The sequence below is a fragment of the Paenibacillus xylanilyticus genome (assembly GCF_047246825.1).
Lineage (GTDB): Bacteria > Bacillota > Bacilli > Paenibacillales > Paenibacillaceae > Paenibacillus > Paenibacillus xylanilyticus_B.
The window spans coordinates 472,602-530,272 of record NZ_JBFOLB010000003.1 but is presented as its reverse complement, the minus strand read 5'-3'; the positions used below and the strand labels follow the sequence as shown (position 1 = coordinate 530,272).

Annotated in this window: 51 protein-coding genes and 1 pseudogene (2 of these 52 cut by a window edge); 33 read left to right on the top strand and 19 right to left on the bottom strand. The window is 48.7% G+C overall.

The window, feature by feature from the left end:
* From AB3N00_RS21715 to AB3N00_RS21695, 5 genes are all read left to right on the top strand, one after another.
* Positions 1–636 carry the 3' portion of a glycosyl hydrolase family 8 gene (locus tag AB3N00_RS21715; RefSeq protein WP_413036448.1) on the top strand. The gene continues 483 nt to the left of window position 1, outside the view, so 636 of the gene's 1,119 nt are visible here — the last part of the coding sequence; its start codon lies beyond the left edge, outside the window; it ends in the stop codon at positions 634–636.
* Positions 637–750: 114 nt separating this feature from the next.
* Positions 751–1,626, top strand: a complete 876-nt coding sequence (locus AB3N00_RS21710) for a diguanylate cyclase domain-containing protein (protein ID WP_413036447.1) — start codon at positions 751–753, stop codon at positions 1,624–1,626.
* A gap of 22 nt (positions 1,627–1,648) precedes the next feature.
* Entirely contained in the window at positions 1,649–1,792 is a 144-nt protein-coding gene (locus tag AB3N00_RS21705) for a hypothetical protein (protein WP_167301716.1), read from the top strand.
* Entirely contained in the window at positions 1,785–3,080 is a 1,296-nt protein-coding gene (locus tag AB3N00_RS21700; protein WP_413036446.1) for a glycosyltransferase family 2 protein, read from the top strand. The genes AB3N00_RS21705 and AB3N00_RS21700 overlap by 8 nt, the downstream gene beginning before the upstream one ends.
* A 120-nt stretch (positions 3,081–3,200) precedes the next feature.
* Positions 3,201–3,929 carry a class I SAM-dependent methyltransferase gene (locus tag AB3N00_RS21695; protein WP_413036445.1) on the top strand — a complete coding sequence of 243 codons (729 nt, stop codon included), beginning with the start codon at positions 3,201–3,203 and terminating at the stop codon, positions 3,927–3,929.
* A gap of 114 nt (positions 3,930–4,043) precedes the next feature.
* On the opposite strand, the gene AB3N00_RS21690 is transcribed toward AB3N00_RS21695, so the two are convergent.
* On the bottom strand, positions 4,044–4,823 hold the full coding sequence (locus AB3N00_RS21690; protein WP_413036444.1) for an ABC transporter ATP-binding protein: 780 nt from the start codon (positions 4,821–4,823) through the stop codon (positions 4,044–4,046).
* 167 nt (positions 4,824–4,990) lie between these two features.
* Between AB3N00_RS21690 and AB3N00_RS21685 the strand changes: the two genes are divergently transcribed.
* The 3 genes from AB3N00_RS21685 to AB3N00_RS21675 all read left to right on the top strand — a co-directional run bounded on the left by AB3N00_RS21685 (position 4,991) and on the right by AB3N00_RS21675 (position 10,089).
* Complete coding sequence (locus AB3N00_RS21685) at positions 4,991–6,028, top strand: pectinesterase family protein (protein WP_413036443.1); 1,038 nt, start codon at positions 4,991–4,993, stop codon at positions 6,026–6,028.
* Positions 6,029–6,411: 383 nt separating this feature from the next.
* A complete protein-coding gene (locus AB3N00_RS21680; protein ID WP_413036442.1) occupies positions 6,412–7,989 on the top strand; it encodes a chitinase in 1,578 nt (525 codons plus the stop codon).
* On the top strand, positions 7,990–10,089 hold the full coding sequence (locus AB3N00_RS21675) for a glycosyl hydrolase family 18 protein (protein ID WP_413036441.1): 2,100 nt from the start codon (positions 7,990–7,992) through the stop codon (positions 10,087–10,089).
* A gap of 154 nt (positions 10,090–10,243) precedes the next feature.
* Here the strand turns inward: AB3N00_RS21675 and AB3N00_RS21670 are convergent, their stop codons facing one another.
* The gene (locus AB3N00_RS21670) at positions 10,244–11,089 is read right to left on the bottom strand and encodes an aldo/keto reductase (protein ID WP_413036440.1); all 846 of its coding nucleotides are present in this window, start codon (positions 11,087–11,089) and stop codon (positions 10,244–10,246) included.
* A gap of 222 nt (positions 11,090–11,311) precedes the next feature.
* Positions 11,312–12,499, bottom strand: a complete 1,188-nt coding sequence (locus tag AB3N00_RS21665; RefSeq protein WP_413036439.1) for an MFS transporter — start codon at positions 12,497–12,499, stop codon at positions 11,312–11,314.
* Positions 12,500–12,665: 166 nt separating this feature from the next.
* On the opposite strand from AB3N00_RS21665, the gene AB3N00_RS21660 reads away from it, so the two are divergent.
* The 3 genes from AB3N00_RS21660 (at position 12,666) to AB3N00_RS21650 (ending at position 14,276) form a co-directional block, all read left to right on the top strand.
* Positions 12,666–13,064 (top strand): winged helix-turn-helix transcriptional regulator, encoded by a 399-nt coding sequence (locus AB3N00_RS21660; protein WP_413036438.1) that lies wholly within the window; start codon positions 12,666–12,668, stop codon positions 13,062–13,064.
* Positions 13,061–13,738 (top strand): TIGR00266 family protein, encoded by a 678-nt coding sequence (locus tag AB3N00_RS21655; RefSeq protein ID WP_413036437.1) that lies wholly within the window; start codon positions 13,061–13,063, stop codon positions 13,736–13,738. The genes AB3N00_RS21660 and AB3N00_RS21655 overlap by 4 nt, the downstream gene beginning before the upstream one ends.
* A gap of 82 nt (positions 13,739–13,820) precedes the next feature.
* The gene (locus tag AB3N00_RS21650) at positions 13,821–14,276 is read left to right on the top strand and encodes a MarR family winged helix-turn-helix transcriptional regulator (protein WP_413036436.1); all 456 of its coding nucleotides are present in this window, start codon (positions 13,821–13,823) and stop codon (positions 14,274–14,276) included.
* Between the two features lie 137 nt (positions 14,277–14,413).
* Here the strand turns inward: AB3N00_RS21650 and AB3N00_RS21645 are convergent, their stop codons facing one another.
* Entirely contained in the window at positions 14,414–15,388 is a 975-nt protein-coding gene (locus tag AB3N00_RS21645; protein WP_413036435.1) for an aldo/keto reductase, read from the bottom strand.
* 115 nt (positions 15,389–15,503) lie between these two features.
* Here AB3N00_RS21645 and AB3N00_RS21640 point away from each other — a divergent pair, with 115 nt between their 5' ends.
* Both AB3N00_RS21640 and AB3N00_RS21635 read left to right on the top strand, forming a co-directional pair.
* Positions 15,504–16,541, top strand: coding sequence for an LCP family protein (locus AB3N00_RS21640; RefSeq protein ID WP_413036434.1), 1,038 nt, complete (start codon positions 15,504–15,506; stop codon positions 16,539–16,541).
* A 187-nt stretch (positions 16,542–16,728) separates the two neighbouring features.
* Entirely contained in the window at positions 16,729–19,323 is a 2,595-nt protein-coding gene (locus AB3N00_RS21635; RefSeq protein WP_413036433.1) for a DUF2339 domain-containing protein, read from the top strand.
* 197 nt (positions 19,324–19,520) lie between these two features.
* Here the strand turns inward: AB3N00_RS21635 and AB3N00_RS21630 are convergent, their stop codons facing one another.
* Positions 19,521–19,676, bottom strand: a complete 156-nt coding sequence (locus tag AB3N00_RS21630) for a hypothetical protein (protein WP_413036432.1) — start codon at positions 19,674–19,676, stop codon at positions 19,521–19,523.
* 213 nt (positions 19,677–19,889) lie between these two features.
* On the opposite strand from AB3N00_RS21630, the gene AB3N00_RS21625 reads away from it, so the two are divergent.
* Together AB3N00_RS21625 and AB3N00_RS21620 are read left to right on the top strand one after the other, a co-directional pair.
* Positions 19,890–20,579 carry an FHA domain-containing protein gene (locus tag AB3N00_RS21625; protein WP_413036431.1) on the top strand — a complete coding sequence of 230 codons (690 nt, stop codon included), beginning with the start codon at positions 19,890–19,892 and terminating at the stop codon, positions 20,577–20,579.
* A gap of 29 nt (positions 20,580–20,608) precedes the next feature.
* Positions 20,609–21,187, top strand: a complete 579-nt coding sequence (locus AB3N00_RS21620) for a class I SAM-dependent methyltransferase (protein WP_413036430.1) — start codon at positions 20,609–20,611, stop codon at positions 21,185–21,187.
* A 55-nt stretch (positions 21,188–21,242) separates the two neighbouring features.
* Here AB3N00_RS21620 and AB3N00_RS21615 read toward each other — a convergent pair whose 3' ends face one another.
* The 3 genes from AB3N00_RS21615 to AB3N00_RS21605 are packed head-to-tail and all read right to left on the bottom strand — an operon-like array spanning position 21,243 to position 25,126.
* Positions 21,243–23,597 carry a carbohydrate-binding domain-containing protein gene (locus AB3N00_RS21615; protein ID WP_413036429.1) on the bottom strand — a complete coding sequence of 785 codons (2,355 nt, stop codon included), beginning with the start codon at positions 23,595–23,597 and terminating at the stop codon, positions 21,243–21,245.
* Positions 23,598–23,634: 37 nt separating this feature from the next.
* A complete protein-coding gene (locus AB3N00_RS21610; RefSeq protein ID WP_413036428.1) occupies positions 23,635–24,315 on the bottom strand; it encodes a DUF4956 domain-containing protein in 681 nt (226 codons plus the stop codon).
* Positions 24,308–25,126 carry a polyphosphate polymerase domain-containing protein gene (locus tag AB3N00_RS21605; protein WP_413036427.1) on the bottom strand — a complete coding sequence of 273 codons (819 nt, stop codon included), beginning with the start codon at positions 25,124–25,126 and terminating at the stop codon, positions 24,308–24,310. The genes AB3N00_RS21610 and AB3N00_RS21605 overlap by 8 nt, the downstream gene beginning before the upstream one ends.
* A gap of 253 nt (positions 25,127–25,379) precedes the next feature.
* Here AB3N00_RS21605 and AB3N00_RS21600 point away from each other — a divergent pair, with 253 nt between their 5' ends.
* From AB3N00_RS21600 to AB3N00_RS21590, 3 genes are read left to right on the top strand one after another with little or no spacing between them, the layout of a single operon-like run.
* Entirely contained in the window at positions 25,380–26,057 is a 678-nt protein-coding gene (locus AB3N00_RS21600) for a response regulator transcription factor (RefSeq protein ID WP_413036426.1), read from the top strand.
* Positions 26,057–27,349: a sensor histidine kinase gene (locus AB3N00_RS21595; RefSeq protein WP_413036425.1), complete on the top strand. Its 1,293-nt coding sequence runs from the start codon at positions 26,057–26,059 to the stop codon at positions 27,347–27,349. Before AB3N00_RS21600 ends, AB3N00_RS21595 begins: the two co-directional genes overlap by 1 nt.
* A 42-nt stretch (positions 27,350–27,391) precedes the next feature.
* Positions 27,392–27,718 carry a hypothetical protein gene (locus AB3N00_RS21590; protein ID WP_413036424.1) on the top strand — a complete coding sequence of 109 codons (327 nt, stop codon included), beginning with the start codon at positions 27,392–27,394 and terminating at the stop codon, positions 27,716–27,718.
* A 148-nt stretch (positions 27,719–27,866) separates the two neighbouring features.
* Here the strand turns inward: AB3N00_RS21590 and AB3N00_RS21585 are convergent, their stop codons facing one another.
* On the bottom strand, positions 27,867–28,634 hold the full coding sequence (locus AB3N00_RS21585; RefSeq protein ID WP_413036423.1) for an SDR family NAD(P)-dependent oxidoreductase: 768 nt from the start codon (positions 28,632–28,634) through the stop codon (positions 27,867–27,869).
* Between the two features lie 199 nt (positions 28,635–28,833).
* Between AB3N00_RS21585 and AB3N00_RS21580 the strand changes: the two genes are divergently transcribed.
* Complete coding sequence (locus AB3N00_RS21580; RefSeq protein WP_413036422.1) at positions 28,834–29,469, top strand: TetR/AcrR family transcriptional regulator; 636 nt, start codon at positions 28,834–28,836, stop codon at positions 29,467–29,469.
* Positions 29,470–29,487: 18 nt separating this feature from the next.
* Here AB3N00_RS21580 and cobA read toward each other — a convergent pair whose 3' ends face one another.
* From cobA to nirB, 4 genes are read right to left on the bottom strand one after another with little or no spacing between them, the layout of a single operon-like run.
* Positions 29,488–30,258 carry a uroporphyrinogen-III C-methyltransferase gene (gene cobA / locus AB3N00_RS21575; protein WP_413036421.1) on the bottom strand — a complete coding sequence of 257 codons (771 nt, stop codon included), beginning with the start codon at positions 30,256–30,258 and terminating at the stop codon, positions 29,488–29,490.
* Entirely contained in the window at positions 30,255–31,136 is an 882-nt protein-coding gene (locus AB3N00_RS21570) for a formate/nitrite transporter family protein (RefSeq protein WP_413036420.1), read from the bottom strand. Before AB3N00_RS21570 ends, cobA begins: the two co-directional genes overlap by 4 nt.
* A 51-nt stretch (positions 31,137–31,187) precedes the next feature.
* Entirely contained in the window at positions 31,188–31,505 is a 318-nt protein-coding gene (nirD, locus tag AB3N00_RS21565) for a nitrite reductase small subunit NirD (protein WP_413036419.1), read from the bottom strand.
* 16 nt (positions 31,506–31,521) lie between these two features.
* Positions 31,522–33,963 carry a nitrite reductase large subunit NirB gene (gene nirB, locus AB3N00_RS21560; RefSeq protein ID WP_413036418.1) on the bottom strand — a complete coding sequence of 814 codons (2,442 nt, stop codon included), beginning with the start codon at positions 33,961–33,963 and terminating at the stop codon, positions 31,522–31,524.
* 594 nt (positions 33,964–34,557) lie between these two features.
* On the opposite strand from nirB, the gene AB3N00_RS21555 reads away from it, so the two are divergent.
* Positions 34,558–35,151, top strand: a complete 594-nt coding sequence (locus tag AB3N00_RS21555) for an ANTAR domain-containing response regulator (RefSeq protein ID WP_413036417.1) — start codon at positions 34,558–34,560, stop codon at positions 35,149–35,151.
* Between the two features lie 18 nt (positions 35,152–35,169).
* Entirely contained in the window at positions 35,170–36,246 is a 1,077-nt protein-coding gene (locus tag AB3N00_RS21550; RefSeq protein ID WP_413036416.1) for an anthranilate phosphoribosyltransferase, read from the top strand.
* A gap of 8 nt (positions 36,247–36,254) precedes the next feature.
* Here AB3N00_RS21550 and AB3N00_RS21545 read toward each other — a convergent pair whose 3' ends face one another.
* Both AB3N00_RS21545 and AB3N00_RS21540 read right to left on the bottom strand, forming a co-directional pair.
* Entirely contained in the window at positions 36,255–36,767 is a 513-nt protein-coding gene (locus AB3N00_RS21545; RefSeq protein WP_175397085.1) for an acyl-CoA thioesterase, read from the bottom strand.
* 207 nt (positions 36,768–36,974) lie between these two features.
* Entirely contained in the window at positions 36,975–37,598 is a 624-nt protein-coding gene (locus tag AB3N00_RS21540) for an acetate uptake transporter (RefSeq protein ID WP_413036415.1), read from the bottom strand.
* Between the two features lie 696 nt (positions 37,599–38,294).
* On the opposite strand from AB3N00_RS21540, the gene AB3N00_RS21535 reads away from it, so the two are divergent.
* A complete protein-coding gene (locus AB3N00_RS21535; protein WP_413036414.1) occupies positions 38,295–38,471 on the top strand; it encodes an aspartyl-phosphate phosphatase Spo0E family protein in 177 nt (58 codons plus the stop codon).
* 130 nt (positions 38,472–38,601) lie between these two features.
* Here AB3N00_RS21535 and AB3N00_RS21530 read toward each other — a convergent pair whose 3' ends face one another.
* The gene (locus AB3N00_RS21530) at positions 38,602–39,531 is read right to left on the bottom strand and encodes a response regulator (protein ID WP_413036413.1); all 930 of its coding nucleotides are present in this window, start codon (positions 39,529–39,531) and stop codon (positions 38,602–38,604) included.
* A gap of 434 nt (positions 39,532–39,965) precedes the next feature.
* On the opposite strand from AB3N00_RS21530, the gene AB3N00_RS21525 reads away from it, so the two are divergent.
* Positions 39,966–41,408, top strand: a complete 1,443-nt coding sequence (locus tag AB3N00_RS21525) for an alanine/glycine:cation symporter family protein (RefSeq protein WP_413036412.1) — start codon at positions 39,966–39,968, stop codon at positions 41,406–41,408.
* A gap of 139 nt (positions 41,409–41,547) precedes the next feature.
* On the opposite strand, the gene AB3N00_RS21520 is transcribed toward AB3N00_RS21525, so the two are convergent.
* Entirely contained in the window at positions 41,548–42,390 is an 843-nt protein-coding gene (locus tag AB3N00_RS21520) for a methyl-accepting chemotaxis protein (RefSeq protein WP_413036411.1), read from the bottom strand.
* Positions 42,391–42,677: 287 nt separating this feature from the next.
* Here AB3N00_RS21520 and AB3N00_RS21515 point away from each other — a divergent pair, with 287 nt between their 5' ends.
* Positions 42,678–43,370, top strand: coding sequence for a Crp/Fnr family transcriptional regulator (locus AB3N00_RS21515; protein WP_413036410.1), 693 nt, complete (start codon positions 42,678–42,680; stop codon positions 43,368–43,370).
* Between the two features lie 127 nt (positions 43,371–43,497).
* Here the strand turns inward: AB3N00_RS21515 and pepT are convergent, their stop codons facing one another.
* Positions 43,498–44,736, bottom strand: a complete 1,239-nt coding sequence (gene pepT / locus AB3N00_RS21510) for a peptidase T (protein ID WP_413036409.1) — start codon at positions 44,734–44,736, stop codon at positions 43,498–43,500.
* Positions 44,737–45,280: 544 nt separating this feature from the next.
* On the opposite strand from pepT, the gene AB3N00_RS21505 reads away from it, so the two are divergent.
* The 5 genes from AB3N00_RS21505 (at position 45,281) to AB3N00_RS21485 (ending at position 53,002) form a co-directional block, all read left to right on the top strand.
* Complete coding sequence (locus tag AB3N00_RS21505) at positions 45,281–46,315, top strand: NADH:flavin oxidoreductase/NADH oxidase (RefSeq protein ID WP_413036408.1); 1,035 nt, start codon at positions 45,281–45,283, stop codon at positions 46,313–46,315.
* Positions 46,316–46,660: 345 nt separating this feature from the next.
* Entirely contained in the window at positions 46,661–47,083 is a 423-nt protein-coding gene (locus AB3N00_RS21500; protein WP_413036407.1) for an SRPBCC family protein, read from the top strand.
* Positions 47,084–47,290: 207 nt separating this feature from the next.
* Complete coding sequence (locus tag AB3N00_RS21495; RefSeq protein WP_413036406.1) at positions 47,291–50,356, top strand: ATP-binding protein; 3,066 nt, start codon at positions 47,291–47,293, stop codon at positions 50,354–50,356.
* A 113-nt stretch (positions 50,357–50,469) separates the two neighbouring features.
* The gene (locus AB3N00_RS21490; RefSeq protein ID WP_413036405.1) at positions 50,470–51,633 is read left to right on the top strand and encodes a response regulator; all 1,164 of its coding nucleotides are present in this window, start codon (positions 50,470–50,472) and stop codon (positions 51,631–51,633) included.
* Positions 51,634–51,652: 19 nt separating this feature from the next.
* A complete protein-coding gene (locus tag AB3N00_RS21485; RefSeq protein ID WP_413036404.1) occupies positions 51,653–53,002 on the top strand; it encodes a cryptochrome/photolyase family protein in 1,350 nt (449 codons plus the stop codon).
* Here the strand turns inward: AB3N00_RS21485 and AB3N00_RS21480 are convergent.
* On the bottom strand, positions 52,956–53,699 hold the full coding sequence (locus AB3N00_RS21480) for an HTH domain-containing protein (RefSeq protein WP_413036403.1): 744 nt from the start codon (positions 53,697–53,699) through the stop codon (positions 52,956–52,958). The genes AB3N00_RS21485 and AB3N00_RS21480 overlap by 47 nt on opposite strands.
* A gap of 134 nt (positions 53,700–53,833) precedes the next feature.
* On the opposite strand from AB3N00_RS21480, the gene AB3N00_RS21475 reads away from it, so the two are divergent.
* From AB3N00_RS21475 to AB3N00_RS21460, 4 genes and pseudogenes are all read left to right on the top strand, one after another.
* Positions 53,834–54,319, top strand: coding sequence for a GyrI-like domain-containing protein (locus AB3N00_RS21475; protein WP_175396892.1), 486 nt, complete (start codon positions 53,834–53,836; stop codon positions 54,317–54,319).
* Positions 54,320–54,532: 213 nt separating this feature from the next.
* Complete coding sequence (locus AB3N00_RS21470; RefSeq protein WP_175396891.1) at positions 54,533–55,708, top strand: acyltransferase; 1,176 nt, start codon at positions 54,533–54,535, stop codon at positions 55,706–55,708.
* A gap of 422 nt (positions 55,709–56,130) precedes the next feature.
* Positions 56,131–56,256 carry a hypothetical protein gene (locus tag AB3N00_RS21465; RefSeq protein WP_413036402.1) on the top strand — a complete coding sequence of 42 codons (126 nt, stop codon included), beginning with the start codon at positions 56,131–56,133 and terminating at the stop codon, positions 56,254–56,256.
* Between the two features lie 1,094 nt (positions 56,257–57,350).
* Positions 57,351–57,671: pseudogene (locus tag AB3N00_RS21460) on the top strand (HNH endonuclease) (its annotated part continues 117 nt past the right edge of the window); the annotation flags it as partial.

Here is a 57,671-nt window from a genome sequence, read left to right as displayed (position 1 = left end):
GCCGAAATATCCCGTACCTTGAATCAATCGGTTCAGAATGAAGGGTATTTTGTTGATTTCCATGATTTCAAAGGCGGGTATTCTCCGGATACATTAAGTTTGGTATATGTAGATTTGCCGGCACTCCAACAGATGGAACAACATGAAATGCTGCAGTCCGGGACGTACGCGAAGTACGAGTATCTGCTTAGAAGCATGCCGGACGACGGAATATTTTATCCCAAAACGTTCAACGTAGTAACCAAAGCGTATACATATGACGACAAGGTAAACCTCATCGATCAGCTCATCGTTGCGAATCATTTAACCTCGACAAATCGGAAACCGGACAGGCTTATTGCTTTTTTGAAAAAGGAATTCGAAACCCGTCATCAGTTGCCTGGACAGTATGAACGTATCAATCGTACACCTGGTGTAGCCTATGAATCGCCCTCCGTTTATGGACTTGCCATATTGCTTGCTGTACGGACAGGTGATCCCAAATGGGCCAAACAGCTGTATAACCATATGATCACCATGCGCAGTCAGGATACGAATTATCCAGGTGGATATGTATTCGAAGGGAATACCCATATGTTCGATAATCTGTTCCCCTTGCTTGGAGAGACAGAATTACAGAAGTTCCTGAGAAAGTAATCATTCTGTCATTTTATTTGGGTATAGATGTGGTAGGATACAAATGTCTATCTATGTCATAATTTGGCGGAAAAACGTGGGAACATAACTTAAAACATCGGAGAGAAGGAAATTATGAGGAACAAAGCACCTATTCGTCGGATCGCATGGGGATATGCCAGTCTGATCGGATTAGCAGTAATTCAGCAGCTCGTCATTTATCTTAAAATTTACATGAACCAGAGCTTCACCACACTGGACGTCATATTCAGCATTGTGTCACTTGGCGCGCTGGTCCTTGGTTTTGTGATCCCTGTCGGAGTGTCTGTCGTCGCCGGGTTTGTATACTTGGTTTCTTACTTTGTATGGCTCGTGACCTATGCCGATGCGAATGTGCTGACGTTCTCATGGTGGCTTTTGATTCCGGCCAATGTGGCAGTTGCTGCTTTTATTAAAGCAAGCTTGGTCCGCAGTGCCCGTGTCATGGAGCGGCTTCAGGAGCTGCAGGACCGCAATCCGGAGCTCGATCTGGATACGACCCTTGGCAACAAGGATGCCTTGGCGGATACCGTTATTAAGCAAAGTAACCTGGCAAGAAGGTACTCCGAGCAGTATGGATTCAGCATGGCCATGTTCAAAATTGAATTTTTGCCACTGGTCCTGGAGTCACTCGGATCTATTCGGTATGCGCAGTTTCTGCTTGAGTTGTCGAATACGATCCAGAAGCAAATTCGGTTCGAGGATTATAAATTTTTTGTAGATCGGGGACGTTTCGTCATTCTCTGTCCGATGACCAATGTGGAGTATTTGCCTGTGCTTACAGAGCGGATCAAAAAAGCCATGATGGACCTTCAATTTATAGATAAAAAGGGAAATGAGCTGCAGACGGTCATTCGATCAGGTGCTCTTGTTTTTCAGAAGGAACAGTTCAGCAAATATGAGGATATTGATGCCGTTATTGCTGCGCTTGAACGGAACACAGAGACAGATCTCATTGGAGAATACATCTAGATGCAGGAGGAGGCGTAGTCCAGTGAATTATTTAACATGGTTTGTTCCGCTCTGCATTATCGTCAGCAGTTTCTTTACGATTACAATACTGATCTTAACCGTGGCAACGCTGCGTTTTCGAGGCAAAATCAACAGGAAATACGATCGGAGGAAGTTGAATGGCTGATTTCCTGCTGTTGATGTCCATTCTTAGTATATGGATATCCGTTACTGAATCTATCGTCATTATGGCCGGAGCTATTCGATTCATTAACAAACAAGAGAAAAAGGGGATTCAAATTCCTGAGAATATGGATCATTACCCGACAGTAACGGTTATGGTGCCTGCACATAATGAGGGACTGGTTATTGTTTCTACCGTTGAGCACATCTTACGCTTGAATTATCCGGAACATAAAGTTCAAGTCATTGTTATTGCAGATAATTGCACGGACGATACAGCAGAACGGCTTAAGGCTCTTAAAGCGAAGAGTAGTTATGCTGACCGGGATTTTACGATCCTGGAGCGTAAAGGTATAGGGGGGAAATCCGGAGCTCTGAATGATGGTCTCGAACTGGCCTGGGGGGAATGGATCTGCATTTATGATGCAGACGCCGCTCCTGAACGGAATGCATTAATGTTTCTGACACAGAAAGCTCTGGAGAATCCGGAGAAGCATGGCGCTGTATTTGGACGCAACAAGGCTCGCAACCGGGGGCAGAATTTCCTCTCGAGATGCATTAATCTGGAGCTTGTAACGGTTCAACGTGTCCATCACACGGGGTTATGGGAGTTATTTAAACTAGGAACCATTCCAGGCACCAACTATATCATCAAGGCAAATCTGATCCGTGAAATTGGTGGATGGGATCCGGATGCCATTACAGAAGATACCGCAGTATCGTTCGATATTCTTACCCGTGGTCAGCTTATTGCGCTAGCGCCCCAAGCAGAGGCCTATCAACAGGAGCCAGAGCAGCTGAAGGTTTATATGAAACAACGCGAACGCTGGTCCAAGGGGAATTATCAGGTTGTTATCGATAATATTAAGCATCTGTTCGACCGTACGAGTTGGAGAATTAAACTGCATGTCCTGTATTATGCTGCGAGTTATTTCTGGTTTATGATCGCCATTATTGTTTCGGATATCATCTTTGTCTCTAACCTTGTATATCAGGTCATCGCATTGTTTAATCCCAATGTCATTTCTCCATTCCAGTTTTCAGGGGACGTATATGTGTACCTTGTTATTGCTTGGGCACTTATGTACTACATTTATGTTCTGCAAATTAACCTTGCACTTTCAGCGGATATTGGACAGAGCAATACTCAAAACTTTATTGTGGCTTGTCTTTCCTATTTCACATATGCCCAGTTGTTTCTGGTCATCTCCGTTAAGGCGTTTGTTTCTCTCATTGGGGATAAACTGTTCCGTAGAGAAACCAAATGGTACAAAACGCAGCGATTCGGCTGAGTTCACTCCTATATGGCAAGGGCTGTTTCTGACCTGTTCAGAGGCAGTCCTTTTTTGTTATGGTAGAACACTTGGACGACAGGTATAATCTTTCGAAGAATAGAAACGGAGGGTTGTGCAATGAGTGAACGCGGATCGGATTTTTATGATCAAGAGGCTAACTTCGAGAAGTATATGGAACGCCGCCAGTGGCAGGAGAATGCCAACGATACACTGGAAAAGCCCGTCATGCTGGAGCTGATCGGGGACGTAGCAGGCAAAAGCATTCTTGATCTGGGCTGCGGAGATGCGAGATTTGGGGCTGAATTGCTTGATTCGGATCATCGAGGTGCGAAGTACACTGGTATTGAAGGTTCGAAAAATATGGTCCGTACAGCTCAGGAAACAGTCAGGGGTATGAATGCGCAGATTGAGCATGCATTTATGGAAGATTGGACGTATCCTGCGAATCAATATGATCTGGCTATATCCAGATTGGCTATCCATTACATAGAGGATACGGATACGTTGTTCCGCAGCATATACAGCGCATTGAAAGACAATGGAAGATTCGTGTTTTCAGTGGAACATCCGGTCATTACATCGACTTTGCAGCCCTCCGGGACGCGAACCAATTGGATTGTTGATCAGTATTTTGTGGAGGGATATCGTGAGCAGCAATGGCTCGGGGGTTCAGTGAAAAAGATGCACCGTTCCATTGAATCATATTATATGGCCTTGCAAAAGGCGGGGTTCCACGTGGAGCATTTGCGGGAGTCTACACCACAGCGCCAATATTTTGTAAATGAGGAAACCTATCTGCGCAGACAGCGAATTCCGCTGTTTTTATTCCTATCTGCACGTAAATAACACACAGCAAGCTGTGGATAGATCTAATAACACAAAGCAGCCCAAAAAACCTGTCCACATGTGGATAAGTTATTTTGGGCTGTTTCTATGCTTAACTGTGTGCAGAAGGGGCTGTTATTTTTCCGCAGCCCTCACATAGACGCGTTCTCCATGTCGCTCCACATCCACAGGTGCTTCAAAAAAGTCACTCAACACTTCAGCGTTCATCACATTGCAGGTTAACCCGCTATTCACGACCTCACCCCGCCGCAGCAGGAGGCTGTGACTGAACACAGGCAGGATCTCTTCGGTATGGTGGGTCACGTAGATCAGGGAAGGAGAGTCTGGTCGCTGCGATAATTCACTGATACTCTCCAGGAGCCGTTCTCTGGAGAACAGATCAAGCCCATTGCAGGGCTCGTCCAAAATGAGAACGCGCGGATTCGCCATCAGAGCTCTGGCAATAAGGAGTTTCTGCTTCTCACCCTGAGAACAGGTACGATATTCGCGATCCCACAGATGCTGACAGCCGAGCGTACGCATCAGTTCCTTTGCCTGATCCAGATCCTCATCCGAGAGTTTATCGTACAATCCGATTGTGGCGTGTTTACCGCTGATCACGACATATTGGGTACGGTCTGTGCCATGCAGCTTCTCTTGGAGGGAAGAGCTGACCCAGCCGATGGATTTACGCAGCTCACGCAGGTCCACATCCCCATACTGATGTCCAAGCACCGATATCGTACCGTCGGTAGGCCAGAGGTAACCGGTGATCATGTTGAGCAGTGTGGTCTTGCCGGATCCATTCAGGCCAAGCAGCGCCCAGTGTTCTCCATCGTTGACACGCCAGCTGACATCATTCAGCAGGGTGATCGGTCCTCTTTTCCAAGTCACATGTTGTACATCAATAATCATGGCGTATTCCTTCCTTCCGCGTTATCCGTGGTATATCCTGATTGTATTGTAGTCACAGGTATTTTAATGTTGTCAAGCCACTTGGACTTTGCTAAGATGGGAGAAATTTTATGTAAACGCATTCATATTGCAGTGTGCAGACCTTTAAAATAAGGAGGCCGATTGTCATGAGAGAGCCTATATCCAGAGTTAAGGGTACCCGATATTATACGGTTTCAGCGGATGGAAGCGGTGATTTCACTTCGATTCAGGCTGCGATTGAGGCCATACCGGAACCATGTGCCGAGAAGACCATTGTTCGTATCAAGCAAGGGATCTACTATGAAAAGCTGCATATTGAGAAGCCCATGGTCCATCTGATCGGTGAGGGAGCGGACCAAACGGTTATTACTTATGATGATTATGCACTCAAAAAGTTTCCTGACGGGGAGTTATATCATACTTTTCATTCCTATACGGCTTTTATCGGCGCGGATGATTTTACGGCAGAGGGGCTTTCCTTCGTAAACTCCGCCGGTCCCGGCAAGGATGTAGGGCAGGCCCTTGCCGTATACGTCGATGGGGACCGGGCAGCCTTTCGGCAGTGCCGATTCATCGGTCACCAGGATACCATCTTTACCGGGCCACTACCGGAGCAGCCGATCGATCGAAGCTTCTTTGGCGGTCCGCGCGAGGGAGCAGAGCGGCGGAAGCTGCGCCAATATTATGAGGATTGTTACATCGAGGGTGACATCGACTTTATTTTTGGCTCGGCTACAGCTGTGTTTCAGGGCTGTGAGATTTTTGCGAAAAATCGTTTGCCGGATAACGCTGCAGCGGCTGGGGAAGTGAGTGGCTGGATCACGGCTGCGTCCACACCGGAAGATGTGCGTTATGGTTATGTATTTATGAACTGTGATCTGACCAGTGATGCGCCTCCTCAGTCGGTGTACCTTGGCAGGCCATGGCGGAATCATGCCAAAGTGTGCTTCCTGAACTGCCGGGTCGGTGCCCATGTGAAGCAGGAGGGATGGCATAACTGGAATAAACCTGATGCCGAATCTACCGTTGTATACGCTGAATATAACAGTACCGGACCGGGGGCGGGGAACACGAGTGAACGGGTCCCTTGGGCAAGAATGCTGACTGAACAGGAAGCATCCGAATATACGTTGCCGTTTATTTTATCTGGTGGGGACGGATGGCTTCCCTTTACCGAACTTTGATTACCCGATTGTAAAAACACATTCACCATTCTTCTAATCGTTAGACGTTGCCGCAAGGCTGTCTTTCAAGTCCTCTATGGGCCTGGCAGACAGCCTTTTTGTGCGCCATATTAAATTTTTCACCCTCCAATAGAATAATTTATCCCTTATCTCATTTGCATTTTACTGATTAAATACAGGGTGAGGATCTGTAAATTCCCTGTAAAATCTGGATGTAATTTTATAAAAGACCTAAGGGAAGGTCCGATGTTAAAAAGAGAGGGGGAAGCGGCACTCGATATCACATTGATCAAAGTAGGCTCTTATCCATCGCAGATCACATGTAAGTGCGCCCGTGAAGCTATTGCAAGGTGAAAAGAACCTTAGTACAGGAGGGATTTTGCTTGAATCAAGCTGTTCGATTCCGCCCGGTCATCACAATCGCTTTGGCATTTCTTCTGATCATTTCGTGGTTTGCACCAAGAGCAGACGCCGCTGCCGAGTGGCAGGCAGGTACCGCATATAAGAAAGGAGATCTAGTAACATATCAAAACAAAGATTATGAATGTATTCAGCCTCATACGGCCTTGATCGGATGGGAGCCATCGAGCGTTCCTGCGCTGTGGAAATATGTTGGGGAAGGTTCCGGGGGAGGGGGAGAGACGCCCGTTCCGGATACGACACCACCTTCTGTTCCGGCTGGTCTAACCTCATCCTTTGTCACCGAGACCTCGGTCCAACTTGCCTGGAATGCATCCACGGACAATGTGGGTGTAACCGGATATGTTGTGTACCGGAACGGTGCTCTCGTAGCGAGTACCTCCGCTGCAACAACGACCATAACCGGGCTGACAGCGGGTACTACGTATGCATTTACGGTAAAAGCGAAAGATGCCGCCGGCAATTTGTCGTCTGCAAGCAGCTCCCTCAGCGTAACGACTTCCACCGGATCTTCGAATCCAGGGCCAACCGGCGGCAAATGGCTGATCGGCTACTGGCACAACTTCGACAATGGTTCTACCAATATCAAACTTCGCAACGTATCAACAGCCTATGACATCATTAATGTCTCCTTTGCCGAACCGGTTTCACACGGCAGCGGAACGCTCGCGTTTACCCCATATAACGCCACTGTAGCAGAATTCAAGTCCGATGTTGCTTACCTTCAAAGCCAAGGGAAAAAGGTACTGCTCTCTATGGGGGGAGCCAATGGCACGATTGAGCTCACGGATGCAGGCAAGAGACAGCAATTTGAAGAGTCATTAAAATCCATCATTTCGACTTACGGCTTCAACGGCCTGGATATCGACCTTGAAGGAAGCTCCCTGTCTCTGAATGCGGGGGATACCGATTTCCGTAATCCGACGACACCCAAGATCGTTCATCTCATCCAGGGTGTGAAGGCAGTCAAGTCGCATTTCGGTGACGATTTCATCCTGACGGCTGCACCGGAAACGGCCTATGTACAGGGCGGGTATCTGTCTTATGGCGGTCCTTGGGGTGCATACCTGCCCGTCATTCATGCGCTGCGTAACGATCTCACCCTTCTTCATGTGCAGCACTATAACACGGGTTCTATGGTGGGGTTGGATGGACGCTCCTACGCTCAGGGAACAGCTGATTTCCATGTTGCCATGGCCGAAATGCTGCTTCAAGGTTTTAATGTAGGCGGTAGTTCCGGTGCATTCTTTAGCCCTTTGCGTCCGGATCAGATTGCGATTGGTGTACCTGCATCCCAGCAGGCGGCCGGAGGCGGCTATACGACACCAGCCGAGCTGCAAAAGGCATTGAATTACCTGATCAAAGGTGTATCGTACGGCGGTTCCTATGCTTTGCGTCAGCCAGCAGGCTATGCAGACATTAGGGGCATTATGACCTGGTCCATCAACTGGGATGTGTATACGAACAATCAGTTCTCGAACGCCCATCGTTCATTCCTGAATGGTTTTAGCACGCAAATGACAAAGGAGGCTGTGTACTAAATGCCAAATATGACTGCACACGCTGTTGTTAAGAAAACCGCAAAGTTTTTCCTTGGTCTCTCCCTGCTCTTATCTGTCATTATTCCTTCCTTTGCACTCCAATCCCGAACGGCCGAAGCGGCAGATGCTTATAAAATAGTTGGTTACTACCCTGCCTGGGCTGCGTACGGAAGAAGCTACAATGTAACTGACATCGATCCGACCAAAGTGACACATATCAACTATGCCTTTGCCGACATTTGCTGGAACGGGATTCATGGGAATCCGGATCCTTCAGGACCCAATCCCGTGACCTGGAGCTGCCAGGATGAGAAGAGCCAGACGATCAATGTGCCGAACGGAACGATTGTACTTGGCGATCCATGGATTGATACAGGCAAACAATTTGCAGGGGATACGTGGGATCAGCCCTATGCAGGCAATATCAATCAGCTTAACAAGCTGAAACAGATCAATCCAAATTTGAAAACGATCATCTCCGTTGGAGGATGGACGTGGTCCAACCGCTTCTCCGATGTAGCCGCGACATCAGCAACCCGTGAGGTCTTTGCGAACTCCGCCGTCGATTTCCTGCGGAAATATAACTTTGACGGGGTGGATCTCGACTGGGAATACCCGGTATCAGGCGGGCTCGACGGCAACAGCAAACGTCCTGAAGACAAACAGAATTATACCCTGCTTCTAAGCAAAATCCGTGAAAAGCTGGACGCGGCAGAAGCCGTTGACGGCAAAGAGTACCTGCTTACGATTGCAAGCGGAGCATCTCCGACCTATGCTGCCAATACGGAGCTTGCGAACATTGCTTCCATTGTCGATTGGATTAACATCATGACATATGATTTTAACGGGGCTTGGCAGAAAATCAGCGCGCATAATGCACCTTTGAATGCCGACCCTGCAGCTGCAAATGCCGGAATACCGGACGTGGATACCTTTAACGTGACTGCCGGAGCACAAGGCCATCTGAATGCAGGCGTACCGGCCGCCAAGCTGGTGCTGGGGGTTCCATTTTACGGCCGCGGCTGGGATGGATGTGCACAGGCCAATAACGGCCAGTATCAGACGTGCTCGGGTGGTTCTTCCGTGGGAACATGGGAAGCAGGCTCCTTTGATTTCTATGACTTGGAGGCCAATTACATTAACAAAAACGGGTACACGCGTTACTGGAACGATACAGCCAAAGTGCCATATCTCTATAATTCCTCGAACAAACGCTTCATTAGCTATGACGATGTGGAGTCTATCGGGCATAAGACTGCTTATATCAAGAGCAAGGGACTTGGCGGGGCGATGTTCTGGGAGCTCAGCGGTGACCGCAACAAGACACTGCAAAACAAGCTGAAATCAGACCTATTCTCCGGAGGCACAGTCCCACCGACAGATACGACTGCACCGAGCGTACCGGGCAATGCGCGCTCAACGGGAGTGACGGCAAGCTCGGTAATCTTGGCCTGGAATGTTTCGGCGGATAACGTTGGCGTCACTGGCTATAACGTCTACAATGGCGCTAATCTTGTGACTTCCGTTACCGGAACGACCGCAACCATCAATGGACTTGCAGCGGGCACTTCCTATACCTTTACCGTAAAAGCAAAGGATGCGGCAGGGAATCTGTCTGCAGCCAGTAATGCTGTAACCGTAAGCACTACGGCTCTACCGGGAGGGGATACGCAATCGCCAACTGTACCGACAAACCTCGTGTCGACAGCGCAAACGACATCCAGCATATCCCTTAGCTGGACGGCATCAACTGACAATGTTGGTGTAACGGGTTATGAGGTGTACAACGGAACGGCACTGGCCACAACCGTCAACGGAACGACGGCAACCATCAGCGGTCTTGCGGCGGATACCTCGTATACTTTCACGGTGAAAGCAAAGGATGCGGCGGGAAATGTGTCTCCTGCGAGTAGTGCCCTGACCGTGAAAACTGCAACAGGAACGACGAATCCAGGCGTTTCCACCTGGCAGGCCAACACCGCCTACACTGCAGGGCAGCTTGTGACGTATAACGGTAAAACGTATAAATGTTTGCAGTCCCACACCTCCTTACCGGGGTGGGAACCTTCCAATGTTGCCGCGTTGTGGCAGCTTCAATAGTTAAATAGCGGGTTCAGAGGCCACTTCTGGTTAGATCAGGAGTGGCCTCTTTGTGGTTATGCTTCTCTAATAAGAGTATTATATGTCCATATCAGAAAAAGCCTCCGCACTCCCGCATATGGCGAGGAGTATGGAGGCTTAAACGTGTTTCACTTTAGAAATCGAAGTTATCCGGGTCTGGTCCCACACGAACATCTTCGTTGAGGGCGCTGATCCGATTCATCTCATCGTTGGACAATTCAAAGTCGAAGATGGAAGAGTTCTCAATAATCCGATGTTCCTTGGTGGATTTCGGGATGGTAATGACACCGTTCTGCAGATCCCAACGCAGGATCACTTGTGCTACGGATTTGCCTTTGGCCGAAGCAATCTCGGTGATTACCGGGTTGTCCAGCAGTTGACCCTGCATGAGCGGAGACCATGCTTCAAGCTGAATGCCATGCTTTTCACAGAAGGCTTTGAGCTCAACCTGAGTAAGACGAGGGTGATATTCCACCTGGTTAACCATCGGTTTCACTTTCGCGTCCTGCATCAGGTCTTCGAGGTGATGAATCTGGAAGTTGCTAACGCCAATGGCTTTGATTCGGCCTGCTTCGTACAGCTCCTCCATCGCTTTCCATGCACCTTTGTATTTGCCTGCTTTTGGCCAGTGAATCAGATACAGATCCAGATATTCCAATCCCAGTTTGTTCAGTGTAGTATCAAAAGCCGCGAGTGTCTCTTCATATCCAAGATCTGCGTTCCATACTTTGGACGTCACAAACAATTCTTCGCGTTTCAGGTTGTTCTCTTTCAATGCTTCAGCAATCGCTTGTCCGACACCGGATTCATTACCATATATAGCGGCAGTATCAATGCTGCGGTAGCCGTGCTGGATCGCTTTTTTGACCGCCTCTATTAATTCTGAACCTTCTTCTACCTTAAATACGCCAAGTCCAAACCAAGGCATTTGAACGCCGTTATGCAGAGCGACTGTGGATTGTAAATGTTGTGCTGTCATGAGATGTCCTCCTAGTGTGTATCATCGTTTGTTAAGTGATTCTAGAATAACTTTAATCCGATCCTGCGAAATTAAATGAGGGTAGATTAAATAGGGCTCAACGTACTATAGTAAAATACAATACCATGTGAACCGGTTCCCTTAAACCAGGGTTAATGAGCCAACGAACGTGAGCAGTCTAAAAACGCAGTCTTTTGAACTTGCCTGTTTTTATTCAAACCATTATGCAGCAGGCGATCTGCGCTCCAATGCTCTTGCCCATCCCGTCAGGATTACAGCAGCAAGAACCATAATTGCACCGACCCATGTTGTGTGCACCAGACCAATGGAATCGGTGATGACCCCACCCAAATATGCACCTATGGCGATACCTGCGTTGAAGGCAGCGATATTGAAGGCAGATGCCACATCTTTAGCCTGTGGAGCATATCGTTCGGCAAGTGTCACAACGTACATCTGAAGTCCAGGTACATTCATGAAGGCCAGCAGACCCATTCCGAGAATGGTGAGTAATGCTGCGAACTTGAATGGGACGGTAAAGTACAGTATGCCCAAAATGATGGTCTGAACGATAAACATATAGAATAGTGCCTTCAGCGGATTACGGTTGGCCGCTTTGCCGCCGATAATGTTACCAATGGCGATGGCGATCCCGTATAACAGCAGAATGGCTGCTACGGTTTTCTCTGAATATCCGCTAATGTCATGCAGAAGCGGGGACAGGTAGGTGAAGACAACAAAGGTACCTCCATATCCGACAGCTGTAATGGCGAAGGCAAGCAGCAGTCGTCCACCCGTTACAAGCTTCAGCTGGTCGCGGAATGCCGTGCGTGTACCACGTTGTAGGGTAGAAGGTACGAGTACCATATTCCCGATTAACGCAATGATGCCCACGACAACGATGAGAATAAAGGCAGCGCGCCAGCCTAAGTGTTGACCAATCAGTGTGCCGAGAGGTACCCCGGTTACGGTGGCAATGGTCAGACCCGAGAACATAATGGCAATCGCACTGGCGCGGCGGTTTGCAGGCACCAGATCAGCCGCAATGGTGGAACCAATCGACATAAATACCCCGTGTGACAGTGCCGAAATGATTCGGGCTATCAGCAGCAGTGTAATGCCGCTGGATAGTGCGGCCATCGTGTTACCTGCAATGAAAACCACCATGATGGCCATCAACAGTGTCTTGCGTGACACGGTTGAAGTTAATGAGGTCAGGATGGGCGCTCCGAACGTGAAACCCAAAGCATATAAAGTAACAGTCAATCCCGCTGTAGTGACGGAAATGCCCAGGTCACCCGCAATAAGGGGCAGCAGCCCAACACTGATGAATTCTGTGGTGCCGATGGCGAACGCACTGATGGCGAGCGCCAGCAGCGCCCACGTGCTGCGTTTGGAATCTTGTAACATGTCTTGCTCAACTCCCCAGAATGTAGATTTACGTACCGGCAAATGCTATTATGAATTATTCGGTATAAAATGAATAGTACGTACTTTTTAGTACCATACGTACTTTTTGGTGCCTATATAGCTTTGCTTGGTTACAATCCAAATCCATTAGGGGAGGAAGCATATTATGATCAGAAAAAAATACAATATCTCGGTCGAGGCTACGCTCGAGGTTATCGGTGGCAAGTGGAAGTGTGTCATTCTCTGTCATCTTACGCACGGCAAAAAACGCACCAGCGATCTTAAGCGTATTATGCCCGCCATTACACAAAAGATGTTGACTCAACAGCTGCGAGAGCTTGAAGATGACGGCATCGTGAATCGGATCGTCTATAACCAGGTCCCGCCTAAGGTTGAGTATGAACTAAGTGAGTATGGCTGGAGTCTGGAACCAATTCTTAATGCGTTGTGCAATTGGGGGGAGCAGCATATCGTGAAGGAGTACGGGGACAAAGCAGCCGTGCTGGAGGACAACGGATTAAACCATTTTGACTCGGATGAGAACAAGGAGCTGATCAAGCAATGAATTATGAGATATTGCATGAGGGTGCTTTTGCCATGCTCAAGGTTCGCTTACAGCGTGGAGAACGATTCAAGGCAGAGAGTGGTGCCATGGTATCCATGACACCAACGGTTCAGCTGAAAGGATCGGCAGAAGGCGGCATGTTTGCTGGATTCGGACGGATGATCAGTGGTGAGAAGTTCTTTTTTCAGGAGTTAACCGCTGCAGGAGGGCCTGCAGAGATTTTGCTGTCACCTTCCACCATGGGTGGTGTGGAGGCTGTTGAACTGGATGGCTCCTATTCGCTTTATGTACAAAAGGATGGATTTCTGGCCGGGACGGAAGGCATTCAGGTGAACAGCAAAATGCAGAATTTGAAGAAGGGCCTCTTTTCGGGAGAGGGATTCTTCATTATTGAAATCAGCGGAAAAGGCACGGTATTTCTGTCTTCCTATGGTGCCATTCATGCCATTCATCTGGCAGCGGGAGAAGAAGTAATTGTAGATAACGCACACTTGGTTGCTTGGCCTCAATATATGGAGTATCATATCGAAAAAGCATCGCAGGGATGGTTATCCAGTGTAACGAGTGGTGAAGGGCTGGTGTGCCGATTCAGAGGTGAGGGCACGGTCCTGATCCAGAGCCGCAACCCGCAGGGGTTCGGACAATGGGTGAAGCAATTCATCCCTTCACGTTAACGATTAGTCAGCATTCTGTTTTCTCTGGAGTGCAAAGCATAAAAAGAAGTCTCAAGGCATCAGTGATGGAGGAATTAACGAGATGAGTTCACAGTATAAAAACGCACACGAAAGTCCAGGACACCTGCTGTGGCAGGTCACAACGATGTGGCAGAAGGAAGTGCGCAGGGTGCTTGATCCATTGGGGCTAACCCCGCCGCAATTTGTACTTTTGCATGGCTGCTTATGGCTGAATGAGAGAGATACGGAAGGGAAAGGCGTAACGCAGGTTCAGCTTGCGCATTTTGCCAACGTGGATGTTAATGTGACTTCACAGGTGCTTCGTACGCTTGAAAAGAGGGGATTAATCAACCGCATTCGGCATCAGACCGATACCCGTGCGAACATGATCACAACCACGCCGGAAGGCACGGAACTGGCCAATCAGGGAATTCAGCTTGTTGAAGAGGCCGACAGACAATTCTTTGACCTGGTAAGTGATCGTAAGGAAGAATATATGGACATTATGCGGGAATTTATCAAAAATAAATCGGAATAATAACTTGATTGAGTCATGCTGTCATACTTATAAAAATGATATACCCATCGAAGCAAGGTGAGATGAATTGACGCCTGCTACATACCAACATTGAAAACCTCCCAGACCATGAGCCGGGAGGTTTTTTATTGATTTTTTTAATTCAGTCGATACGAGGCAAAAGGCTCACCATGACGGAACGAGTCGCTAAGTTGATCCAACTCTGCGATCATGTCATGCGTGAGCTCCAGGTTCAAACTAGCCAGATTGTGCTCCAGCTGTTCGGTACGCGTGGCACCAACAATAACCGTGGAAACGGCTGGACGAGCCAGCAACCAGGCGAGCGACAGCACACTTGGTGAGCAACCGAATTCGGCTGCTTTCTCGCTTACCTGCTCTCCTAATCTGATATTATGCTCCAACAGGAACCGGTTGAAGGATGGATCCGTATCCGCTCGGGAGCCGGAAGGAATTCCTGCTTGTCCATTATATTTGCCTGTCAGAATGCCGCCCGCGAGCGGGAAATATGGGATGATGCCAACCCCCTGATCCAGACACATCGGTACAAGTTCAAGCTCAGGGGTACGGTCTGCCAGGGAGTAGCTGGTTTGAGTGGAAATATAGCGCACATGCCCTTTCAATTCGCTGATGCCAAGAGCTTTCATGAGCTCCCAGGCTGCATAGTTGGAGGCCCCGATGTAGCGAACTTTACCGGAGGAGACCATGTCATCCAGTGTTCGCAAGGTTTCCTCCAGCGGAGTGTGCGGATCAAACGTGTGAATCTGATACAGATCCACGTAGTCCGTCTGCAGACGCCGGAGGCTCTGTTCCAATTCTTGCTGCAAATGATAGCGGGAGGAACCCCGCCCATGAGGACCATCATGCCGGGGAAGACCGGCCTTGGTGGCAAGCACAGCGTTTTCCCGTCTGCCTGCCAGAGCCTGTCCAATAATGCGCTCTGATTCGGTTCCGGCGTAGATGTTGGCGGTATCGATAAAGTTGATTCCCTGATCCAGTGCTGCATGAATAATACGTGTCGAAGCCTCGTCATCCGCGCGTTTGCCAAAGGCATTGGTACCGAGTCCAAGTGCAGATACACGCAAACCGCTGTTGCCCAAACGTCGATATTCCATTCATCATCGCTCCCTCTGTGTCAGTTCTTGTATAGCAGATTATAACGTAATCTATTGAAAACGTGTTATTAATATAGTTAAATGATTCTAAGAACCCGTTATTAAAGGAGACATGATGGAAAACAGTGCCGCACATTTAACCCGCCGGAAGCCGAAGAAACCGAAGAAGAGATGGAAGAAACCTCTAATCATTACCCTAAGCGTGCTGATCGTGCTGGGAGGACTCGGATATGTCTACCAAAAACAGCTTGTGCTGTTGGCATTCGAACTATTTGCCTCAGGTACGGTGAAGGAAGCGCTGGACGATTCCTACAAGCCGGTTGGAGACCAGGATGCGGAAGCCCCTGTAGTGCAGCATACCGATCCGTTCTCGCTGCTGCTGCTGGGGATTGATCAAAGGGATAATGAACCAAGCCGTTCGGATACAATCATCTATTCCGTCGTGCGTCCGGAAGACAATAAAGTGCTGCTGCTGTCCATTCCGCGAGACTCCTATACCGAGATTGTCGGGCGGGATGTGAAGTCGAAGATTAATTCAGCCTATGCCCATGGCGAAGCCAAGATGGCAATGGATACGGTGGAGAATTTGCTGGGTAACAAAGTGGACTTTTATGCCGCGATTAATTTTAACGGACTTAAGGATATTGTTGATGCGGTTGGCGGCGTGGAGCTGCCGATTAAGAAAAATATCGAGAACAAGCTCAAAAGTCATGAGAAGCTGTTTGTGGAAGCGAACAAACCCATCTATAGCGGCGAAGAAGCGCTGGGTTATGTAAGATACCGGGAGGACTCCGACTTTAACCGGACGATGCGTCACCGGATTTTCTTAAGTGCATTCATGAATCGTGCGTTAGAGGTCAAAAATCTGACCAAGATCCCGGACGTCATCAAGATTGCCGGATCGAACTTTACAACGAACATGAGCTCGGATTTCATCGTGAACTTTGCCGAGTCCTTATATATGAAAGACAGCGCGCCAACGATCAGCAACTACATGCTGAAGGGTGAAGGTGCGACACGCAGTGGTACATGGTACTATGATCTGTCGGAGGACGATCTGCAGCATGTGCGGACCATGCTGAGCAATTGGCTGGACCCGGATGCTACCGAGATTATGGAACCCGAGTCAGCGGATGAGAACGAAGCGGCTTAGAGCCGTCTGGATTGTAAAATAGTTCTGATGTAAACCCCGAGAAGCGAATGGCTTCCCGGGGTTTTTGCTGTGTAGTAATGAAATATATAGGCGGATAAATGGATATATCGAACTTTTGGCTCATTACATCGCATATCTATAGTAAAATATAGGCAAACAGATCAACATCAACCAACGGAGGAAGCTTATGAAGGACTTCAAAGATCGACTTCGCCAGGTTCAGGAACAGCAGAGGCAGCTGGTGAAAGAATACAACTCCCTGCTTCAGGACTATCAGTCCGATGACCTGATCGTGCAGAATGAACAGCTTCATGAGCAGGTTGAAGCTCATAAGCAGAAGCTGCATCAGCTGGAGACGCGTGCACGCAAGATGGAGGAGGAGAATGCCCGTCTTCGGATGGCTCTATCCGAACAGATGCTGGATGAGAAACTGAACCTCATTCGGGTATCGCAGGAGAAGATGGAGACGTACTTTCGCGGAAAGACGGGTGTACATAATTACCGGCTGGAAGCTCATGAACATCGTACCAAAATAAACATGAATGCCTTATTCAACAAAGCTTCAGAAGAGCTTCGGGAAGATGCCGATGAGTTTAAGGAGAGAATTGCTTATCTGGCTGCAGAGGTAGAGGAACGAATCGAATTACACAGACAAACGCTATGGGAACGGGAAGAAGCGGTACGTCAGCAGATGCAGCATGGCTATGAGCATATGGTGGAGGAAGGATTGAGTGAAGAAACCATTCAGCGCCGGATTCGCCAGAACCGGATGGAGATGAAGATTGGACTAAGCTGGATTAATAAGGTTGCCATTCTGCTTATTATTCTCGGCGTTGGCGCAGCATTCCAGTATTCATACTCTACCTGGTTCAATGATGAGATGAAAGGCGGCGCCTTCTTCCTGCTTGGCATGCTGATGCTTGCCGGGGGAGAGTGGCTGTTTCGGCGGAAACGTCAGACGTTCGCGATGGGATTGCTCGGGGGTGGAATCTCCGTTCTGTTCGGCTCTATTTTCTACAGTTATTTTCTGCTCCATATTATCGGTTTATATACGGGTCTTGGACTTTCAGTGCTTGTATCGGCGGTGTCCGTCCTGCTATCCCTAAGATATCAGTCGAGGACGATCTGCTCGCTTGGTCTGGTGGGCGGTTATCTGCCCCTGTTCTCGTATATGGCCTATTTCGGTCTCAGCGGGAACTCCGTATATGTTGCCATGGTCTATTTGCTGCTTCTTAACGGCATTATTGTACTTATTTCCTTCGGCAAGCGTTGGCCGGTCGTGCATTATATCAGTTTTCTGTTTAATACACCGTCCATGTTAATCCTCTTGTGGCTATCGCCGAACAACATTGTGGGCATGGTGTATTCGATTGCTACGTTTGCATTATATCTGGGAATTACACTCGCGTATCCATTCAAACATCGGGTTAAGCTGACCTGGTGGGACTTCACCCTGCTGGCCATGAATACGAGCATCAGCTGTCTGATGCTTTATGTACTCTTTGACGCAGAAGGCTGGGAGGATGCGCAGGGATTGCTGGCGCTTATATTCTCGCTAGTGTATGTTGGACTCGCCCGATGGGTACAGCGCAATATGGTTCAGGAGAAACAAACCATACTATTGTTCTACATCACATCCCTGACCTTTGCCATTCTGATGATCCCGTTCCAGTTTGGGGCGAAGTGGTTGTCCATGGGTTGGCTCATCGAAGGTATCCTGCTCGTTATGCTGGGTCACTTGAAGCGGTTCAGGTCGGTAGAACGTGCGGGATGGGGCGTTGTGCTCCTGTGCGTGTTCACCTTCGTATATTATGATGTGCTGGTGCTGTATATGGTGGGGGAGCAATCCTATTTTATGCTGAAATACTCCTGCATTACGCTGGGTACCCTTTTGATTACATTGTATTATGCCATGATTGGCAGCGGGAAAGGGATATTGTCCAAAGCCAAGATTCAACACAGTGTGCTGGAGCTCGGCACTCTGAATATATTCAAATACGCTACCCTCGGCAATCTGTGGTTGTATGTTCTGTACGAATCGAATGAGCTGTATACCCGTGCGGTCGATGGGACATTCTTGCTTTACTTGTTCTACAAATGGCTGATGTTCGCTGCACTGACCATCGCACTGGCGTATGGCTTAAGTAAAGCAAAAGCAGTCCATGACCGGATCGTGCAGTATTACACAGCCTTTCTGCATGCAGCAGGCTGCTGTATTGCACTGGCAGTAACGTTAACCATGCCGGCACTTGAGCCGGGAGCCCAGCAGCATTCGGCAGCAGAGATTGTGGGACTGCTGGTTCTGATTATTTTTAATATCGGTGTATTCTTTGCGGGAAGAGATCTGTTGATTGCAGGCATACGCGGGCAGTTCAAAAGTGTGGAGTGGTATCCCGTCATTGCAGGCGTTTATCTGCTGGGTGTCATCACCGTCTTCCTGACAGTGCAGTTCCAGTGGGGAGATATTGGTCTGATGTTCAGTTTGGTCTACCTGCTGCTCGCCATCCTGTACATCGCATATGGATTCCGCAGAAGGTACGTCATGATTCGTCGTCTAGGACTGGGGCTGACGTTGTTCTCCACGGGGAAAATGGTGTTCTACGATGTCAGTTTGCTGACAACGGGCAGCAAAATTATCGCCTATTTTAGCTTCGGTGTGTTGTTGCTGGGCATTTCCTATCTGTATCAGAAGGTATCCAGCAGAATGGAGGAGGTTCAGGGCAGAGAGACATCGCGGGTGGAAGAGCCGGATCGGTCTGAGGCAGAGGAAGAAAAGTACTGAATATAAACAAATGCCAGGCAACAATCCTTTTCTCCTATTTAAACCAAACAGGCCTCTTGTCGCTGTGATGTCAGCGTTCAAGGGGCTTCTTCATGTGGGTTTGCGCGACAGGCGAGCAGAGACTCTTATTTTATAACATGATGATTATGACATTGATGAAACGTTTTTTACATAGACCGCGTTATAATAGAATAAGCCTATGGCTGGGTGTTCAGATGCAACCATGATGTTTCGGTAGCGGGTGTGCTGTTCAGTGATTCTCCGCGTTCATCCGTCATTCGTGACAGTACGGTTAGTGTAATGGACAGGGCAAAGGCGAGCAGCACATATATGAAAATGTTCTTTTTGTTCATGTAAGATACCTCTCTTGTTGATTAAGCTGGGATGGAAGAACGTTATGAGAAAAAAGGCACAACGTCTGGTATAGTAGAGAAAAGCATACAACGATGCCTGTATACACTATATAAATCGTCAGCAATGCAAACAATGGAACAAATCTGATGAAATTATCATTATTCATGAACAAGTCATAGAGATAGAGCGAAATTCGAAGGTGGGAGATTAACATGCGGGAGACGGCAAAAATCGTCATTCGTACACCTGGGCAGGAAAGCGATGGTTCATTTGCTTATGTAAGCCTGGGTCGTTCCATTACGGTGGGACGTTACACGGGTGGCGGTGAATCGGACTTGTCCGTGTATAATCAGTTGATATCGAAGCGGCACTGCCGCATTCATTATGATGCACAGCATCAGCTGTGGGTTGAGGATCTGGATAGCAAAAATGGAACCGAATTAAACGGGCAGCGGCTCGTTCCCTATGAGAAATACCCGTTTGTCGAAGGAGACAGCCTGACCATGGTCAACGGCTTGATCCAGCTTCGTATGGAAGGTGATCTCGAAGAAACGCGTGAATACCGTATATCCGACCTGCTCGGCGAGGGCGTCCGGGTGCATGATCATCTGCAGACCGTGCAGATTGGCGAGGTGGAAATCCCGCTGTCGAAGAAGGAGTTCCAGCTGTTCAAGCTGCTGTATAGTCAATTGGATCACTTTGTGACCAGAGAGCAGATTGTCGGCCAAGTATGGCCTGAACGAAGCATGCTGGAAAGTGATTCGGTAGGGATCGACGAGATTAACTCATTGATTTATCGGACTAATCGCAAGTTGGGCGTTCATTTCACGATTAAATCCGTCTACAAAAAGGGTGTATACATGAAGTCTCATGTGCCTGATGTAATGGGTGGCATGATGTAAACAGTCTGTATGAACAAAGGGATGAGGCCATGTTGATCGTTCAAATCATTCCATGGCTGATTGCTGTGGTAACACTGATCGCCGTAGTAGCCATTGTGCTGGTCAGCTGGAAAAATGGAATATCACCTATGCCTACGTCCCGAAAGGTCAGGCAGGTGGTCATCCAGGAGATAGGCCGCATCACTGGCTATGGTGATATCATTGAGGCCGGCTCCGGTTGGGGCACGCTGGGAATGGACATCGTCCGTCATTGTCCGGGCAAGCGGATAACCGGCATTGAGAATTCACTTATCCCACTTTGGTTTTCCCAAGCCATGTCCAGCATGATGATTGGATTCAGGAGAGCCAAGGGCGTCCGTCATTCAATGAAAGGTCGTCTGCGTTTCTTACGCGGCGATATCTATCATAGTTCCTATGAACATGCAGATGGTGTGGTTTGTTATTTGTATCCCGGAGCCATGGACAGGCTCGTCGACAAGTTTACCCGGGAGCTTCCACCGGGAGCACGGGTCATCAGTGTCTGTTTCGCACTGCCGGGGAAGGTGCCTCTCCGAACGATTACGTGCAAGGATACCTTGCGTACGAAGGTATACGTCTATGTATTTTAGTGAATCCAAAGAAGAAGCTGATGCGTTAGCGCCAGCTTCTTCTTTGTTATGCGTATTATTTTGAGGAATCCGTCGTGCTTGTACTTGTATTTGTTCCATCTGTAGTTGTTCCGTCTGTAGTTGTGCCATCTGTTGATGTTCCGGATTGGGTTCTGTTTCTTCCGCCTCCAAATCCACCTTGGCCGCGGCCTCCACCAGGACCACCCATACCGGTATTGGCAGTCGTTACACCGGATTCATTCACCCAAGTGACGCTGCTTGTGGATTGGAAAGCAACTACTTTGGTGCCGCCGCTGTACGTACCGTCTGTGTACAGGCCATCTGTAGCTGTGCCGGTTGATGTTCCACCGGAGTAGATTTCATAAGAGCCGTCTTCTTTCAGATCAGGAGAGCTGATGACAACCGATTGATAATCTTTTGCCGGAGCAAAGGTCAGGATGCTGTTGCCATCGCTGTCTTGTACATGAACCAGAGTTCCTGCTTTTTGCGTTTCAGGGAATGTCATGACGATCGTATTTTGAGTTGAACTGTCCGATGTACCTTGAGCCATACCGGAGCTGCCGGCTGCGATCAAGTAACCACCACTCAATTCAAAAGTGCCATCATAGTCGAGCGGGCCATTGCCATCATTGGTTGGACCGTTCACAATCACGGTTCCGCCAGTCATGTAGATGGAACCATTGGAGTCAAGTCCGTCACCGTCTGCATTGACGGTAAGGGATCCACCGTTAATATGAAGCTCACTGTTTCCAGCGGATTCACCCGGCATACCTCCTGGGGCGCCGCCTTGTGGACGAGTATTGCCAGTTGTGTCCGCGCTTTGATCTGCTTGATCCGTATCTGTAGTTGTTGATGTTGTGCCTGTCGTCTCTGTTACAGAGATGTTGGAAGCTGTAGTGGCATCAGTGGATTGAGTGCTATCTTCTTCTGCAGTGGTTGCAGCTTCTGACGTAGTTGCAGTGATATCACCTGAAGCATTTACACCATCATCGGAAGACGTTACGTCTACATCCCCATCATTCAGGGTAATCGTTGCACCTTCAAGTCCTTCGTAGCTTTTCGCAATATTGATGGTTCCACCGTTAATGGTAAGCGCAAGTTCGGCATGAATGGCGTCATCGCCGGATTGAATGGTGATCTTGCCATCGTTGATCGTTACATTGCTGTTGCTGTGCAGGGAATCGTCCATGGAATCAATAGTGTACGTACCACCGTTAACGGTAAGATCTGCCCCGGATTTAAGTGCTTTTGCACTTGTCGATTCTGTTTCTGTGGTAGTTGTTGTCGTCGTGTCTGCATCCGAAGCAGTAGTCGAAGCCTTATCAGCGGAATTTGCCGGTGCTGCACCTGCGGCATTCGTTCCATCCGTTGCCGGCATATCGGCAGGAGGTTCGCCATCTGGTGGAGTAGCCATATCCGTTGGAGGGGCTCCTCCACCCCAGCGACCGCCACCGCCGCCAAATGGACCTTCTTCTGCTTTCGCTGGTGCATTGGCGCTGCCGCCTCCAGTTACGATGTTGAATGTGCCACCATCCGTAACGAGCGCAGTCTCGGCCTGAATGCCGTCGTTTCCGCTTTGAATATCGAATGTACCGCCAGCAATGGCGACGAAGCCTTTTTCAGCATCTGTATCATTGGTCGATTTAATACCGTCACCTTCTGCATCAACAGTAATGGTACCTTCCTGAATCGCGAGCATATCTTTACCTTTGATACCGTCGTCGGCTGCTTTGACGTTGATGGTGCCACTTACAATTTTGAGATCATCCTTACTTGTGATCCCTTCATTGTAGTTACCTGTAACGGTGAGTTTGCCTGTGCCGTTAAAGGTCAGGTCCGCTTTGCTGAAGATGGCTGCATCAGGCTCATCCGTTGTGTCATCAGCGTATACATAGGTTTTGCCATCGGAAACGGCGTTCTCGGTTCCTTCTTGCAGGGTAATAACCGCTTTGCCTGCTTCCTGAATATAGATGGCTGCACTGTCATTATCGTGGATGGTTGCTCCATTTAAGACGAGGTGAACCGTTCCTTTGTCGGTTACATTAACTATGATCTGGCCGTCCGTCAGTTCGCCACTAAGTACATAAGTACCTGCTTCGGAGATCGTTACCGAGCCGTTCGCCGCTTTGGCTCCGGAACCAGTAACGGTCGCTGTCTTTCCGCTTAGCTTAATGGTTGTAGAGTCGGTTGCACTCCAGCTTACATTGGTATCGTCTGCATCCATGGAAACCAAGTCTGCATATTTAACAGAGGTCTGCTCACTGACGGATACCGTTTTGGTTGTACCTGTCGTTGATGTTGCGGCATTAGCGGTGGAGTTGGTCGCTGCGGGAGCACTGCATGCGGTAACCATTGCGGTAATCATTGCTACGGACCATAATTTGCTGCCTGCAATCCATTTTTTATTCATAATAATCGTTCCTCTCTATTTGTAAAATATCTTCGAATTAATATTCCGGTGTTGGTGCCATGTTTAAGGAGATGTCCAGATTACCGTTGCGTGTACGGACGGCATCAAGGAATTCCTTCTGATTGACGTGTTGGCCAAGATGAACCAGATAGACCAGTTCGTACAGGCTGCCGAGTTCGGTTGTTCTAACTTTGTTCAACTGGTAATCCACATTGAATTTCTTGAATACTTCATCAAAAGCTTCTTCATAGCTCAGGTTTTCAGGAATGGTGACTTTAAGCAATTTTTGCTGACTCTTTTTGGCTCCGAATTTGAAATAGCTCAGAACAAACATCAGTACGCACAAGATGATGGTGAACAATACCGCGTATCCGAAGGCGCCGACGCCGCAGGCAAGACCGGAAGCCATGGTAAACAGGACGTAGGAGATATCCTTTGGATCACCGGGCGCGCTTCGGAACCGGATGATCGAGAAGGCACCAGCCAAGCTGAAGGCACGGGCCACGTTGCTGCCGATAAGCAGGATGATGATCGCCACGATAACGGGCAGGACAACCATGGTTAACGTGAAACTCTGGGAGTATGTGTTTGCATTGGTTTTCATGTATGTGAGACTGATAATTGCACCCATAAGGATGGCTAGGCCAATCGTAATCACGGCACTGCTGAATGTCAGCGTCGTGTCGGTTAATGCAGAACTGAAAATGGAATCAAGCATATACTACACTCTCTCTTTCTATGATCGTTTGATTTGGTTTTATGGCTGGATCGAAGTCAGTACCCGGAACGAGAATCCGCTCGCTTTGGTAGTTCAGGTTCGTCGTTCGAACGAGGCGTTTGAATTCGTTGCCGTATTTGGAGAAGCCAACGCGATACAAGCCGTGCTCCGACAGCAGCTGGGATAGCCAGAACGGAACGGTTTTCTCCGCCTTGACTTCCATCAGCCAGCGACCGTCTTCCACCAGAGGCTCACCATAATCCCCTTGCTCCAGCTTCAGATCGTATCTGCGGCTGCGGATGTTGGTGTCAAAAGTAATACGGAGATCACGGCTGTTCTTATCGAAGAGGGCCTTACGCTCATAGGCCAGATACACTTTCGGTTCCAGGTCGTATAACCGGAGGAAATATTCGATTTCATCGACAACCTGTTTGTTCATGTAATCCTCCAGCTCAGGTGCCTGTCCCGTACGAACGAATTCGTAGGCTTCGTCCAGCATCAGGGCAGTTCTTCTTTTGTTCACCAGACCGAACACTTTCTTTTTGATCTCCAGATACACTTTGGCATTCTCTTCAGGTACACCGTAAGCCCGCAGTCTCAGCTTCTCCTTGTACTTCGGTTTGGAGAGACTGGCGCGGATCAGGGAATCCTGCGGAGTGTCGAAGTACAGGTTGCTGATGGAGTAGAACTCGTGTTTCTTGTTGTACGCATCCAGTTCCATATACTTCAGCAGATCGTTGTAGAAATGTTCATACTGTTGATCGGTCAGAAGGTACTTGCTCTCATATCGGTTGAATACTTCAATCGCCATTTAAGATTCATTCCTTTCGTCCATGGATTGTATGTTTTGTTTCCTCGTGTATCACTTCCATGTCTGTATCTTAGAGCGCCAACCTTGAATGAATCTTAAATGATTTTACATTCCGTTGATCTTTTTTTACCTTCCTATAATAGTTCTCGTGGAATGAATGAATTAAGATTGATTCAAGGTTCCGCAGGTAGAATGATTGATATAATAAAAGAAAATTGCGACGAACAATTCAAGGCAGAGGAATGAGTTAATCATGAGAATATTAATTGCGGAAGATGAGGTTCATTTGGCAGAGGCCGTATCCCAGATATTGAAGAAAAACAATTATTCCGTGGACATGGTCCATGACGGCAGATCAGCACTGGATTACGCGCTGAGCGGTATATACGATCTTCTTCTGCTCGACATCATGATGCCGGAGATGGATGGAATCAGCGTGCTGAAGAAGCTGCGCAGTGAGGGAAACCATACACCTGTCATTCTGCTGACGGCCAAGGGAGAACTCTCGGACAAGGTGGCCGGACTGGATACGGGTGCGGACGACTATATTGCGAAGCCTTTTGCGACAGAGGAATTGCTTGCCCGGATTCGGGCAGCTCTCAGAAGAAAGGGCGAGGTCGTGCCAGAGGATGGGCTGAAGTTTGGTGACATCGAACTCAATACGACACAGCTGAAGCTGACCGTGCAGGGCAAGGAGATCAAACTCAATCTAAAAGAAAATGAGCTGCTGGAACTGCTGATTACCCGCAAACAGGCCATCACTTCCAAAGAGCAGATTATCGAGAAGCTGTGGGGCTTCGATTCCGAGGTGGAATATAACAACGTGGAGGTGTACATCTCCTTTTTGCGCAAGAAACTGACCTTCCTTAACTCCTCCGTCCGCATTAATACGATTCGGGGTGTGGGTTATGTACTTGAGGTGACGTCCTGATGTTTAAGAAACTCCGAAATCGGTTTTTGGTCGTCAACCTGGTGTCCATCTCGATCATGATGCTGGTGGCCTTCGCGACGATCTATATCATTACGTACCAGAATGTTCAACGTGAAACCAATATGGAGCTGTTCAAGGTATCGGATTTCTATCACGGTCCATATAACTCATCCAACATGCCGCGCACAGATGAGACGAGATCGGGTGAACCCCGATCGGACGTTCAGGGAAACGGACCTGGAGGAGATCCCAATTCACCGCCGGGACGTTCCGTATCATTTATGATCAAGACCGATAATGCATGGAATATTTCAGATACCCACTCCAGATTTAGTATGGAAGATACGTTTTACGCAGAGGCACTGGAGAAGGTAGATAAGGCTGATCATACAGAGCGTAAGACCGGACAGTTTGCACTGAATGGCACGGACTGGGCCTATGTGATTGACCCGAGCAGCGATGGGCATATGATTGTGTTCATTGATGTGACGGCCCAACAGGGTATTCTGACGAATCTAATCTATACGTTTGCCATTGTAGGACTGGTCATGCTGATTGTGATCTACTTCCTGAGCCGGTATTTTGCCAATCGTTCCATTAAGCCGGTCAAGGAAGCTTTTGAGAAACAAAAGCAGTTCATTGCCGATGCTTCCCATGAGCTGAAAACACCGCTGGCTATCATTAATACGAACACGGATGTGCTGCTTGCCAATCGGGAGGATACGATTGATAATCAGGCCAAATGGCTGCAGTACATCAAGTCGGAGACAGAGCGCATGTCCCGGTTAACGAGCGATCTGTTATATCTGACCGAGATTGACGATTCACGCTCCACGATGATCCATTCCAAGTTTGATATGAGCGATGCGGTTGAGACCATTATTTTGACGATGGAAGCTGTTATTTTTGAAAAAAATATATCCCTGGACTACAGCATAGAGCCGCAGCTCATGGTCCATGGCAACAGCGAACAGATCAAGCAAGTCATTCTGATTCTGCTGGATAACGCCGTGAAATATTCCAGAGCCAAAGGCGCGGTGAATGTATCGTTGAAGAAACAAAATCATGAGGTGGTTCTTGCGGTCTCCAATACAGGGGAAGGCATTGCACCGGAGCATTTGGATCGTATCTTCGATCGCTTCTATCGCACGGATGCCTCCAGAGCCCGGAAGCATGGGGGGCACGGCCTCGGTCTGGCCATTGCCCGTTCCATTGTGGACCAGCACAAAGGTCAGATCTATGCCCGGAGTGTGGTAGGAGAAGAGGCGACGTTCTACGTTCGCTTAACTTAGATCCGAATAAGGCATGTCTGTTATGGGTAAACCTATGCTACAATGGCAACAGTATGTATGAACCAAGGAGCTGAACTGAACGTGACGGAAGCGAATTCTATTAATGAGCAGGAAATGATGCAATATATTGCAGATAAAACGAAGGCAAGCCAGGCAAATATTGCGCTTGTGCTGAAGCATGAGCAAGCGTACATCAACAAGGCGCATGAAAATGCCAAAGGTAAAGACGTCGATATCGACGGTGATGACCTGGCTGACTACATCCTTAGTCGTAAAGATGTGAAGCTGGATGAGTTGACCGTGGAAAGCATTCTGGATGCTGAAATGGACTATTTAATGGAAAAGGGCCATGCAGGATACGTCGATTAATCGACTTAATCGGTAGTTTGGCTTTCGTGGATATCAAAAAGGAGCCTGGGAACAGGCTCCTTTTGTTTTATATCTTATGTTAACTTAAACCTTTGCATATCAGCAGGTACCCATTAGGATTCTTTTGTCTGCGAGGTAACTGCGGATATTATTGACCCATCATACCGCCATCTACCGTGTAGAGGGAAGCTGTTACATAGGAAGCCTCTTCGGACAACAGGAAGTTCATCACGGCAGCTACTTCTTCCGGTTCGCCATAGCGGCCCATCGGAATGCTGGCTACGGTAGCATCCTGATAATTTTCTACGTTGCCGGAGTTTGCTTCGATTTGGCGCATCATGCGAGTGTTAATGGTTCCTGGCAATACGGCGTTCACCCGGATATTGTATGGGGCAAGTTCATTCGCTGCTGTGCGAGTGAGACCAACCACGGCATGTTTGGACATAATATATGGAGATACAGCAGGTGCACCCATCAGACCTGCGAGGGAAGACGTGTTCAGGATCGCACCGGATTTTTGTTTTTTCATGACCGGAATGACATTTTGCAGACCCAAGAATACGCCACGAATGTTAACGTTATATACCGTATCCAGTGCTTCAACGCTCAGATCTTCAATCAGACCCGTAGGACCTTCGATACCGGCATTGTTGGCAAAGTAGTCGATTCTGCCAAAGGCATCAAGTGCTTTTTGTACATAGTTTTTCACGTCTGCTTCCTGGGATACGTTAGCTTTCACTGCAATAACGTGCTCTTTGTCGAGGTTCAGGTCTGTAATCGTCTGCTGGATCGCTTCCTCGTTCAGATCCACCAAAACCATATTGATTTTGCGTTCAGCAAGTCGGCGTGCCAATTCTTTACCGATGCCTCCGGCAGCCCCTGTAATAACCGCTGTATGTGTATAGGATGTGCTCATGATAAAATCCGCTCCTTATTTATTATTGGCAGGTGTTCATCAAAAAAAGATGCAGCCTGTCGTCTATCGTTCCTGTCTCAATGTTAAGATATACATAGTCATGTGACAATAATCATTGACAGCGTATATGTCTGCTATCGGACACAGATGTAAGCGGTGTTCATTTAGGTTACAATAATGGACAAAGGAGGCGGAAATGTTGATTATCGAACACCCTCAGGACCGGAGAGCACGAAGAACGCAGGATGCGATCATCGCTGCGACGGTTTCTTTAATACTGGAAAAGGGAGCTGATGCTGTCACGATCCGTGACATCACAGAACGGGCGGACTACAATCGGGGCACGTTTTATTTGCATTTTCCTGGCAAACCGGAGCTGCTTGAATTCATTTTGGAAGACTTTATGCAGGGAGTGGGCCAAGCCTATGCAGAGCCTTACGCTCAATTAAAAGAAGTGGATATGACCGGACTGCTGCCTTCCACCATGCCGGTATTCGAATATATCGAAGCTCATCAGGACGTCTTTCGCGCCTTAATCACGATGCATAGTGATATGGGCTTAAGGCTCTGCAACATGTTCCGAACGTATTTAACTGAGGATTTTGTGCTGGTGACCGAAGATAGCGAGTACACCATTAATTACGATATCATGCTGAGTTATCTGGTATCAGCTACGGTCGGTGTCATCATGCACTGGGCGGAGATTGGGTTCAAGTATTCTGCGCATTATATGGGGGAACAGTTGACGGCATTGATCAACATCAAACCGACCCGTCTGCTGATAGAACCAGGGCAGAAGGGTCGGACCATTCACGAGCGTATGCTGTTGGATTAGAAAGAAGTATATGGGCAGCTATCCCGTCATGGAAGCATCTGCTGCTTGCTGGAGCTGAAGCAATTGTTCGCGTACGAGAACGGCTTCGCCGACAATGATCAGCGCGGGATTGCTCACCTTTTCGGAAAGGGAGAGGGCATGAAGCTGGCCCAGCGTGCCGGTAATGATTCGCTCCTCTGAGGTGGTTCCTCGTTCAATCAGGGCTGCTGGTGTGCAGCTGCTTTTGCCGGATTGCAGCAGTTCGCGTTGAATGAGGGGCAGCTGGCTGATCCCCATATAGATCACCAGGGTATCCACACTGTGGGCGAGCAGATCCCAGCGAACGGATGATACACGGCCATCACTCCCCGTGCCAGTGACACATGCGAAGGTCGAAGCCACTCCCCGGTGGGTTAAGGGAATCAGGGCTGAAGCAGATGTACCCACAGCGGAAGTGATGCCGGGGATAACCTCGAAGGGGATTCCTGCCTGCGCCAGCACGAGTGCTTCTTCACCCCCGCGCCCGAAGATGAACGGATCACCGCCCTTGAGCCGGACAACCCGTTTGCCTTCTGCAGCGTGAGCAACCAGCAGCCGCCCAATCATCTCCTGACTCATGGAATGCAGTCCGGGGGCTTTCCCGCAATAAATCCGGAGTGCTGCTTCAGGAGCTTCGGCAAGCAAATCATCATTCACAAGTCGGTCATATAATAGAATATCTGCCGTTTGGATGCGTTTCAGAGCTTTCACGGTAATGAGTTCCGGATCTCCGGGACCGGCGCCAATGATACTTACCAGGCCCCGGCTCATGAACGTGTCCCCAGTTTAGACGCGGACTCTGCATTCGCTATACCTGAACGGCCGCCATGAATGGTTGCCAGCTTGGAGGTAATGGGGGTAGAGCTTCCCCAGCGGTGTGCAGCATATAATCCTAACCCAGTGAATATGGCACCGCCAATGAAATTGCCAAGCAGCACCGGAATCTGGTTCCATAACCACCAGTCAGCGATACTGACATCAGCACCCAGCATCATCCCTGCCGGTATAACAAACATGTTCACCACAGCGTGTTCGAATCCCTGAGCGAAAAATATCATGATGGGCAGCCACATGGCCGCAATTTTACCGAGCGTGGAGGTCGATGTCATCGCCATGACTGCACCGAGTGTTACCATCCAGTTACATAAAATAGCCTTAATGATCACCAAAACAATACCTGCGCCGCCCAGATGCTGATATCCGAGCGTCTTGGCTTCGCTGGTCTGAATTAGAGTTTGAACGAGGGGGCTGCTCATATCTGTTCCCATCTTCGTCAACGTGAGTTCATATAACAGAGCGTAGAACAGGCATCCGAGTATATGGCCTGCAATGACCCATATATAATTGCGCAGCATATCCATGAAGGTGATTCTGCGTTTCATCACAGCGAGTGGAATCATGGCGAAGCTGCCTGTCACCAGCTCAAGCCCGAGCAGGACAATAATCACGAATCCTGCCGGGAATATCAGCGCACCTGCCAAACCAACGGAAGTTTGAGATACAGCGGTATACGCCAGCGTTGTTGCAAATGCGAGAATCGCTCCAGCCAGGAAACCACGGATTAACATCTGCACCCGGTTCATTCTGGCTTTATTCTCGCCTGCGTCGACCATTGATTGCAGCACTTCTGCAGGTTTAACAAAATCCATAGCGCACGCCTCCTTGATTCATGATGTGTCGGCACTCTCCAATATGAAGACCTAACCTGCAATGGTGATATAGATTTCTCCGCTGTTGTCATCCACTTCGGTTTTATAAGTGTTTAGACATCCGTCATCCGGTTCATATACCTTGCCACTCCGAAGATCGATCTTCCAGTCATGCAGCGGGCAGTGAACAGCCGTTCCGCATACCATGCCTTCCGACAGCCTGCCGCCCTTGTGAGGGCAGCGATTCTCTACGGCGTGCAAAGTTCCATCACTCAATTTGAAGACGGCAATCTCGGTATCCAAGACCGTAAACGTCCGTGCTCCCTTTTCATCAATATCCGCCAGGTGTCCAATTCGCAATCGGTTCATCGCTGATCCTCCTCTTCTAGTGGGCTGCCGGCTGTGTGCCAGCGAGTGGGGTGAAGTTTTTGCGCAGTTTCTCGTCTTCAATAATTTCCTTCCACGGATCAACGGTGCGGCCCAGTGTCAGTTCAAGCCGTTCAACCAGAGCCAGGCGCTCTTCGCGGTCTTCGAGTGCCTTCTTCACATGGTCCAGACCGACACGTTCGATCCAGGCTGCCGTTCTCTCATTCCAGCGTGCGTTTTCTCTATAATATTGAAGGTAAGCATAGGTCCACTCTTCCACTTCGGCATCCGTTTTGACCGTACACAGTAATTCCGCTGCGCGGACCTTGACCCCGCCGTTACCGCCAACATGCAGTTCCCATGCACCGTCAATCGCAACGACACCCAGATCCTTAATGGTGGCTTCTGCACAGTTCCGCGGACAGCCGGAGACAGCAAGCTTCACTTTGGCTGGAGCCACCATCTTGTCGAGTTTTTTCTCCAGACGAATGCCCATCTCAATGGAATCCTGTGTTCCGAATCGGCAGAAGGTGTTGCCAACACATGTTTTCACCGTACGCAGTGCCTTGCCATAACCGAATCCGGACGGCATATCAAGTTCTTCCCAGATCTTCGGCAGATTCTCCTTTTGTACACCGAGCAAATCGAGCCGCTGTCCACCTGTGAATTTCACCATCGGCACATCATATTTCTCGGCAACGGTGGCGATCTTGATCAGCTCGGCTGGAGAAGTGACACCTCCGTAAATCCGGGGAATGACCGAATACGTTCCATCTTTCTGAATATTGGCGTGGTAGCGTTCGTTCGTGAACTTGGATACCCGCTCATCTTCGTATTCCGCCGGCCAAATCATGCCGAGGTAATAGTTGAGGGACGGACGGCATTTGGAGCAGCCTTCAGGCTCATTCCAGCCGAGTACATTCATGACTTCCTTGACTGTCTTTAATCCCATCTCCTTGATCTGGGCAACGATCTCATCACGATCATAGGAGGTACAGCCGCAGATGCCTTCCTTCACCTGTTCACCAACAGCATCACCTGCATAATGGACGAGCAGGGATTCCACAATCGGTTTACATCCTCCACAGGAAGCAGAAGCTTTGGTACAGGACTTGATGGCACCGAGCGTGTTACATCCCTTGTTCAGTACCGCATCACCGATGGCTGCCTTGGTGACACCATTACAACCGCAGACAATCTCATCATCTGGCATAGCTGCCATGCGCTCAGCTACCGATGGACCAGATCCTGAACCTCCGGCCGATACTCCGAGCAAAATTTCCTTTTCACGTCCACCGATGTTCTCACCGCTTTTAATGAGGGAGAAGAGGGAGGCGCCATCAGTTGTATCTCCGAACAGTACAGCTCCAATCAGCTGACCATCCTTTATGACCATCTTTTTGTAGACTCCATCCACATCATCCTGTATACGAATGCTGCGGGTATCTGCCGCATCCTTGAATTGTCCTGCAGAGAATACATCCACACCGGAAACCTTCAGCTTGGTCGAAGTCACAGACCCTTCATATCCTTCCGTCGCTGCACCCGCCAGACGTTTGGCCAGGACCATGCCCTGTTCATACAATGGGGCCACCAATCCATATGCGATGCCGCGGTGCTCTGCACATTCACCGACTGCCGAAATGCCAGGTATACTGGTATTCATATAATCATCCACGATGACACCGCGGTTCACATTCAGTCCAGCCTGGCGGGCCAGCTCAACCTGAGGGCGAATGCCGACGGCCATAACGACCAGATCGGTTTCGAGCACTGTCTGATCGGTGAAACGAAGGGATTTTACACGGTGTTTGCCTGTAATTTCCTCGGTGTGTTTGTTCAAAAGAAACTTCATACCCTGTTCTTCAAGCTCCCGCTGAAGCATCAGGCCTGCAGGCAGATCCAGATTCCGGTCCATCAGATGGCCGTTAATATGAATAACCGTGACATCCATCCCCAGATTGAGCAGACCGCGGGCAGCTTCCAGACCAAGCAATCCACCACCGATCACGGCCGCTTTGCGATACTTTTGCGAGGCAGCCATCATCGTCTCACAGTCTTTGATATCACGGAAACCAATGACACCTTCCTTGTCTGCTCCAGGTAAAGGCAGAATGAATGCCTGTGATCCTGTTGCCAGAATCAGCTCATCGTAAGACGCACGGACACCTGCCTGAGAGACCACTTCCTTGCGCTCGGCATCGATCTGAATAACAGGATCGCCTGGGTATACCCGAATGCCGTTATCTTCGTACCAGCTCCATTCGTTGATTACGATATCTTCAATGCTCGTGCCGCCTGCCAGCACAGAGGAGAGCATGATGCGATTGTAGTTGGGATGCGGCTCAGCACCGAAGACCGTAATTTCATAAGCATGCGGAGCAAGTTTTAGAATATGTTCAATTGTACGAATACCTGCCATACCATTGCCGACCAGCACCAGTTTTTTCGTTGTACTCATTGTGATTAGCCCCCTTGATTCCATTCTGCGAAATGCCCTTGCCTCGTTCCGGAAAAATAGAAAAAGCCTGTCATGCCTCGGAGGACTGCGTATATGCATACGCATCCCTTGCTCCGAGATTGCAAAACAGGCTTCATTGCCGTTTCAACCAGCTACGCCGTTGTAACTGTGATCGATTCAAATATGGAGTTGTTATGGCCTAACTATAAAAGATCCTTCCTCCCATGTCAATATAGTTAACATAAAAAAGTATTTGAAATTTGAAGTTAATTATGTTTACATGTGTGTAATGGAAATAAGAGCCGAACGACGAACGGACGGATCGAACCTTAGCGCACAAACTTATATTACGAAGGTTATAGAGAGAAGAAGCATACTAAAAGCGGCAAGTAAACAGTACGGAACTTAGGAAGAGAGCCCTTTACACAGTATAGTGATCCGGCATATGTGTTACCGAAATGCATAATCAAGTTCAAATTTGTATATTTTCACCTTAAGATATTGTTAGGTTATATGACATCTGATCGTGCTGATACGTTTAGATGCTTAAGTTAACTAATTCTGTCTATGCATTAAGGGAGGGATTGATCCATCATGCGATCTTTATTGGTCATCCGTGTAGAACCAACGATAGCTGCCTCATCCGATGCAATCCCTCTTACACCTGAGAGACTGCTTGGGGCAAACGGGTACCATGTGCAGGTGACAGACAGCGAAACAGAAGCTGTGAAACTGTCTGCTGAAGCAGAGGCATCCATCCTGCATCTGTCACTGTCCGATGTGGAATATTGGGTACGCTGCCTGGGAAAGGGGAAAACGAACACGCCATTGTTATGGTGGTGCGCACCGGATACAGCCTCTTCCTCAGTAGAATCTTGCGAGCTGGAAGCTTCATTGGACGGAATACTGACCCCATCCATGATCGGGCCTGAAATTCACTGGACACTGCATTTTGCAGCCAAGCGGTGCATGGAACGCAAGCAGTGGGAGCAGGAGCGGAAACAGCTGCAGTCCCGGCTTGAAGATCGGAAATGGATTGATATGGCGAAGGCTATTTTATGTGATTTGAAGCAGATCTCCGAATCGGAAGCTTACGATCTGTTACGCAAGAGAGCGATGGATGAACGCAAACGAATGGTGGATGTAGCGACGGCAATTGTAAAGGCGCATCAGCTGCTCCAGTCTTAATCGAAAGGAGGACGCATCATGGACATGTCTGAGATTCTCAGGGAGGTAGGACGTGGAAAACGCGGTTCGCGTGATCTGAATTATGCCGAGGCGCTGTCTGTTGCCGAGCATATTCTGAGACAGGAGGTATCGCCTGCTCAGACAGCTGCTTTTCTGATGGCGGAACGGATGAAGATGGAAAATGTCGAGGAGCTGGAAGCCTTCGTCCATGCATGCCGGAACAGTACAGATCGCCTGTCCGTATTTCAGGATGGACTCGATTGCGCAGGCCCTTATGACGGACGAACCAAATCGTTTATGGCTACTTTTCCGGTAGCCTTTGTATTGGCAGCAGCCGGGGTTCCGGTGACATTGCACGGAAGTGAGCCTTTACCGCCCAAGTGGGGGGTAACCTTGTCTATGCTGCTGAGGGAATCGGGTATTGATACAACGAAAATGGATCGGGAGGATGCCAGGATTGCTGCGCAGAGGACAGATGTCATGTATGTGTCTTCTGAAGAATGGTGTGCTCCGCTTCGGCAGCTGAGACCTTTGCGTGAAGAACTGGGCTTCCGTACGGTTTTTAATACAGCTGAGAAGCTGATTGATTTTAACCATTCGCCTTATCTTGTTTTCGGTGTATTTCATAATACGTTTCTGGATCGGATTGCGAAGCTGCTAACCCGCTTTGAATACCGCCGGGCTTACGTGGTACAGGGGATGGAAGGTTCGGAAGACCTGTATATTGACCGACCTACACGTGTTTATGCTGTGGAAAACGGGGATACGAGACTGGAATTGGTGGACCCTGCAGCTTACGAGCTGGATATACCTGTACCCGAGGTGGCATGGACGGCTGCCAAGCAGCTGGAAGTGGCAGAATCGGTGCTGAGCGGAGAGGGGCATATCGCCTTTGTCAACCAGGTCTTGCTGAACGCTGGCTTCCGACTGTATGTGACAGGCCGCGTTGGTTCGATTGAAGAGGGCGTATACACCTGCCAGAGTCTGCTTGAGAGCGGAGCGGCGTATCGGAAGTATCAGCAATGGACTGTCTCCATGGGCGGAGAACTGCCGGATAGTAGAGCAGTGTCCACATATCCGGCTACATCCAGATAATGTTTTAATTACTCCCAAGGATAGGTAACGGTAAGGAAGTCAGCGAATTTTTTGCTCTCTTCCCGCCGCTGCTTCCGCATGGCCGCCCGATCCGGAGCGGTCTCGTATAGTTTCTTCTCTTCTTCCGTCTCCGGAATGATCCGGGGAACGATGAGTTTGCGATTATTTTCATCCAAGGCCACAAAGGTCAGAAATGCCGTTGCGGCAATCTTTTTCTCCCCTGTCTTCAAGTCCTCGCGAATAACCTTCACAAAAATCTCCATGGAGCTGCGTCCCGTCCAGGTTGCGAATGATTCCAGCGTGACGGAATCCGTTGGATTAATGGGATACAGAAAATCGACTGAATCGGTTGAAGCCGTTACTGTATTTACCCGGCATAGTTTGGAAGCAGCGATGGATGCAATGTCATCAATGTAAGACATCAGCTTGCCGCCAAATAAAGTGTTGTGGTTGTTAACATCCGTCGGGAATACCCGTGCGGTCTTGAAACAGCGTGTTTCACGTACATATTTCTTCTCCACCTGTTCAGACTCCGTAGGTTGGGGTATTTCTCTCATTTTTCTTCCTCCTGACCCCATGGCTGCTGCGTCTTTGCAGATCTGTGCCAGGTCTATCATCTATTGGTGTTATTCCTAGTATAGGTGCCCTGCAAACTCATATTCAAACATCATTGCCAAAAAAACCGCCAGGCGCGGACCGGCGCGCGGGCGGTTTGGTATTGCAATATATTAAGCCTTGGCTTTGAAGATGCCGGACGGTTTGCCGATAGGCAGAAACGTATAGCCAAAGTGAGCATTCAGTACCGAAGCTCCAGTGCCGTAGAGTGACACGATTCCAATACCCAATTCTGCATACGCTGCAATGGTATGGAAGATATGAGGAGCCACGCCGAAAGCATCAAACGTCAGGCCAAGGAACAGGAAGTCAATCAGAATGAAGATGATGAGCAGTACTTTGTTGGCTTCCACAGCGCCCAGCGTCATGAATAAAGTGAACACGAGGTATCCGGCAAAAGCAAATCCGAGCTGCTTGCCATCGGCCTGTTCTGCCAGAGTGGAACCAAACACGCCCATTTTAATCAGCCAATTGGCACCCATCGCAAACCAGAAAAATGCGTATGCACCAAAAGCGGTTGTGCCAAATGTATTGTTGCGTTTGGAGTCTTGGATACAGGCGAACAGCTGTGCAAATGCTCCCAGGAAGATTGCCCACGGGATCGCGTAGCTGAGTCCGTCCGTAATTCCGAGTTTCTGGGAGGAAGCGACCAGGGTCACGATAGCCAGCCCAAATAATCCCATCGCGCTGGGATCGGCGTTTATGATTTTAACTTGAGTCCGTGAATCGGTTTGCATGGTGTTGATGAGCCTCCAATGATATCAAATCAGGATGGTATACAGGATACGATCCTCTATAAACTTTCGTATCCGCCGGGTCCGGACACACACATCGCCCTATTGTACCTGAATGGCCCGGTTATGAAAAGGAATTTGTTCACCTTGGAGAGAGGAAAAGATCTGCTGTTAAGACTATGTTAGAAATCAATGGCAGCTAACTGCGGCATCATCTCCTAATGCACAGACGGCCACAACTGTAATTGCTGATCGCGCTCCAGACGAATAGAGTACCATGTGGAATGGATCAATGAAATTGTTTCAGTAACAAGTGAAGTGATCAAAATAAAGGTTACTCAATAATCCGATAATCTGATCGATTGGGCATCTCTCTATAGCATACAGGCTAACCTCTACTGGTTAGCTTGCATACATGAGAGGTGTTTATTTATCGTACATTTTCCAAAATACACAATAAAGACACAATCTAGTGAAGAGTAGGCGATCGAATGAAAACATGGATGCACAAATAGCACATGATCTGCATAAAAGGCATAGTATCGCGGCTTTTTCATCTTGATGCGATCATCCACATTCATGGCTTTCAAAATCTGGGGGAGAATACAAAACATCCATGCCGACTATGCCAAATGTTAATCCAACTATAGATTGACAGTAAAAACTAAAATATAACACAGAAATAAGGAGGTCACGGGCATGGTTATGAGTTTGGAGTTGAAAAATCAAATCGAGAAAGCCAGACATAACCTTCATATGTTGGTAGAACGTCACGAGGGTGGGCTTGGGCATCCGGATGTCATAAGGCAGTCCATGGCATTGGATGAGTTGATCAACGAATACAATCGAATGAATCGAAGCCAGACAAGAAATTAAAGATTCCTATATCGGGACAACTATAGATGAGTACATACGACGAATGCGGGCATGAACATAACGGGAAGGACAGCATCCATAGCTGCTGCATTCCTGTTCATTCATGCCCGCATGCGTTTTGGGGACTATTTCAATGTAAAATCCGTTTGGCTTCCATGTACAGCACTTGGACAAACTTTTTGGTGTTAATTCGGGTTTGGGACAGGGAAGGCTCCACATTGTTTTGCAGCTCCAGCATTTTCTTGCGAATCTCGGTGAAGTCGAAGAACTTCGATGCGTAATTCTCAAACTTGGGATGCGTATAATCCGTCAATCCCAGTGAGACCACATGACTTAATGTCTGGAATATCGCCCGGCGGACACGCTGCTCGGAAGCCTTGACCTCTTTGGTGATCTCCGTAGCGGAGGCATCCGTTCCCAGCTTGCGAATAGCTATATTCTGAAAGATATCCTTGAGCGACGGAAACATGTACGGGGACAGTGTCTGATCCTCTGTTTCGATCTGCTCCAGATATTCCAGCATGTCCAGCAGATCCTTGCTGCCCGCTTCCCCGATCATGCCCATCTCGGACAGAAGGAAATGTCCTGCTGTTGCAATTGTTTTGCTCGGAACAGGTGCAGCATGACGTCCGGCAGATGGAAGCCCGGTTAATCCCTGCAATGTTCGCTGAATATCCTGAATGGATTGCTGCATACGCAGACGTTCATCAACCAAACGCAGGACGGACAGAATCTCCAGCCGATTAATCGGCTTCGTAATGTAGTATTCAATGCCGAGCGAATAGGCTTCGCCAATCATGCTTTTCGATTCAATCTGCGAGATCATAACAATCCTGCCTTCAAACCTTCCTTCCAATGCCCGTACGGTCTGAATCCCGTCCCGATGGGGCATGAGCAGATCAATCAGAAGCACATCCACCTTGTGCAGTTCGAGCAGTTCCGCATGAATGTGAGCGCCATCCTCCGCTTCTCCGGCAATCTCGCCCAATCCCTCGTCTTCAATAATATCCATCAGCATGGAACGAACGCCAGGATCATCATCCACGATAAAATAACGCATAGTATCCTCCTTTCTCCTCACCGGATGTCTTTTGGCCCCATGTATGTTGCAGACGGAGTAACCGTCGCGATCGTGGTTCATTTTTCTTCCTATCATACTTCGTAGTTCACTTTCTGCATAGAAGCCCTCGTCCAATTAAAAAGAACAATATGTCAGATAAAGTAACAGAGTTTCACTGAATTCTGTCCATTCACAAAAAAAATACAATGTTGGATGTAGGTATATGTCGGTTTTCGTAGATATGACTGTAGTATAGGTAACATCCGACTGGAATGGCCATTGAATATGTGAAATGGTACAAACGCCGATTCGAACGAGCCGTTATCACTTCAAAATTATGCAATGGATCCCATATGCAATAGTATGGAGATTTTACGCTCAGACATGTAGCTGGGATGCTGTTTAACAATATACGAATTGGAGAGGTAATCCTGATGGAGCAAACAATACAAGATATTGTCGTTATTTTCAACGATTTTTTATGGTCCAAGCTGTTAATTATACTGCTGGTTGTATGCGGGATTTACTTCACCACCAAGACCCGTTTCATGCAGTTCCGCATGATCGGAGATATGGTTAAAGTGCTGACTGAACCCAAGAGCAAGGAAGCAGGCAAGATTTCGCCGTTTCAAGCGTTCTGTATCAGCATGGCTGCCCGTGTGGGAACGGGGAATATCACGGGAATTGCACTGGCTATTGCCCTTGGGGGACCGGGGGCTGTGTTCTGGATGTGGGTCATTGCCATCATTGGATCAGCCTCCAGTTTTGTGGAGAGCACGCTGGCACAGATTTATAAGGTTAAGGATAACGGAGGCTTCCGCGGGGGTCCGGCCTATTACATGGAACGTGGATTGGGCAAACGCTGGATGGGGGTATTGTTTGCAATCCTCATAACACTATCGTTTGGTCTTGTCTTTAATGCTGTGCAGTCCAATACCATTACCGTGGCATTCCAAAACTCGTTCGGGTTGGATCGGTTGACGGTAGGTATTGTTATGGCGGTAATCTTTGCCGGAATTATTATGGGCGGCGTGAAACGTATTGCCAAGGCGTCCGAATATATCGTTGTTGTCCTCGCTGTGCTGTATATCGGGGTGGCTGCATTTGTTGTGCTGGCGAATATCACTCAGCTTCCGGCAATGATTGTGTTGATCGTAAAAAATGCCTTCGGCATTGAACAGGTGGCTGGTGGTACATTGGGTGCTGCACTAATGAACGGCGTCAAGCGGGGCTTGTTCTCCAATGAGGCAGGAATGGGTAGTGCGCCTAATGCAGCGGCAACGGCAGATACAACACATCCGGTGAAACAAGGGCTTATTCAGGCTTTTGGCGTACTGACCGATACACTTGTCATTTGTACAAGCACAGCCATGATTATCTTGCTGTCAGGGGTATACAAAGGTTCCAATCTGGGAGGCATCGAATTGACCCAGGCAGCATTAAGTATGCACATCGGTTCCTGGGCCTCCGGATTTTTGGCCGTGATGGTATTCCTGTTTGCCTTTAGTACACTCATCGGGAATTATTATTATGGGGAGACCAACATTGAGTTTATCAAGTCCAATAAGATGTGGCTGTGGGTGTACCGAATCTGCGTCATCGCAATGGTATTGTTTGGTGCTGTAGCAAAAGTGCAGTTGGTCTGGGATCTTGCTGATCTCTTCATGGGACTGATGGTAGTCGTCAATCTGATTGCCATTCTCATGTTGTCCAAAGTGACGTTTGAAGCGCTGAAGGATTACAAAAAACAGAAGGCGGAGGGGCATGACCCCGTCTTTACCCGTGACCGTATCCGTATTCCGGGCGAGGTGGAATGTTGGGAATCTGAGGCTGATGCGAAGGGGAACCCAAAAATGGAGATTGCGAAGCAAGCTTAGGGAACCTGGCATGTAAATGCTTGATATGATATAAAATAAGATTGAAAAACAGGACGCCAGTAATGCCCTGATCGGGTTCACGGCGTCCTGTTTAAATTTGGTTTATACCTCAGGTTACATATGAATGTTGGGAACAAGCTTACTTGGTATGAACAGAGTAGCTGATAAGCTGGTCTGCCAGCATCTTCATGCGATCGCCAGTTTCATTCAGTTTCTCAATGACATCCGTGAAGGAGGAGACAAGGGTAGCCTGCTCTTGGGAAGAAGCAGCAATCTGCGAAACTTCCACTTCCATTTGTTTGATAACCTGTTGAACATCTTTTAGACTGATATCGATATCGCTAGTGGCCTGCTTCGCATCTACAGAGAGTTTGCGTACCTCAGAAGCGACAACGCCAAAGCCTGCACCGGCCTCGCCTACGCGGGCAGCTTCGATTGCGGCATTGAGTCCAAGGAGGTTGGTTTGTTCGGAGATTTCACGAATGAACCCGGCCACCTTGTTGATTTGGGAAGAGTTTTGAACAGCAAGACGTGTGTTCTCCAGGATCTGTTCACTAGTTGCCTGCAATTCTTCGGCATGAGCGGCAACGTGCTGTACCATCTCCACCAGGTTGCTATTAATCGATTGATTTTCCTGGATAATGGCTTCAAGCTGATTCTGGTTGGATTGATCGTAGGACACACAGAAAATGGCAGCAACCTCGTTATTGTCATCAAAGATAGGGATATTCAGAATATCCAGCTCGATCCCATAGACTTCCGCAGGCAGGTGGGTGAGTGAAGCTTCACGTCCATTGGTCAGAGCGGTAAAGTTTTTATAATCATCGAGCAGCGGCTCCCCTGCATTGAAACCGAGATTAAATTTCTCAGTGGGGACTGCGTACAAGACTTTCTCATGATCATACACGGTCAAACCGGCTGGTTCCCTAAGAATCAGACTAATATAAGGCATAACTTTCAGAAGTGCATCTACAACATTCATGGCGTCGAACCATCCTTTCTGTATTCCAATTTGTGAGTGGATTCAAAAACGTACATAATGCTCTATCTATCATCGGATAAGAGTGCGCTATCATTAACTGTATTTTTAAATAAAATAATGACGAATTACGGACGAAGTCTTGAAAATTTCCCATGTAAAATGATTTATTGGATATAAGTGCTAGTTGTAACTGTTTTTATATCAAGATATTTGTGCAGACGGATATCGAAATTGGGACATATGTCCATTTCTATGGATTAAATACTTGGGTGGGGGGGTTACCGGGAATGAGAGAAATCATGGACTTTGGGCGAATGCGTCAGCTTGCGCGTGAACATGGCCTGGATCAGGTGCTGGACGAGCCTGCACTCGCTGAATTAAGACTGTTGGAAGCCTCCAAGGGTGAAATGATATGTGCCAAGGGAGAACGGCCGGAACGATTCTATATTCTCGTAGAAGGTAAACTCAAGATCTATACAACACTTCCCAATGGAAAGTCCTTGCTGCTCCGGTTTAGTACACCCCCTGCACTTGTAGGTGATCTGGAGCTGGTCAATGGGAAGGAAGCCAAAAATACGGTTGAATCCGTCAATAAAAGCCTGCTGCTCGGCGTGAGCTATCGTTATCTTCAGAATACCTATGCGGAAAATCCGAAGTTTCTCCATTTTATGCTTAGTCATGTTACCCATAAGCTGTACACCTTCTCCAACCTGTCAAGCTTGAATCTGCTGTACCCCGTGGAAAGCCGGTTTGCCAGCTACCTGTTGTCAACGATGGAACAAGGTGAACAGGTTACGGAAGAGATCCAAACTTCCAAGCTGACTGAGCTGGCAGATATGCTGGGTACCAGCTACAGACATTTGAACCGGGTGATCCATGATCTCTGTGATCGGCAGATCATTCGGAAAGAACAGCGCAAGATCGTCATCTGTAATCTGGAGCAGCTGCGTCAGATTGCCGGGGGGAATATGTACGAATGAAATGTTGTTTTCTATGTGCGGGTCCAGCTCTTCGAGTAAATTGCAAAGAGCACCCTGATGCCTTAAGCAAAAGGGTGCCTCGCCTTCGTTTGTTGAACAAGTCGTTATGAGATTTGGTGCAATTCTGTTAGATATCTCCGCGGTCTTCGAATAATTGGGCGATTTCCACAATGACACGGGTGGCCTTCACCATGTTGTCGACGGATACATATTCGAATTTGCCATGGTAATTTTCACCGCCAGTGAAGATGTTCGGTGTAGGCATGCCCATATACGAGAGCTGGGATCCATCGGTTCCTCCCCGAATGGGACGAATGATGGGTTCAATATCCAGACGGGTCATCGCTTCGTGTGCAATATCAACAATTTGGCGTACAGGCTCAATTTTTTCCCGCATATTGTAGTACTGATCATTCAGCTGTACGGTAATGCTTTTCTCTCCGTACTTGGCTTTGAGTTCTTCCGCAACCTTCAATACATAAGCTTTGCGCTCTTCAAACTTCTCCCGATCAAAATCGCGAATGATATAGCTCAGCTGCGTCTGCTCCACATCGCCTTCGATAGACAGAAGGTGATAGAAACCTTCATACCCCTCCGTAAATTCAGGTGCCTCTTCCGCAGGCAGACGGCGGTTAAACTCCATGGCAATTTTGGCCGAATTCACCATTTTGTTTTTGGCTGTTCCAGGGTGCACATTCGTACCTCTGACCGTAATTTTGGCTGCAGCCGCATTGAAGCTCTCGTACTCCAGTTCTCCGAGTGGTCCACCATCTACGGTGTAGGCATATTTGGCTCCAAAAGCAGGCACATCGAACTTGTGCGGCCCACGCCCAATCTCTTCATCAGGAGTGAAGGCCACCCGGATTTTTCCGTGTTTGATCTCGGGGTGATCGATCAGGTAGGCCATCGCTGTCATAATCTCGGCAATGCCTGCCTTATTGTCCGCACCCAGCAATGTTGTGCCATCCGTTGTCATGAGGGTATGGCCTTTGTATTCACGCAGTTCCGGGAAGTCGGTGGTAGACAGTACCACATCCAGCTCCTGATTTAACACAATATCTTGACCATCATAGTTGTCGATAACCTGAGGTTTGACATTTTTGCCTGTAAAGTCGGTGGCTGTATCCAGGTGAGCGAGGAAACCAATCACTGGAACGTCCTTGTCCGTGTTGGATGGCAGGGTAGCCATGACATAACCGTTCTCATCCATCGTTATATCCTGTAAGCCAATGGATTTGCACTCATTGACAAGGTATTCACCCAAGGCCAGTTGGCCAGGTGTTGAGGGGCAGGTTTCACTGCTTTCATCGGATTGAGTATCCATTTGAGCATAAGTCGTCAGTCGCTCGATTAAAATGTCTTTCACCATTGATCGCTCCTTTGGCTTGGGTTGATATATAAGTTGGATCACCAGTCTTACACCGAATAACTACGAGGTCAGAACAACCTTCTGATCGCTGTTATCCCCAGATTTTTTTGATTCTATATTTAAAAGGTGAAAATCCAGTGATAAAGGCGAGTTTATGCTTACGAAGTAGCTTTCTTTCAGAAAGCTTTTGGCTTCGCTTCTACAGGTTGTTTCTGCCCTCTCCGTTTTCGTGTAAGGGTTGATACATCTTATATTAGGTGGGGTATATTATCTCTTGTGTCGATAAGTGTATCATACCATGTTTTGGGCGTACTTCGCGCAAGGCACAAGTGGCAGCAGATGAAAGTTTAGGTATCAAAAAGGGTACTATGGCACAAAAATGTACGTACTTGTATTTGGGGGATGCTGCTTCATAATAAGGAATGATGGAAGGATTGGCGTAAGAGATTGTTGGCAAGAATGGGCTCCTGTTTTTCGATCTGGAAAACAAGTGGACTGCCTCAACATATATTAATAATATTGAATAGGAGATGTAACCAAAATGTCCGAGACTTTATTTTCCCCCTATCAGTTCAAGGGGCTTCAACTGAATAACCGTATAGTCATGGCACCCATGTGCCAATATTCCGTAACGGCCAAGGATGGTATCCCGAATGACTGGCATCAGGTTCACTACGTAAGTCGTGCCGTTGGGGGTACAGGACTGATCGTGATCGAGATGACTGATGTTGAACCGGATGGACGCATTACCGATCATGATCTGGGCATCTGGTCCGACGAACATATACCCGCTTTTGCCAAACTGGTAGAGGGCATGCATGCTCACGGCTCGAAAGTTGCCATTCAGATCGCTCATGCGGGACGAAAAGCAGAGGATGCAAAACAGCCGGTTGCTCCATCGGTGGTCACTTTCCCGGGAGAAGACTACCGGGAGCCGCGTGCGTTAACTACAGAAGAAGTAGAGGCCATGGTACAGAAGTTTGCGGATGGTGTCCGCCGTGCAGTACAGGCTGGAGTGGACGCGATTGAACTGCATGGAGCGCATGGATACCTCATTCACCAGTTCCATTCGAAGTTGATGAACCATCGGGAAGATGTGTACGGACAGGACCTGTCTCGTTTTGGCGTTGAGATCGTTCGTGCGGTGAAAAAGGAAATGCCGGAAGACATGCCGCTCATTATGCGCATTTCAGCAGTAGAGTACGCCGATGGTGGTTATGATATTGACCATACCATTGAAGTTGGTCGTGCCTATCAAGAAGCAGGCGTGGACATATTCCACATCAGCTCCGGCGGAGAAGGACCTGCAGGACAACGGAAACCGGGGAACTACCCAGGATATCAGGTTCCATTTGCCCGCCGTTTCCGTGAAGAATTGAACGTTCCTGTAATTGCGGTGGGATTGCTGGATGATTCAGCTCTGGCTCAAGCCGTTATTGGCAACGGGGATGCTGATCTGGTTGCAGTCGGCAGAGGCATGCTGCGCGATCCGTATTGGGCCAACCATGCGGCATTGGCACTGGGTGTCAGCAAGGATAAGGCAGCGATTGCCGAGCAATATTCCCGCGGATACTAATCGTACACTGCAGCATTTTGCAAAATGCTCACGGACCAGGTTTACAGGTTCCTAAGACAGGCCACAGCAAGGGTTAACCTTATGCTGTGGCCTGATTTTGCATGGGGGAAGCGTAGTGTATTCATGCACTTATGCACTTCGAGCGACCTCAAAACCAAACGGTTGGAATTCAATGGTTCAGAGCAGACTAACATAGGAATAACACACTTTTTATGCAATAGGCGCCAATTATAGGATGGGTTTGAGAGGAGTGTCAATGTAAAGATTCAGTTGTTAAATGAACACATTTGACACACATCCTCTCATCCCAAACAATGAGTAATATATATTTTAGGAGGCGATAGGATGGCATCATCATCAAGCGCACTGCCGGATATTCGGCAGCAATTAGTGCTCCATGCACCTGTGGAGAAAGTATGGAAGACAGTCTCGACAGCAGAAGGCATGGAAAGCTGGTTTATGCCCAGCAATCTGGAGCCGGTTGAGGGCCATGAATTCGTGCTGGAGGCCGGACCTTTCGGAAAATCACCCTGCCGGGTGACGGAAGTTCAGGCACCACACAAGCTGTCGTTTCAATGGGGCAAGGATTGGACACTTCGTTTCGAACTGGCTGAGCAGCCGGAAGGTACAGCCTTTACGTTGATTCACAGCGGATGGGATGCCGATAAACTCACTGAATTTGGACAGGCACATGCCATCGTGCGTGAACGGATGGAGCAGGGCTGGACAGGTATCGTACAGAAGCTGGCTCAGGTTGTGAGCCAATAATAGAGGACTGTCAGCGTTGATCAGGAGTATATTCTGGTTGATAAGCTGGCAGTTTTTTTTGTTTATGCAAAAATGTGATTCTTGTGGTTTCCTTCTATTTCCGTCAGCAGCAGAAACGTGTAACATGGATGATGAAGATAAACCGACAAAAACTGACGTCTATCGTCACGAGGCGGAAGGATTACATAGATGAGAAAACACTGGATCATGCTGACAATTAGTTTCATTTGTATCATTGTCTTTCCCGTTGGGTGGATCGTGCAAGGTATTGTATCCGAGCGCGGGAATCCGGTAGCCAAACAAGGCGTTATAGATTTGTCTAAATGGGATTTTAATAAAAAGGGTGCAGCGACATTGGACGGGACTTGGAATTTCTATCCTAATCAATTGCTAACCCCGATCGACTTCGAGGCAGATCTATCCGGGCGCAAACCACTTGGACCTGTCTCAGCAATCCAGGTTCCGGCTCGGTGGAACAAGTCGATGGGGGAAGCCCATGGATACGGAACATACCACTTGCGTGTCAGAATCAAACCCGGTTTCGAGAAAAATGACTATGGCATTCGTACCCAAAATATCCGTATGGCACACCGTATCTTCATCGATGGCAAAGAAATTGGCGGCAAGGGACTGCCTGGAGAAACAAGGGAAACGGATATCCAGTACAACCTACCCTTTACCGGATTCACCTCTATTGAGGGAGACCATGCGGACATTATCATTCAGGTTTCCAATTATTCATATTCCTCAGGGGGAATCGTCGCTTCCGTATTATTTGGAGATGAACATAGCATCCTGTACAGCCAGCAGAGGGATTGGCTTAAGGATCTGATGACCCTCTTCGGGTTTATTCTTCCTGCTGCGTTTTTCCTGCTTCTGTTCCTGCTGCGCCGGAGTGAGAAGGAACTTCGTTACCTGGGCTTGTTCAGTCTCTCGGGGGGGATGTACGCACTCACTCATGGGGAGAAACTGCTGGGTACTTTTGTACCATTTCTGCCAAATGATGAAATTCTAAGGCTTCAATTACTGAGTTCGGCATTTGCCTATTACTATCTGCTTCGCTATATGGATGCACTCGTTCCGGGTGCGATCCACAAAGGGTACGTCCGTCTGGGAGTAACACTGGTTATTGTGCAGAGCATCATTGGGCTTACTGTGTCTCCGGCCCTGTTCTCCCATCTGGAGCTGGCCATGCTGATGATTTCGCTCAGTGTCATCGTATACACCCTGAGAGCCATGTTCTATTGGTTGAAAAAACGGCCTAACGACAGCCATTACGTGCTGATCAGCATGATGAGCATCTTGATGGTCGTTATTCTGTATACCATTGGTGCATTTACGACGCAGGATACGACGTTTCTCGCGCTGTACGAGCTGTTATTGTTTGTTTTTGCTCAGATGATTCTTACCGCAATTCGGTTCGCACAGTCCTTCCGTGAAGTGGAGGCCTTATCCGAGCGTTTGCTTGTAATCGACAGTCTGAAGGATGAATTCATGGCCAACACATCTCATGAGCTGAGAACCCCGCTGCATGGCATCATTAATATCGCCCAGTCCATGCTGGAAGGCGCGGCAGGCGCAGTGACGCCGAAACAGGCCAGAAACCTGTCCATGATCACTTCAACAGGGAAAAGGCTTTCTCTGCTGGTTAACGACATTCTCGATTTCTCCAAGCTCAAGAATAGTGAAATTGAATTGAAACGGGAGGCCGTGGATCTGGAATCGGTTGCCCGCACAGTGGTTGAAGTATCGGGGTTCACCTTTGGAGACAAACCGATTGTATTAATCCAACAGTGGCCTTCCTCCCTGCCGCTTGTCGAAGCGGACGAAGATCGGCTGCGGCAAATTCTATATAATTTGATAGGTAATGCATACAAGTACACACAGCAAGGCGAAATACGGCTATACGCACGTGTTAATGGGGATCAAGTCAGGATGTCCGTGGCAGATACCGGAGTTGGCATTGCTCCCGAGAAGCTTGAGGATATATTCCAATCCTACGAGCAGGAAAATGGTACCGGTGAGAGAATCAGTGGGGGTACAGGGCTCGGTCTTAGTATTTCACGCAAGCTCGTAGAGCTGGGTGGAGGAAGGATCTGGGTTGAATCGGAACCGGGTAAAGGCTCGGTTTTTCATTTCACCCTGCCGGTTGCCAAGACAACTCTTCTTCATACCGGGCACAAGCCGGCTGCGGCAAGCTATGTAGCTGCACAACATACCCATGATACTGAAGTTATGCCTACAGAACTGGACGAGTTAGAAGAGAGTTTGGAAGCAGAGCATACCATTCTGATTGTGGATGATGATCCGGTGAACCGCCAGGTGCTGTTCAATCTGTTATCGACAGAGCGATATCGGGTCATATCTGCCGACAGCGGGGCAGCAGCCTTGAAGCTGCGAGAACAATACCCTGGAATTGATCTGGTTATCACCGACTGGATGATGCCGCGGATGTCCGGAATTGAATTATGCCGTAAGCTGCGAGAGCACAATTCCCTCTCGGAATTGCCAATTCTGATGCTGACGGCACGCGGATTGCCTGAAGATATCAGGCTGGGTTTCCAGGCCGGGGCGAACGATTTCCTGAGCAAGCCTGTGGATGCGGGGGAGCTGCGTGCCAGAGTACGTACCTTGATCGACATGCGAGCTTCTGTTCAGGGCGCAATTCGAACAGAAATGGCTTTTTTGCAGGCACAGATCAAACCGCACTTTTTATATAACGCACTTAATGTCATCATTGCGACCTGCGCTGTTAATCCTGACAAAGCTACGGATCTGTTGATTGAACTGAGTCACTACTTGCGTGGAAGCTTCGACTTCCAGAACCGGGATCAGCTGGTGCCGCTGTCCAAGGAACTTGAACTGGTCGAATCCTACGTACATCTGGAACAGGCCCGGTTTGAGGAGCGACTGGTGGTCAACTATGATATAGACCCTGATGCACGCATCTATGTGCCCCCGCTCAGTATCCAGCCGCTTGTTGAAAATGCCATCCGTCACGGTGTCATGGAGCGAGCCGCGGGTGGAACAGTGTCTTTGAGGATTGCCAGAGAAGACAATCGGGTGATCGTCCAGGTTGAGGATAATGGTGTGGGCATCCCTCCGGAGCGCCTGGCCCAGGTGAATTCGGGTCGAACGGAAGGGCCTGGAGGCGTAGGGCTGCAAAATATAAACCGACGTTTAGCAGCTCTGTATGGCGAAGGGTTGAATATTCAGAGTCATGTGGGCAAAGGAACGCAAATTCGTTTCCATATCCCTTTATCGAGAGGTTAATAATCTTCAAATTGTGCCGAGCCAGGTCATAATGGTTAACAGTTTAATGAGCGATGGATATACCTTGGGTATTGAGCTAAAGAAATAAGTAAGGGCAGGAGGCTGGGAGAACGGTGAGAGCCATTGTAATCGATGACGAGAAGCCAGCGCAGCTCCATCTGGAGCGCCTGTTACTGTCGGACGGACGGATTACACCCGTGCAATGTTTTTCAACAGCCCGTGATGGATTGGATTTTCTGGCAAAGGAACGCGTCAATGTCGTGTTTCTGGACATTGGCATGCCAGAGATGAACGGACTGGAAGCGGCTGAGTATATACAGCAACTGGATAATAACATTCGAATTATATTTGTAACCGCGTACGCGGATCATGCGGTTGAGGCATTTGAGCTGCACGCATTGGATTATGTATTGAAGCCGGTGAGCTCGGCAAGATTGCGCAAGACGATTGACCGGATTGCTTCCTGGATGTCTGCCATGCCTGAAATTGCAGTGACATCTGAAGTACAGGAACCAGGTGCAGAGGCTGCCCAGAGCGACGTCGAGTTACCCGGCCTGCTCACCTTTAAACATCTGGATATCTATAGAAGCTTGGGACCGGAAGCAACCAAACATAAGTGGAGGACTACGAAATCACAGGAGTTGTTTGCGTTTCTGTTTCACCATCGCGGAGAATGGGTAAGCAAAGAGATTCTGCTTGATAAGTTATGGGCTGACGTAACCCTGGAGAAGGGCTTAACCCATCTGCATACATCGGTATACCAAATCCGCAAACTGCTGAAGGAATGGAGCATGACAGGTAAACTGGAGTACAACATGAACCGCTATCGTTTGCTGCCGGGTAACTTGGTCAGCGATGTGGAGCAGTTTGAGCTGGGTGTGGGGTATGCCGAGGTTACGCCGGATAATGTGGAAGATCTGCGGGAAATCGTATTGTTATATCGTGGAGATTATCTAGAAGAACATGATTACCAATGGTCGCAAGCGAAAGCCCGTGAGTTAAGGCGCAAATATATAAGATTGGTCATGGATCTTGCCGATTGGAACATGAAGCATGAACGTGGCAAAGATGCGATTGAGCAATTGTTGGAGTTACAAGAACGGGAGCCTTATGCCGAAGACATTTGCCGATTAATGATGAGGGTATATGCATCCATGGGTGATGGCCAAGCCATACTCAAACTATATTCATCGTTTGCGAGGACTCTCTTGGAGGATCTGGGGCATCAGCCGGAACCGGAGACAAGTCGTCTCTTTCATGAATTGACGGCGAAGTAAGCAGAGGCCAGGCGGGAGGATGTCAGTGAAACTATTCATACATCGCAAAGATTTGCGTACGGATGATCTGAATGCATTTGATTATTTGCGGAACCAGGATGATGAGAGCTTGCATTTGTTCATCTATGACCCCTTTTTGCTGCGGCAGGGCCGCGAGAAGGATCACAGCGGTATCAACTTTCTGAGGCATGCAGCCGGGCTTGGCAGACAGTACCGGGAAGCGGGCAAGACGCTGCATCTGGCACACGGCAAGCCGGCAGAAGTCGTGGATTACATTTTGGGACAAATGGAAGGTCTTATTGATGAAGTCGTTGTACATCGTGACATGACACCTTATGCAATCGACAGGGATCGCACCATACGCAAAGTCACTGAAGGATACCAGGTCGCATTCACGCAGCTGACCGATCATCTGCTGATTGATCTTCCGCGGTTCGCTGATTTTACGGGAAAATCGGAGCCTTATAAAGTGTTTGCTGCATTTCACAGACGCTGGGTGGAGTTTATGAATGAATTCCCCAATCCTCCTTCAGCCTTATCGGTGGCCGATGTGAAGGTGAGTAATCAATGTATAGAGTGGCCGGAGGCATTCCGGGTACCCGAAGAGCTGCTGGATGTTGAGCCGGTGGAAGATCCTCATGTGCTGCTGGATGGTTTCCTGAAGGAGCGCATTGCGGAGTATGGGGAACATCGGGATGAATACGAGGCGTATGAGCCTAGTCATCTTAGCTCCTATGTGTCGGTAGGTGCAGTGTCGATTCGCAAGATGTATGAGGCAGCTTACCGAACGGAGCAGTCGGAGGAATGGATCAGACAGTTGTGCTTCCGCGACTTCTACCTGTATCGTGCGGTATACGAGAGTCACTATTTTACATATGAAAAGGTATACGATCTGTCGCTGCTAAGTGAGTATCACTTCGAACGTTGGTGCAAGGCGGAAACAGGTATCCCGATTATTGATGCTGCGATGACAGAACTAAATGAGACAGGACGCATGCCGAACCGGCTACGTATTCTGACAGCGATGTTTCTTACCAAAAACCTGCAGTGTCCGTTTACACGGGGCGAGGCCTATTTCAGGCGCAAACTGCTGGATTACGACAACATCCAGAATCGGGGAAACTGGTTATGGTGCGCTTCACTCGGCGAGAATGCGGCTCCGTATTTCCGGGTGAACAACCCTGTAACACAGTCGGAGAAGTATGATCCTCAAGGAGATTATATCCGCAAATGGCTGCCGGATCTGAAGGATTTGCACAGCAAGGACATTCATCAGCCCCGCCAAGATGCGATTGTAGATCTGAAAGCATCCAGACAGGCGGCTATTGAGGTCTATAAACAAATTCTGGCGAGCCGTCAGAAGGATTAGAATCACGCAATGGAATGTGCATGTTCATGCTGGAGGAATCACCGGATTCCCGGATCTCCAAGGCGTAGGCCAAGAGGTCGGGTTCCAAGCCACGCTGCCGCAGCTTATCCATGAGCAGGAGGTGCGTTTGATCGATCTCTGCCCGATCCGGATCCCCCTGATGTGTATACACGGCATATTCACGGGTTGGAAGGATAATACCGACCATGCCTTCCGGCACGTCGTGGAAGTGGGAGACCTCCACTCCGGCAATATAGTGATAGAGGCGTGTACGGCTCAGGGATACGCCCGTCTTCACCCCCGTCCTGATTTGGCGGGGGATTTCGTGTTGTCTGCGGCCCAATTCCACCCACAGCTTGGGAATCATTACTTTTGCCATATATACTGCTGTAAAAGGAGCCTGGAACTCAAGGCCAATTACATAGGTCTGCGGCCGTATAATCCGTTGGAATGGATCTGAGCTGACGATTCGTTGCCCTGTTATGCCGGCTGTTCGGTTGGCGGATTGCAGCAGGGAATATCCTCCTCGTCGCCCGGGCTCTGCGTATAAGGGCACGCCCATTCCACTAAGCTCATGTAAATATCGGAGCATGGTGCGATAAGAAACTCCGAATTCAGCAGCCATCTCATCCACGGTGAACGTTGGTTTGTCATACACTCGCATCATGAGTTCAATCAAACGCTGGGTTTTGGTCATACGCAGTCCACCTCTGAACAAGTTGTTTTATACTGACAGATTTTGTCACTATTTTAGTATAAAATAGAGTCAGGAATCACGACAACAGGATCAGCTTGAAGAAGAGAAGAAAATGATTGAAAGGGTGAGAAGGTATGGAACATGTCAATACTTCCATGTTGGTGCATAAGGAGGCAGCGACCGTTATCGGTTTGAAATGGGAAGGGACTTTCGCTGAAGCAGGGGCAGGGGGCATACGTGTTGTGCAAACGGAGTTCAAGCATCGTCTGCATGAGATCAGCGATGTACTTTACCCGCAGGAGCTTCTGGGATTGTCATATCATACGACAGATACAGGATTTGTTCATTATGTTGCAGTCGAGGTTGGCGAAGGTGGATTATCAGCTGTTCCATCTGGAATGGTGAAGGTTGATGTCCCGGCACATGATTATGCCAAGTGCAGTCATGCCAAAGGACAGAGTGTGGAGGCTTCCTATAATCGCATCTATACCTGGATCAAGGATCAGGGCCATACCGTGTCAGACGGTCCGCTTACACACTATGAAGTATATCCGATGGATCAGGACCCATATGATCCGGAGCCTGAGTTTACCATTTTAATCCCAGTGAACCAGAAATAATTGCTGTAGAGGCAGCAGCCCCGGAAGACCGCATTGCAGCGGTCTTTTTTACATTTATAGACATGAAAATAGTGTGAAATCTACTGAAAATTTAGGAATTGTTAAGAAAATGGACTACCCATCTTAAGCATTATGCCTTTTAATAGATAGTGAGCTTATCGTACTAAGTCATATCTGACATATTGACGAACACATTAAGGAGAAACGCTAAACATGAGTGAGACAATCAAAAGAGAGCGAATACCGGAGCTGAATCTGGTGCGTGCCATGGCGATTATCGGCGTGCTGTGTGTGCATTCCACTTCCTACGCGACGGTGGACATGACAGGTTCGGGATATTACTGGCTGTACAATTTTATTAATATCTTTATGAAATATGGTACGCCAACTTTTATTTTCATGAGCAGCTTCGTGTTGTTCTATAACTATTATTCTCGTCCTCTGGACAAGAAACTGGTCAGCAATTTTTACAAAAAGAGATTCGTGTATATTCTGCTGCCGTATTTCCTGTTTTCCCTGTTCTACTTTATCATTTTGCATGTGACACATTATCAAGGCCGTCCATTTGGTGAATCTGCCGTCAGCTTCATTACCAAGCTGTTCACGGGTAAGGCGTATACGCATCTGTACTTTGTATTTATCAACATGCAATTCTATCTGTTATTCCCGCTGGTGCTGTGGCTGCTGAAGAAGTATCCTTCGGTGGTCAAATGGTCGGTACCGATCGGATTGCTCATTCAATGGGCATTTATCGTAAGCAACAAATATGGATTCCAGGTACCGAACAAGGGAAGCTGGGCCTTCTCGTACTTCTCCTATTTCATGCTGGGAGCATTCATTGGAGTCTATTTTCCGAAGATCAAGCAATGGTTTGTCATCAGTCGTGAAAATGCGACCAAAGGCCGCGTAGCATCCTGGATTGTGTTATGGGCTGTCTGGATTGCTGCAGGACTGGGACATGTATACATTTATTATCTGCTTCGTATGAAAATTGCCACGTACAACACGCTATGGTATGAATTTTTCTGGAATCTGCATACTTTTGCTTGTGCGCTCGTACTGATCCAGATCGCATATCTGTTGTACCGCAAGGGGCCTGCGCTGATTGCCAAGCCGCTTAATCGGCTTGGGGCGCTGTCCTTCGGCATTTATCTGATTCATCCATTTTTCTTGCTGTTGTATCGGGAATTTCCGCCGCAAACCGGGGTGTCCTGGCTGGTTCACCTGTGGTATGCCGGAGGCTTTGCCGTAGCACTGTTCGCTTCATGGATCGTGGTTGGGCTGACCGCAAGGTTCGTTCCGTTTGCCTGGGTTATTTTCGGCAATCTTCCAAAACCGAAACCGCGTATCGTTCCGCAACAGAATTCGGGCCAACTCGACGTTCGTTAAGAGGAATTGCATACCATATAGGAATAATAAACCGTTTCTTGGTCGACCCTTAGGGTTGAGCGGGGAACGGTTTTTTTCATATGATTTATGAGCATCAGGTGGGAACGAGTGTTTCTTTATCATGTGCCTGGGGTAATGAGAAGGCGGAACACAATTCAATTATTGAATAAGTCACAATAAGTTTGAATACTAAATTTCACTTTAACGAAGTGGGCAGAAGAAACCTGGGGAAGCGAAGCGCTCGCCTTTATCACCAGATTTCACCCTTTAAAAGGGGATCAGGAAATCAGGGGATAACAGCGATCGGAAGGTTATTTTGACAGCGTAGTGTATAGTGAAAATTCATTTGTTCAACAGGTAGAGACTTTAAGAACAGGATCAAGGTGAGAAGAATGACAACATGTGAACAATGCGGGAAACCGATGCAAGATATATTGGAATATGTGGAACACATCCTTCACGAATGCAGCGGACAGACACCGGAGTACAATACGGATGGCTATCAGGCGCAGACACAGGGGTATGAGTGCGTCCGCGAGCAGATGTGATACAATAGAAAGAAACCGGATTCATACGGAACCGAGGTGACAACATGGAGACGGGCTCGGCCCCTTTCCGGCAGGGAATGACGGAACATGAAGCGCAACAGACCAAGACATGCATGTATTGCGGGCAAAAGCGTCCGTTGTCCGAATTCCGGCGCAGAACCGGAAAGCGGGCGGGTCCCGGATCCAGACGAGGGGCTTGTCGCCTTTGCCGTCAGCGAGGTGGACAGGTTAACGGCCACGACATCTCAGAGCAGCAGAATCAGAGTCAGCCCATTCGGACACAGAGACTGAAAACAGAGCCGGGCGGAGCAGTTGTAATCCCGGCAAGCAAAGTGGTAACTACTGAGGCTGTTGTTACACAGGATATGAAGGCTAAATCGTTATCTTCAGATATCCCGGAGCCTTCTTCAGGGAGTCGGAAGAAAAGAAGAAGGAGACGAAAAGCCAAGCCTCAGGAGGCACAGCCAGGCCTTGAGCAATCTGAGCAGATCACGGAGGCAAGAACGGAACCTCAGGCAGGACGTGATCCGGATGTGGCTGTGCACACGAGTCCAAGTGTGCGTGCTAACCAGACCGACGCAAAGGCGACTGCGGCGGTTAATGGGGATTTGCTGCCGGAAGCTCCGCAGGACCCGGCAGCGGGAACAGCGGCTGCGGGTCAGCAGATCGCAGCCGGGCGCAAACGCAAGCGGCGCCGCAAGCGCTCGGCGCCGCCTGGCGCTGGCACTGGACCGGACCGCATCACGGTCAAGTCCGATGTGCCAGCGGTGGGCGACCGTGGCGCTGCCGCTACGGTCGACATGCCTTTGGCGGCAGCAGCACAGCCTGCCGCCCCGGGGCTGGATCCCGGCCAAGCAGCACATGCTGTGGCCGGGACAGCCGGTTCTGCCCCTAAGCGGCTGCAAGGTCCGCAGGGGGCCAAGACGTGGCCTGTGCGCACGGAACGTGTGCATTCAGCCGATGGTGAAGACACTGCCCGGGCCACGACATCCGGGCACCGGCCCAACTCCCACCACGCCCGCAGCCGCAGTACGGGTGCAGATGGCCGGCCGCGCCGCCAGACTTCGGCAGTGCCGGTACCCATTGATCCGGAAGACCCGTCATCACTTCGTACTAACAGACAGGGGATGGTACGGATGCGCGGCAAAACGGACAAGGGGCGCCGCTGGCATCAGGAGGTTGACCTGGAACTTGCGGTCACGCTGGTCAAGGAAAAAGCCGCGGTTGTCGTCAATCGGTACACGATTCGCCGATTATTCAGCAACAAGGATTTTAAACGATATATTATGACCCGGGATCGGTTTACCTGCTACTTCTGTGGATCGTATGGGGATACGATTGATCATCTTCTGCCCCGGGCCAAAGGCGGACATACAACCCCGCTGAACTGTGTATGTGCCTGCAATCTGTGCAAC

What these genes read in the sequence shown, in the direction of transcription:
- AB3N00_RS21535 (WP_413036414.1), top strand. Translation starts at nt 38,295, where the DNA reads ATGGTTATGAGTTTGGAGTTGAAAAATCAAATCGAGAAAGCCAGACAT.
- AB3N00_RS21655 (WP_413036437.1), top strand. Translation starts at nt 13,061, where the DNA reads ATGAATTATGAGATATTGCATGAGGGTGCTTTTGCCATGCTCAAGGTT.
- nirD (WP_413036419.1), bottom strand. Translation starts at nt 31,505, where the DNA reads ATGAACCGATTGCGAATTGGACACCTGGCGGATATTGATGAAAAGGGA.
- AB3N00_RS21685 (WP_413036443.1), top strand. Translation starts at nt 4,991, where the DNA reads ATGAGAGAGCCTATATCCAGAGTTAAGGGTACCCGATATTATACGGTT.
- AB3N00_RS21630 (WP_413036432.1), bottom strand. Translation starts at nt 19,676, where the DNA reads ATGAACAAAAAGAACATTTTCATATATGTGCTGCTCGCCTTTGCCCTG.
- AB3N00_RS21640 (WP_413036434.1), top strand. Translation starts at nt 15,504, where the DNA reads ATGGAAAACAGTGCCGCACATTTAACCCGCCGGAAGCCGAAGAAACCG.
- AB3N00_RS21675 (WP_413036441.1), top strand. Translation starts at nt 7,990, where the DNA reads ATGCCAAATATGACTGCACACGCTGTTGTTAAGAAAACCGCAAAGTTT.
- AB3N00_RS21595 (WP_413036425.1), top strand. Translation starts at nt 26,057, where the DNA reads ATGTTTAAGAAACTCCGAAATCGGTTTTTGGTCGTCAACCTGGTGTCC.
- AB3N00_RS21650 (WP_413036436.1), top strand. Translation starts at nt 13,821, where the DNA reads ATGAGTTCACAGTATAAAAACGCACACGAAAGTCCAGGACACCTGCTG.
- AB3N00_RS21480 (WP_413036403.1), bottom strand. Translation starts at nt 53,699, where the DNA reads ATGACCAAAACCCAGCGTTTGATTGAACTCATGATGCGAGTGTATGAC.
- AB3N00_RS21465 (WP_413036402.1), top strand. Translation starts at nt 56,131, where the DNA reads ATGCAAGATATATTGGAATATGTGGAACACATCCTTCACGAATGCAGC.
- AB3N00_RS21525 (WP_413036412.1), top strand. Translation starts at nt 39,966, where the DNA reads ATGGAGCAAACAATACAAGATATTGTCGTTATTTTCAACGATTTTTTA.
- AB3N00_RS21515 (WP_413036410.1), top strand. Translation starts at nt 42,678, where the DNA reads ATGAGAGAAATCATGGACTTTGGGCGAATGCGTCAGCTTGCGCGTGAA.
- AB3N00_RS21665 (WP_413036439.1), bottom strand. Translation starts at nt 12,499, where the DNA reads ATGTTACAAGATTCCAAACGCAGCACGTGGGCGCTGCTGGCGCTCGCC.
- AB3N00_RS21470 (WP_175396891.1), top strand. Translation starts at nt 54,533, where the DNA reads ATGAGTGAGACAATCAAAAGAGAGCGAATACCGGAGCTGAATCTGGTG.
- AB3N00_RS21590 (WP_413036424.1), top strand. Translation starts at nt 27,392, where the DNA reads ATGGCAACAGTATGTATGAACCAAGGAGCTGAACTGAACGTGACGGAA.
- nirB (WP_413036418.1), bottom strand. Translation starts at nt 33,963, where the DNA reads ATGAGTACAACGAAAAAACTGGTGCTGGTCGGCAATGGTATGGCAGGT.
- AB3N00_RS21485 (WP_413036404.1), top strand. Translation starts at nt 51,653, where the DNA reads ATGTCAGTGAAACTATTCATACATCGCAAAGATTTGCGTACGGATGAT.
- AB3N00_RS21555 (WP_413036417.1), top strand. Translation starts at nt 34,558, where the DNA reads ATGCGATCTTTATTGGTCATCCGTGTAGAACCAACGATAGCTGCCTCA.
- AB3N00_RS21710 (WP_413036447.1), top strand. Translation starts at nt 751, where the DNA reads ATGAGGAACAAAGCACCTATTCGTCGGATCGCATGGGGATATGCCAGT.
- cobA (WP_413036421.1), bottom strand. Translation starts at nt 30,258, where the DNA reads ATGAGCCGGGGCCTGGTAAGTATCATTGGCGCCGGTCCCGGAGATCCG.
- AB3N00_RS21610 (WP_413036428.1), bottom strand. Translation starts at nt 24,315, where the DNA reads ATGCTTGATTCCATTTTCAGTTCTGCATTAACCGACACGACGCTGACA.
- AB3N00_RS21495 (WP_413036406.1), top strand. Translation starts at nt 47,291, where the DNA reads ATGCTGACAATTAGTTTCATTTGTATCATTGTCTTTCCCGTTGGGTGG.
- AB3N00_RS21690 (WP_413036444.1), bottom strand. Translation starts at nt 4,823, where the DNA reads ATGATTATTGATGTACAACATGTGACTTGGAAAAGAGGACCGATCACC.
- AB3N00_RS21615 (WP_413036429.1), bottom strand. Translation starts at nt 23,597, where the DNA reads ATGAATAAAAAATGGATTGCAGGCAGCAAATTATGGTCCGTAGCAATG.
- AB3N00_RS21695 (WP_413036445.1), top strand. Translation starts at nt 3,201, where the DNA reads ATGAGTGAACGCGGATCGGATTTTTATGATCAAGAGGCTAACTTCGAG.
- AB3N00_RS21625 (WP_413036431.1), top strand. Translation starts at nt 19,890, where the DNA reads ATGCGGGAGACGGCAAAAATCGTCATTCGTACACCTGGGCAGGAAAGC.
- AB3N00_RS21670 (WP_413036440.1), bottom strand. Translation starts at nt 11,089, where the DNA reads ATGACAGCACAACATTTACAATCCACAGTCGCTCTGCATAACGGCGTT.
- AB3N00_RS21500 (WP_413036407.1), top strand. Translation starts at nt 46,661, where the DNA reads ATGGCATCATCATCAAGCGCACTGCCGGATATTCGGCAGCAATTAGTG.
- AB3N00_RS21520 (WP_413036411.1), bottom strand. Translation starts at nt 42,390, where the DNA reads ATGAATGTTGTAGATGCACTTCTGAAAGTTATGCCTTATATTAGTCTG.
- AB3N00_RS21645 (WP_413036435.1), bottom strand. Translation starts at nt 15,388, where the DNA reads ATGGAATATCGACGTTTGGGCAACAGCGGTTTGCGTGTATCTGCACTT.
- AB3N00_RS21600 (WP_413036426.1), top strand. Translation starts at nt 25,380, where the DNA reads ATGAGAATATTAATTGCGGAAGATGAGGTTCATTTGGCAGAGGCCGTA.
- AB3N00_RS21700 (WP_413036446.1), top strand. Translation starts at nt 1,785, where the DNA reads ATGGCTGATTTCCTGCTGTTGATGTCCATTCTTAGTATATGGATATCC.
- AB3N00_RS21605 (WP_413036427.1), bottom strand. Translation starts at nt 25,126, where the DNA reads ATGGCGATTGAAGTATTCAACCGATATGAGAGCAAGTACCTTCTGACC.
- AB3N00_RS21505 (WP_413036408.1), top strand. Translation starts at nt 45,281, where the DNA reads ATGTCCGAGACTTTATTTTCCCCCTATCAGTTCAAGGGGCTTCAACTG.
- AB3N00_RS21570 (WP_413036420.1), bottom strand. Translation starts at nt 31,136, where the DNA reads ATGGATTTTGTTAAACCTGCAGAAGTGCTGCAATCAATGGTCGACGCA.
- AB3N00_RS21585 (WP_413036423.1), bottom strand. Translation starts at nt 28,634, where the DNA reads ATGAGCACATCCTATACACATACAGCGGTTATTACAGGGGCTGCCGGA.
- AB3N00_RS21540 (WP_413036415.1), bottom strand. Translation starts at nt 37,598, where the DNA reads ATGCAAACCGATTCACGGACTCAAGTTAAAATCATAAACGCCGATCCC.
- AB3N00_RS21635 (WP_413036433.1), top strand. Translation starts at nt 16,729, where the DNA reads ATGAAGGACTTCAAAGATCGACTTCGCCAGGTTCAGGAACAGCAGAGG.
- AB3N00_RS21530 (WP_413036413.1), bottom strand. Translation starts at nt 39,531, where the DNA reads ATGCGTTATTTTATCGTGGATGATGATCCTGGCGTTCGTTCCATGCTG.
- AB3N00_RS21660 (WP_413036438.1), top strand. Translation starts at nt 12,666, where the DNA reads ATGATCAGAAAAAAATACAATATCTCGGTCGAGGCTACGCTCGAGGTT.
- AB3N00_RS21475 (WP_175396892.1), top strand. Translation starts at nt 53,834, where the DNA reads ATGGAACATGTCAATACTTCCATGTTGGTGCATAAGGAGGCAGCGACC.
- AB3N00_RS21620 (WP_413036430.1), top strand. Translation starts at nt 20,609, where the DNA reads ATGTTGATCGTTCAAATCATTCCATGGCTGATTGCTGTGGTAACACTG.
- AB3N00_RS21550 (WP_413036416.1), top strand. Translation starts at nt 35,170, where the DNA reads ATGGACATGTCTGAGATTCTCAGGGAGGTAGGACGTGGAAAACGCGGT.